This is a genomic window from Embleya sp. AB8 (assembly GCF_049739465.1).
Lineage (GTDB): Bacteria > Actinomycetota > Actinomycetes > Streptomycetales > Streptomycetaceae > Embleya.
In genome coordinates this window covers 1-57416 of sequence record NZ_JBMHHY010000036.1, presented here as the reverse complement: position 1 = coordinate 57416, position 57416 = coordinate 1, and the positions used below count along the sequence as shown (strand labels likewise).

Below are 57416 nucleotides of genomic sequence, written 5' to 3'. Positions count from 1 at the left end.
CTGGTTCAGAGGCTCAGGCGGTGACGCGGACCATGTCGGCCTGCGGCCCCTTCTGCCCCTGCGAGATCTCGAACTCGACTCGCTGCCCCTCCTCGAGCGTCCGGTACCCGTCCATCTGGATCGCGCTGTAGTGGACGAAAACGTCCGCACCACCGTCGACCGCGATGAAGCCGTACCCCTTCTCCGCGTTGAACCACTTGACGGCGCCCTGAGCCATTCCTAACTCCCCTGTTACTGGCCCTTTCACGGATACTGCACGCCGCAGCTCCGGGTTCGTATCCAGAAGGACCCGGCCTTCCGCTACGACCGCGGCTGAATGTATCCGGACGGATGCCCGGAGCAACAGGTCAATCGGACGAGAATTCCCGAGCGAATAAAGCTCGCATTATTCGCGAACCGACCGAAAGGCCGTATTTCAATTCATCAACAAAGCGACCTTCCACGCATAACGGATGTGATCCCGACCACGGGTTTACCGACGCGCTGCCGCCAAAGCGCGGAAATGGACCCGGTTAAACGCGTGTCACACACAAGCGCCGGGGGGAACGAAGAAATCCGCCGCGCGGTGCTCCGGCGGCGGATTTCTCGGTTCCGTTTCGTACCCGACGCGTTGAAGATCAAGACGGTCGGGCTATCGCGTCAGCAACCGCCGGCGACTGCCGGGATGATCGAAACGGTGCCCTTCTCCGGGATGGCGGTGGCGAGTCCGTCGGCGAAGCGCACGTCCTCGTCGTCGACGTAGAGATTCACAAAGCGACGCAGCTTGCCCTCGTCGTCGAGGATGCGTGCGCGAATTCCGGTGTGGTCCTTTTCCAGCGCGTCCAGGACCTCGGCGAGGGTGCCGCCCTCGACGGACACCTCGGCCGCCCCACCCGTGTAGGTGCGCAGGATCGTCGGGATGCGAACGGAGACGCTCATGCCAGGCCGGCCTTTCGGAAGGATTCCAGAGTGGGTCGAATGGTCGCGGTCGGGCCGGTGGTCGGCGTGACCGCGTCCAACGTCTTGAGGCCGTCGCCCGTGTTGAGCACGACCGTCTCGGCGTCCGGATCCAGTGCCCCGGACGCGAGCAACTTCTGCAGGCAGCCGACCGTCACCCCGCCCGCGGTCTCGCCGAAGATGCCCTCGGTACGCGCGAGCAGCTTCATTGCCTCGATCACCTCGGCGTCGGTCACGTCCTCCACCGCGCCGCCGGTGCGCTTGCACACGTCCAGCACGTAGGGACCGTCGGCGGGGTTGCCGATCGCCAGCGACTTGGCGATCGTGTCCGGGCGCACCGGACGGATCACGTCGTGCCCGGCCTTCCATGCGGCGGCCACCGGAGAGCAGCCGGTCGCCTGCGCGCCGAAGATCTTGTAGGGCGCGTCCTCGACCAGGCCGAGCGCGATCAGCTCGCGAAAGCCCTTGTCGATCTTGGTCAGCTGCGATCCGGACGCGATCGGAATGACGATCTGCTCCGGCAGTTTCCAGCCGAGCTGCTCGGCGATCTCGTAGGCCAGCGTCTTGGATCCCTCGCCGTAGTACGGCCGCAGGTTGACGTTGACGAAACCCCAGTCCTCGCCCGCCGGGTCGCCGATCAGCTCCGAGCAGAACCGGTTGACCTCGTCGTAGGTGCCTTCGATGGCGACCAGCTCGCCGCCGTACACGGCCGCCGTGACGACCTTGCCGGCCTCCAGATCGGCCGGGATGAACACACAACTGCGCAGGCCCGCCCGGGCGGCGGCGGCACCCACCGCGCCGGCCAGGTTGCCGGTGGAGGAGCAGGACAACGTGGTGAAGCCGAAGGTGCGCGCGGCCTCGACGGCGATCGCCACCACGCGGTCCTTGAAGGAGTGCGTCGGGTTGCCCGAGTCGTCCTTGACGTGCAGATTCCGGATGCCCAGCGCGCGGCCCAGGTTCTCGGCCCGGACCAGCTTGGTGCAGCCGGGGTTGAGATTGGGCCGCGACGCGACGTCGGCGGCGACCGGCAGGAGTGGTGCGTAACGCCAGATGTTCTGCGGCCCGGCCTCGATCCGCTCGCGGGTGACGGTGCCGAATTCGTAGGCGACCTCGAGCGGGCCGAAACACGACGCGCAGGCGTACTTCGGGCCCAGCGCGGTGCGTTCGCCACACTCGCGACACGAGAGCGCGACGGCCGGACCGAACGCGGGCGTGGGGGTGGCATCGGTGCCGCGGCCGGTGGTGATGGTGGCGGTGTCTGTCTGGGCTGGCGCCATGGCGAGGGCCTCTCTGTCCTCATCTTTACCCGTGGGGTCCCACGGGCCGGACTTGGCACCTGTCCGATCCGCCGGTGCTCGCTCGCGCCGAAAGCGCGTCACGAGGAATGACGATCGGATGGTTGCCGGGGCTTCAACGGGCCGTTCCCTCTGCCCCTCTGGATGAGCTGCTATGGCGGTGGACACACCCTTCGCCGGGTGGCCGGTCCGCGTTTGTCCGGCACGACGTGCGATCGTCGTATCCGGTGACGACGACTGTAACCGAACCGGTGCCGCGTCGATCATCCGGTCCACCTCGCGAGACGAGGAAGGGTGGGCCCGACCGAGGCCGGAACACCGGCGACGACAGGGGTTTTTCGAACGTGAAGCACGAGGTGGGCGCCTGGCTTCGACGACGGTCCTCCGTCGCCGCGGACTGGCCCGTCGACAAGTTGCTGGCCGCCAAGGGCGACACCCGGGTCAGTGTCGTCCTGCCCGCGCTGAACGAGGCGGCGACCGTCGGGGACATCGTCAAGGTGATCCGAACCGAGCTGATCGAACGCGCGCCGCTGGTGGACGAGCTGGTGGTGATCGACTCCGGATCCACCGACGACACCTCCCGGGTGGCCGCCCAGGCGGGCGCGCGAGTCGTGCATCGCGACGACATCCTGCCCACGCTGCCGGCCGTGCGGGGCAAGGGCGAGGTGTTGTGGCGCTCGCTGCTTGTCACCGACGGCGACCTCGTGGCGTTCGTGGACGCCGACCTGAAGGACTTCTCCGCGGACTTCGTCACCGGGATCCTCGGCCCGCTGCTGATCGACCCCTCGGTGCAGCTGGTCAAGGCGATGTACGACCGGCCGCTGGAGATCGGCGACACGATCGTGCCGGCCGGCGGCGGCCGGGTCACCGAGCTGGTCGCCCGCCCGCTGCTCAATCTGCACTGGCCCGAACTGGCCGGCTTCGTGCAACCGCTCGGCGGGGAGTACGCGGCCCGGCGCTCGTTGCTCGAACAACTGCCCTTCCCGTGCGGCTACGGCATCGAGACCGCGATGCTCGTGGACACCCTGCGGCTGGTCGGCCTGGATGCGATGGCCCAGGTGGACGTGGGCGTCCGCCGGCACAGCCACCAGGACGAGGCGGGGCTCGGCCGGATGGCGGCGGAGATACTCCAGGCCGTCGAGCGCCGACTGCGACGCGGACCCACGGGTGCTCAGCCGGTCGAGTTGAACACCGCGCTGACCCAGTTCGAACGCGACGAGGGCGGCTTCCGGCTCCGCACGCACAACGTGGCGGCCCGGGAGCGGCCCCCGATGGCGACGGTGCCGGAGTACCGGGCACGCACCCGACTGGTCGGGCGCTGACCGCCCGAGAGCGCAGTCGACGGAAGCACAACCCCACTACTCCCGGTAGTGGCCCGCACACGTGATGCTCGCCACACCTGATGAGTCGGTAGGTGCCGTCGGGCCGGGTTTGCGCACCGGGATGCGTGGCTAGGGTCGGGGCATGAGTGCTCCCCCTCCCGCCGGTGTCCTGGTCGCCTCCAACCGCGGTCCCGTGTCCTTCTCGCTGGAGGACGACGGCACCCTGTCGGTGAGTCGCGGCGGCGGCGGACTGGTCTCCGGACTGTCCACCGCCGGGCAGGGGACCGGCGCGGTGTGGGTGTGCTCGGCGCTCGGCGAGGCCGACCGCACCGCGACCCGCGCGGCGCCCTCGGGCCGGCTGGATCTCGCCGGTCACGACACCGGCGGCCTCGCCGTCCGGATGCTCGACATCGACCCGGGCACCTTCGCGCGGGCCTACAACGCCATAGCGAACTCGACCCTGTGGTTCGTCCACCACCTGCTCTACGACACCCCCTCCAAGCCGGTCTTCGACGCGCGCTTTCGCAAGGAGTGGGCCTCGTACGAGGCGTACAACGAGGCGTTCGCGGCAGCGCTCGCCGAGGAGGCGGCCGAGGGGGCGAAGGTGGTCGTGCAGGACTACCACCTGACCCTGGTGCCGGTGCTGCTCCGCCGGCTGCGCCCGGATCTGCGGATCGGTCACTTCTCGCACACCCCGTGGGCACCGCCGGACTACTTCCGGCTGCTGCCCGACGACATCGCCCGCTTCGTCCTGGAAGGCATCCTCGGCGCCGACCACGCGGGCTTCCTGACCCGGCGCTGGGCGCTGGCCTTCCTGGACTGTTGCGCGGACGTGCTGGGCGCGGCGGTGGACCGGGACACGATGACCGTCACGCACGCCGGCCGGGTCACCGAGATCGGTGTGCACGGTCTGGGTGCGGACGGCGACTTCCTGCGCGAGCGCGCCTCCCGCGCCGATGTGGACACCCGCCTGGCCGGGCTGCGCGAGGCGGTGGGCGCGTGCAAGGTGATCGTCCGGGTGGACCGTACGGAGTTGTCCAAGAACATCGTCCGCGGCCTGCTGGCCTACCGTGAACTGCTGCGCACCCGGCCGGAATGGCTCGGTCGGGTGGTGCACGTGGCATTCGCGTATCCGTCGCGGCACGACCTGCCGGAGTATCGCGAGTACACCGCCGCGGTACAGCGGGTGGCCAAGGAGATCGACGACGAGTTCGGCACCGGCGACTGGCAGCCGCTGATCCTGCACGTCAACGACGACTTCCCGCGCTCGCTCGCGGCGTATCGACTGGCCGACGTGGCGCTGGTGAACCCGATTCGGGACGGGATGAACCTGGTCGCCAAGGAGGTGCCGGTGGTCTCGCTCCTGGACGAGGCGCACGGGGGGTGCGCGCTGGTGCTCTCGCGCGAGGCGGGCGCGTTCGAGGAGTTGGGCGAGGACTCGATCGTGGTCAACCCGTTCGACGTGTCGCAGACCACCGAGGCGCTGCACGCGGCGCTGACGCTGGACCCCGACGAACGACTGCGCCGGACCAGGCGACTGGCCGCGGCGGCGGTCGCGCTGAACCCGCAACAGTGGTTCCTGGAGCAGCTGGACGCGCTGGGGAAGTAGCCGCCCGGGGCCGTCCCCCGAAGCCGAGGGAACCGGCGTTCAGGGGACGGGAGTTGCTCGGGCTGCTGCCGGCGGGGTGGTTCGGCGGTGGCGGTTCCGGTGGCGATCAGGGCGGGGCCGCCGACGGTGCGTCTGCCTGATCGGCGTGCGGGGGACGGGAGTTGCTCAGGCGGTGGGCGGCGGGGTGGTTCGGCGGCGGCGGGTGGTGACCACCGCCGCGGTGCCGGCGGCTACCAGGGCGAGGCCGATGGTGCCGGCGGTGGCCAGGCCGGCCGGGCCGGTGAGGGGCAGGCTGCCGCCGCCGGACTTGCCGGCGCCGGCGGTGCCGCCCGGGTCGCCGGTGCTGCCGCCCGCGCCGCCGCTGGTGGCCGAACCGGTGCTTGCCGAACCGGTGTTGCCGGTGGTCGAGCCGCCGGAGGTGGTCGCGCCGGAGGCACCCGCGGTCGTGGCGCCGCCCTTGAAGGTGACCTTGGTGAAGGCGTCCTGGCTGCGGTCGGGCGAGCCGTGCGCGGCCATGGTCAGGACGTAGCACTCGACCCTTCGGCAGTCGACCTCCTTGCCCGCGCCGTTCGTGTACGTCGCCTTGACGTCGGTGAGCGTCACCGAGAAGGTGCCGTCCGGGTTGATCCCGTCCGCGCCGTACGCCTTGAACCACTTCGACGCGCCGTAATTGCCCGCGTTGGTGGTCCAGTCGGCCTCCTTGGGGCCGAACACCACGTAGATCCCGTTGCCGCTGCCGGCCGCGTAGCCGCTGCCCTTGACGGTGACCGACGCGCCCGCCGGGTCCAGGTCGGTGCTCGGCGTGACGGTCAGCCGGGCGCCGCCGGTCGCGGCCTTTGGTGCGGCCTGCGCGGCCGGCAGGGGCGCGGCCTGCGCCGCCTGGGCCGCCGGTGGAGCGGCGCGCAGCGAGCGCGGTGCCGCGCCGTTGCCCGGCGCCGGTGCGGCGAAGGCCACCGGGACCTTGGCCGTCGGCCCGCCCTCGGCACCGACTCGGACCTCGAACGCCCGGGCGTCCGGGGCGAATCCGGTGCCCACCCGAAGCGACGTGGCGACGACGCCCCGACCGTCGGCGGCGAGCGCACGGCTGCCCGCGCGGTCGGCGGTGTCGCCGGCGTACAGCGCCACGGTGACCCGCGCGCCGGGGGCGAAGCCGCGGCCGACGATGGTGATCTCGTCGCCGGCCGGCGCCAGTTCGGTACCGCGCGACGCGGTCGCGGTGGGTCCGGCCGGGGTCTCGGCGCGGGTGTCGGGGGAGGTGTCGGCGGGCGCGGCGGAGGCACCGGTGGTGGTGCCGAGCAGGCTCGCGGCGGCCAGGCCGAGCACGGCGGCCGAACCGGCGGCGCGCCGGACGCGATGCGAGGTGTACATGTCAGCTCCTGGAGAGGTCGGGGCGGCGACGCGACGGCGAGTGGTCAGCCGGTCGGGTCGACGCCGACTGTTTCGGTGGGGGAGTCGGCGACTTCGGTGCCGGCGGCGGTGCTTCGGCGACGTCGGACCACCTTCACGAGGTAGGCGATCAGCGTGCCGAGCAGCAGCGTGAGTGCGCCGAGGAGCACCCACGGCGGCGCCCAGACGCCGGTCGACTTCGCGGTGACGATGGCCGGATTGCCGGTGACCTCGACATCGGCGGTGAGCCGGCCGGCCGGGAAGACGCCGGCGAAGTGCTGGACCACGTCGTGGGTCGCGCCCGGCAACAGTTCGGGCAGGGTGACCCGGGCGGGGCCGCCCAGGCGCCAGCCGCCGAGACCGGAGACGGTGGTCTCGGCGGCGGCCGTGGTGCGTACGTTGCCGGTGTTGCGTACCCGGTAGCAGACGACCGCCTCGGCGCCCCCGAACATCGCGATCGGGTTGTCGTACGAAAGCCGCAACTCCTCGATCGCCAGGCGGGGTACGGCAGGACCGGCCACGCGCAGGTAGATCCGCGCGCCCACGCGCCGATCGACGTCGAACCGCTGCTGCCCGGGACCGGTCGCCTCCGCCTTGATCGACGCGACGATCGCGCCGGTGTGGTCGCCGGGGCTCGCCTCCGCCGGGACGGTCAGCCGGAACGGGATGTCCGCGCGTTTCCCCGGCGCGATCGTGTACGACTCGGTGTCGAAGCCGATCCACGCGCCGACGTCCCTGGGTTGCTCGGCAGCGGTGCGCAGGGTCATCCCGCCGTCGGCGGCGAGGACGGCGTCGGTGGCGTAGACGCGCAGGGTCAGCGGGCGGTCGCCGAAGTTGGACACGCCGACCACGTCGACCAGGGTCTGCCCCGGCGCGGCGGTCAGCACGAAGTGGTCGCGCCCGCCCGCCGGTTGTACACCCCAGGTGAACTCGTCGGCGGCCCGAGCGGGCGCGGCGAGCGCGACGAGGGGCAGGGTGATGGCGAACAGGACAGCCGACAATCGAGCAACGGCGGCACGCATGCGGGGTACTCCGGGGGAAAGTGGGCGGGGCGGACGAGCCGTTGCCGACTCGTCCGCCCCCGTGGTGATGCCGTGTCAGATCAGCGTGAGGGTCAGCGTGCCGGTGTAGGTGCCGGGCACGGTGATGCCGGGGACGCCGAGCTTGAGGTCGCCGCCGCACTCGAACGAGCCGGCACTGGCGCCGGCCGCCGACGAGCACAACGTGCGCGGGCGGCCCAGGCCGGCGCCGGGGTCGGCCTTGCCGCCGGCGCTCACCTGCGGCGCGGTGCCGCCGGTGGGCAGTGTGCCGGTGACCGACTTGGCGGTGGGCGTCCAGCCGAGGTTGTCGCCGACGATCCGGCCGCCGGCTGCGGTCAGGTCACTGGCCTGACCGGTGAGCGTCCAGCCGGCGTTGGTGCCGCGCGCGTCGGAGACGGTGAGCGGGTTGAGCGCGCCGCCGGTGAAGGCGTCCTTGCCGTTGAGGGTCACCCCGGGGAGCGCGACGTCGGTGCCGCCGACGCCCAGGGTCAGCGGGCCGCCCTGCACGTCGGTGGTGATCACCTGGTAGCCCGTACCGGGACCCGGCGGGACGGTCGGGGCCTTGAACGCGACCGGGACGAAGGTGTCCTGGCTGCGGTCCGGCGAGCCGTGCGCGGCGAAGGCGACCACATGGCAGGTGCCGATGGCGCAGTCGAATTCGACGCCGTCCTTGTTCTTGTACTTGGCCTTCATGCCGTCCAGGGTCAGCGTGAAGCTGCCGTCGGCGTTGAGCTTGGCCTGGCCCGGCGAGGGGGCCGGGTTGGTGCGTACCCACTTGGTCGCCTGGTACGGCGCGGGGTTGGTGTTCCAGTCGGCGTTCTTGGGGCCGAACGCGACGTAGATCCCGTTGCCGCCGTCGCGGGCCGCGTCGAAGCCCGTGCCGGTGACGGTGAACGTCTGGCCGGCGGGGTCGGCGCCGGCGGCCGGGGTCACCGCGAGCTTCGGCGTGGACACCGGCGGTGTGGCGCTCTTGAACTTGACCGGGGTGAAGGTGTCCTGGCTGCGGTCGGTGAGGCTGGCGCCGTGCGCGGCGAAGGTGACGACGCGGCACTCCTGCTTGAGGCAGTCGACCTCCTTGCCGTTGCCGTCGGTGTACTTGGCCTTGACGTCGAGGGTCGTGCTGAACGCGCCGTCGGCGTTCATCTTGCTGCCGGCGATCCAGGCCTGGGCGCTGTAGGCGGCGGCGTTGGTGTAGTAGTCGTCGATCTTCGGGCCGAACAGCACGTAGACCCCGTTGCCGGAGTTGCGCACCTTGTCGAAACCCGTGCCGTTGACGGTGATCGTCGCGCCGTCGGGGTTGACGTCGACGCTGGGCGACACGCTCACGGACGGGGTCGTGGCGGCCTGCGCGGGGGCGGCGGCCAGGCTCGTGCCGGCCAGCGCCAGGGCGGCCGTCGTGCCTATCGCACCGAAGCGGATCAAGCGGCTCGCGGCCTTGGGCCGCGTTCCGTTCGTCATCCTTGGCTCCTCCATCTGGCAGTGTGCACAGGGCGGCGCCCGGACCTATTAGCGGTAGGTCCGGGCGCCGTCCGACGCAGAGGAGGTAAGGCTAACCTAATTAATGGGATCGTAAAGTGGCGGCGCCCCACTCCCGGCGCGGAGTGCGTCACACCGGGGCGGGGTCGGAGGCGGCCGGAACGGCCCGGCCTACGCGCTGAGCTGACGCCGATTCAGCCGCCACAGCAGGTACAACGACGCGGCGATCGCGGCCACCCGGATCATCCCGGGCAGCAGGTCGCCGAACCGATGCCACGCCTCGTCGCGGGTCAGCCTGCTGCCCAGGTGCCCGGTGGCGCGCAGCCACATCCCGACGGCGAAGACCAGGGCGGTGGTGCCGGGAAGGTAGAACGCGGCGAGCCGGCGCTCCTTGAGCGACCACGCGCCGGCGGTGAAGACGACCAGGTAGCCGAGCAGCACCAGCACGGTCGAGGCGAAGATCGCGCCGACCGCCATCAACGCGATGGCGAACACCTCGCGGATCTGGGTACGGAGCGAGCCGGGGCCGAACAGGCCCATGACCGGCGTGGGTTCGGTCAGCGACTCGTCGTCGTCCCAGGTCGCCGAGGTGTCCGAGACCACGCCGATCGGATAGGCGGGCGCGTGCAGCGAACCGTCACCGTAGACGTCGGGCCCGGGTCGCTCGGGCAGATCCCCCTCCGGCGGGGTGCGCCACCACAGCGGCTCCTCCTTGGCGTCCGCGGGTGCCGCCGGCTTGGTCGCGGTGGAGGCGCCGGTGCCGGTGGCGGCGCCGGCGGCGGTCTCGGCGAGCGTGGGCGGCGGTGCGGCCTCGGGGGAGACCCGGGGCGGCGGCGGGGCGGCCGGTTGCGGTCGGGACGGGTCCTTCACGGCCGGAATCGGCGTCGAGTCCGCCCGAAACCCCATCTGCCGGGCCACGGTGGCATGTCGCGACCCGCGCATCGACATCGCGCCCGCGCCGTCGTCGGCGCCGCTGTCCCGCAGATCGCCGAGCCGGTAAAGCTCATGCCCCACCACCGACTCGGGACTGCCCAGCCGCTCCAGGATGCCCTGCACGGTGCCGGGGGTGTGCGCGTTCAACCGCTCGCGCTCGCTGTTGATCTGACTGCGCAACCGCTCCACGAGCCGAGCCCGATCGGCGGGCCGAAGCCGGCGCTGGGCGGCGTCCCCGACCTCGCCCAGGTACTGGAGAACCAGATGATCACTCTCGAAGTTCACGCCCCCACCTCACCCCCACCGAGGAACCACGAAGCCCCACGTCGCCAAACCGACAACTCAGCCTAGGGGCGCGGAGGAACCGGAGCGAGGGGTTGCCGGAAATGGGGTGGGTCGGGACGGCGGTCGGGCGAGGAGGCGGGGCCCGGGCGGAGGAAGAGGGCGGGCGCGGGTCGAGACGGGAGCGGTGCGGGGTGGCGGGGGTCGTGGACGCGGTGAGTGGAGACGCCGGAGTGGGGATGCCGGAGTCGGGACGCCGGAGTGGGGACGCCGGAGTGGGGACGCCAACCGTGCCGGGAGGCGCGGGCCGCGAGCGCAGCGAAGCGAGTTGGGCCGTGGTCCCGATCCTGCCCGGCTCGCCCACATCGCCCGCCTTGCGGCGCGGGCCTTGCGGCGCGGCTGCGCACGCGACTTCGGCCCCGCCGCCTCGGCCGCAACCCCGACCTCGGCCTGCCCCGCTCGCGGCTCTCGCCGCTCGCCGCGCTCGCGCTCCGCCCTCGCACGGTTTCCGTCGCGACCCGGGCCCACCTCTGCTTCCGGCCACGACCCGCGCCGCCTCGGCACGGCTTTCGTCGCGACTCCGGCGATCTCTACCTCTGCCCACGATCCCGTGCCGCTCCCGACCCGACTTCGGCCTGCCCCGCTCGCGGCTCTCGCCACTCGCCGCGCTCGGGCTCCGCCCTCGCACGGTTTCCGTCGCGACCCGGGCCCACCTCTGCTTCCGCCTCCGGCCCGCGCCGCCCGGGCACGGCTTTGTCCCGACTCCGGCGATCTCTACCTCCGCCCTCGATCCCGTGCCGCTCCCGTCTCGGCATCGGCTCGCCCCGCTCGCGGCTCTCGCCGCTCGCCGCGCTCGGGCTCCGCCCTCGCACGGTTTCCGTCGCGACCCGGGCCCACCTCTGCTTCCGGCCATGACCCGCGCCGCCCGGGCACGGCTTTCGTCGCGACTCCGGCGACCTCTACCTCTGCCCACGATCCCGTGCCGCTCCCGACCCGACTTCGGCCCGCCCCGCTCGCGGCTCTCGCCGCTCGGCTCGGGCGGGATTCGTGCCGGCCGGTCGGTCGAAATGTGCCATCTCGGGAGTCGGCGGCGAAGCCGTGCAAAAGGCGGGACCCGTGATCGTTCTTCCCTGGACCGTCTAACGTTGATGGGATGACCACAGCTGCGTCGCCCATTCGAGCCGAGGCGGATCGGCCTGCCGAGTCCGGGCCCCGGACGCTTGCCGAGGATCTGCGTGGGCGGACCGACGCGGGACTCGCCGCGTTGCTGCGGGCTCGGCCGGACCTGACCACGCCGGTCCCGGTGGACCTGACCCAGTTGGCCACCCGGGCCACCACGCGCGCGTCGATCGCCCGGGCCCTGGAGCGCCTGGACCGGTTCACCCTCCAAGTCGTGGACGCCGCCGTGGTGTTGCCCGACGGGTTCGCCGCGAAGCGGTTGCACGCGCTGATCGGCACGGACCCCGAGGCGGTCGCGCGAGCCGTGGCCGAGCTGCGCGAGCAGGCCCTGCTGTGGGGCCCGGACGACACGCTGCGCGTGGTGCGTACCGTGCGCGACCTGGTCGGCGCGAGTCCGGCCGGGCTCGGCCCGACGCTGGCCGGCGCACTGGCCGCGACCGCACCGTCCCGGCTGCAGGACGTGCTCGCCGACCTCGGCCTCGGCTCCACGCACGACGCCGTCTCCGCGATCGCCGCGATCACCGCGCTGTGCACCGACCCGGACCGCCTGGACGCGCTGCTCGACCAGGCCCCGGACGCGGCCCGCGAGGTGCTGGACAAGCTGGTCTGGGGGCCGCCCACGGGCAGCGTGCGCGGCGCCGACCGGCCGGTGCGCGCGGACGCGGCCCGAACACCCGTGGAGTGGCTGCTCGCCCGCGCGCTCCTGGTACCGGCCGGCCCGGACGCGGTGGTGCTGCCCCGCGAGGTCGCGCTGCACCTGCGCGGCGGCCGGGTACACCGCGCCCTGGAACCCGCGCCGCCCGAGCTGCCGACCCGCGCGCACGATCCACAGGCTGTGGACAACCTGGCGGCCGGCTCCGCGTTCACCGCCGTACGTCGGGTCGAGGACCTGCTCGAGGCGTGGAGCGCGGGCGGCCCGTCCGTACTGCGCGCCGGCGGCCTGGGGATGCGCGAGTTCAAGCGCGTCGCCGGACAACTGGATGTGCCCGAGGCCGAGGTCGCATTGTGGCTGGAACTGGCCTACGCGATGGGCCTGGTGGCCGGTGACGGCGAACCGGACGAGCAGTGGTTGCCCACCCCCGCCTACGACACCTGGCGCCGCACCCCGGTCGGCACCCGCTGGGCCGCGCTGGCCGGCACCTGGCTGGAGACCACCCGGGTGCCCGCCCTGGTCGGCACACGCGACGACAAGGACCGGCCGATCGGCGCGCTCGGCACCCAGGTGGACCGGATCGCCGCCCCCGAGGTGCGCCGCCGGATCCTGAGCACGCTCGCCGCGCTGCCCCCCGGCTCGGCCACCGACGCCGACTCGCTGCTCGCCCGGCTGACCTGGCATCAACCGATCCGCGCCGCGCGCCTGCCCGAGGTGTTGTTCCGGGCCATGCTGGTCGAGGCCGAACTGCTCGGCATCACCGGCCGCGGCGCGCTCGCCGGATACGCCCGCACCCTCGCCGACGGCCGGATCTACGAGGCGGGCGACGCGCTCACCCCGCTGCTCCCGGAGCCGCTCGACCACGTCTTCCTCCAAGCCGACCTGACCGCCGTGGCCCCGGGCCCGCTGGTCCTGGACCTCGCCCACGAACTGCACCTGGCCGCCGACGTCGAGTCCACCGGCGGGGCCACCGTGTACCGCTTCACCGAGGAGTCGGTCCGCCGCGCCCTGGACGCCGGCCGCACCGCCGGCGACCTGCACCACCTGCTCGCCACCCACTCGCGCACCCCGGTACCGCAACCGCTGACCTACCTCGTCGACGACGTCGCCCGCCGCCACGGCCGGATCCGGGTCGGCACCGCGGCGGCCTTCCTGCGCTGCGACGACGACGCGCTGCTCGGCGAACTGCTCGCCGATCGCCGCGCCGCGGGCCTGCGACTGCGCCGCCTGGCGCCGACCGTGCTGGCCGCCGAGTCCGCGCCCGACGGCGTACTGGAGAAGCTGCGCGCGATGGGCTTCGCCCCGGTCGCCGAATCCGCCACCGGCGACCTCGTGCTGACCCGCCCCGACACCAGACGCACCCCGCCGCGCTCGGCGCCGCCCCGAGTCGCCGGCGAGCCGGCGGCCCCGAGCGAGGCGCTGCTCGGCGCCGCCGTCACCGCGATCCGCGCGGGCGACTCGGCCGCCACCGGCCGGGCCGACGACGGCACGGACCGCGACGGCGAACCGATCGAACTGCCGCGCACCTCGGCCGCCGAGACCCTCCTCGCCCTCCAGGCCGCGAACGCCGAACGCCGCGCGGTATGGATCGGCCACGTCACCCGCGAGGGCCGGGCCACCCAGCACATCGTGATCCCGCTACGCCTGGAGGGCGGCTACGTCACCGCCCACGAACAGGGCACCGGCGAAATCCACACCTACCCCCTGCACCGCATCACGGGGGTCGCCGACCTGGGCTGATCCCGCCGCCACCGGAGCACGGCTCACATCTCCCGCCGCCCGATCCGCCACACCGCCAACCACACACACAGCGCGGAGAGCAACACGGCCACCGCCAGGTTGCCGTTGTACTCGCTCGGGGTGTGCCCGCGCAGCAACTGGATCGGCGCACCCATCAATTCGGTCGGCAACCACGTCCGCAGCGGCCGCCACAGCGCCGCCAACGGCATCACGATGATCGTCACCAGACTCACCCCGAAGATCGCCACCGGGCGGCGCAGGAACGCGGCCATCCCGGCGACCAGGCTCACCTCCAGGACCGAGCCCGCCAGGCCGTAGAACATCCCGTAGAGCACCGTCCGCGCGGGCATCGCGCCGAACATCCAGTGCACCTGCGCCCAGGCGATCAGCGTGCCGAGCACATACGCGATCGCCAGCGCCGTCGTGGTCACCGTGTACCGCGGCAACACCAGATCGCGCGGGCGGCGCAGCCGGGTGCGGTGGAACGCGGCCAGGCCGGGTCTGTGGTCGACCGCCAGCGCGCTGGACATCAGCGCGATGCCGACCAGGATGCCGACCTCGCCGGCGCAGTACGAGTACACCGCCATCCCGTTGTCGGCCCGCATCCCGGTCGACGGCGTCACCGCGTCGATGTGCAGCGCATCCAGGATCCGGTCACGATGTTTGGCGAACACCGGGCCGATCAGCCCCACGCCCGGATAGGCCACCAGCAGCAACAACCAGCGCCGGGTCCGCACCAGGCGCAACAACTCGAGCCGCCACAACCCCAATGGGCGCGGCCCACGCGGGATCCGGCCGACCGTGGCCACCACCGAAGGTGCGGCGGGCGCCGTCGACGCGGGTGCGGGCACGGTCCCCGGCCGGGTCATCGCGGCCCTCCCGTGATCGACAGGAATGCCGCCTCCAGGTCGGACTCCTCGGGCGCCACCGACACCACGCGCGCCGAACTGCGACTGAGCACCTCGGCCAGATGCCGCTCGCCCGCCTCCAGCGAACGTGCCTCCACCCGGAACAGCCCCGGCCGCAGCGAGGAAACCCGCGCCACCCAACTCTCCGCGGCGAACGCGCGCAACAGATCGCCACCCGCGCCGCGCACCCGCACCAGCCAACTCGGCCGCATGTGCGTGTCCACCAGCTCGGCGGTCGAGCCCTGGTAGAGCAGTCGGCCGGCGCGCATCACGCCCACGTGATCACACACCCGCTGTACGTCGGCCAGGATGTGGCTGGAGAAGACCACCGTGGTGTGCTCGCGCAGGCTCGCCACCAGGTCGAGTACATCGGCCCGACCGCGCGGATCCAGCGCCGAGGTCGGCTCGTCCAGGATCAGCAGTTGCGGGTCGGCGACCAGAGCCGCGGCCAGACCCAGGCGCAGCGTCATGCCGCGCGAGAGCGAACCGGCCTTGCGGTCGCTGCACCCGGACAGCCCGGTGCGATGCAGTGCGACCTTGACCTTCTCCCGGGGCAGCCGGCGATCGATGAGATTTCCGGCCAGCTCCACCACCTCGGACGCGGTCAGCCACGGCTCGAATTCCGGCACGTCGGTGGACACCGCGACGCAGCGCCGATCGACGCCGAGGACCACCTCGCCCGAGTCCGCGCGCCGGGTGCCGCCGATGATCGACAACAGCGTGGTCTTGCCCGCGCCGTTGGGTCCCACCAGGCCGTACACGCTGTGCCGGGCCACCGTCAGGTCGATGCCGAAGATGCCGGTACCGCCCCCGTAGTCCCGGGTCAGGGCGCGCGTGAGCACGGCGGGACCAGTCGGATCGCCGGTGTGCTCGGGGGTCTCGACGGCGGTGCGATCGGGACGGGGGACCCGATCGTCGGAGGCCGACGACGTTGGTTGCGCCATCAAGTATCCAGGGTAGGTAGGCCGGCCGGTTTGTGTGTTCCTCCGTAAGGATGGGTCTCGCGCTCCTCCCTGGGCAGTAGGGTCCATAGCCGCTGCTCCCGGGGAGGACAACCGGTTATCGGAACACGGTCGCCGTGCGAATGGTTGAGACTTGTTGGTCCCGTCCCCTCCACCATGCGGAAAGGTTGGCCCGTGCCCGATGGCCCGCTGATCGTCCAGTCCGACAAGACCCTGCTCCTGGAAGTCGGGCACGAGGCCGCCGCCGACTGTCGGCGTGCGATCGCGCCGTTCGCCGAGCTGGAGCGCGCGCCCGAGCATGTGCACACCTACCGGCTGACCCCGCTGGGGCTGTGGAACGCGCGCGCCGCGGGCCACGACGCCGAGCAGGTCGTCGACGTGCTGCTGCGCCACTCGCGCTATCCCGTGCCCAACGCGTTGCTCGTGGACGTGGCCGAGACGATGGGGCGATACGGGCGACTGCAGCTGTCCAAGCACCCCACCCACGGCCTGGTGCTCACCACCACCGACCGGGCGGTGCTCGAAGAGGTGCTGCGCAGCAAGAAGATGATGCCGCTGGTCGGTGCCCGGGTGGATCCGGACACGGTGATCGTGCACCCCTCCGAGCGCGGCCAGATCAAGCAGGTCCTGCTCAAGCTCGGCTGGCCCGCCGAGGACTTCGCGGGCTATGTCGACGGCGAGGCGCACGCGATCGACCTGGCCGAGGACGGCTGGGCGCTGCGGCCCTACCAGCAGGAGGCGGTCGAGGGCTTCTGGCACGGCGGCTCCGGCGTGGTGGTGTTGCCGTGCGGCGCGGGCAAGACGCTGGTCGGCGCGGCGGCGATGGCCACCGCGAAGGCGACCACGCTGATCCTGGTGACCAACACCGTCTCGGCCCGCCAGTGGAAGTCCGAACTGGTCAAGCGCACGTCGCTGACCGAGGACGAGATCGGCGAGTACAGCGGCACCCGCAAGGAGATCCGCCCGGTCACCATCGCCACCTACCAGGTGGTGACCACCCGGCGGAAGGGCGTCTACCCGCACCTGGAGCTGTTCGACTCCAGGGACTGGGGTCTGATCGTGTACGACGAGGTCCACCTGCTGCCCGCCCCCATCTTCCGGTTCACCGCCGATCTCCAGGCCAGGCGCCGCTTGGGCCTGACCGCGACGCTGGTGCGCGAGGACGGCCGCGAGGGCGACGTGTTCTCGCTGATCGGCCCCAAGCGCTACGACGCGCCGTGGAAGGAGATCGAGAACCAGGGATACATCGCGCCGGCCGACTGCGTCGAGGTTCGGGTGACATTGACCGATACCGAACGGCTCGCCTACGCGACCGCCGAACCCGAGGAGCGGTATCGCTTCTGCGCCACCACCGCGAGCAAGACGCGTGTGGTCAAGGAACTGGTCGAGCAACATCGCGGCGAGCAGACCCTGGTCATCGGGCAATACATCGACCAGCTCGACGAGTTGGGCGAGGTGCTGAACGCGCCGGTGATCAAGGGCGAGACCACGAACAAGGAACGCGAGCGGTTGTTCGACGCGTTCCGCACCGGCGAGGTGCAGGCGCTGGTGGTCAGCAAGGTGGCGAACTTCTCGATCGACCTGCCGGACGCCACGGTCGCCATCCAGGTGTCCGGTTCGTTCGGCTCCCGGCAGGAGGAGGCCCAGCGGCTCGGCCGGGTGTTGCGGCCCAAGGCGGACGGCCGGGGCGCGCGGTTCTACTCGGTGGTCGCGCGCGACACCATCGACCAGGACTTCGCGGCGCACCGGCAACGTTTCCTGGCGGAACAGGGTTACGCGTACCGGATCGTGGACTCGGACGATCTGGACAAGCAGAAGTAGGCGGGCGATCGGTCGCGCGCGGTCACGGCACGGCGTGCGCTCACGGCACGGCGTGCCGGCCGAGCAGGGTGACCTGAACGGCGGTACTGGTGAAGATCCAGGTGCCGCGCGCGACCGTCGCGGTCAGGTGGGCGGGCCGGCGCAGCCGGGCGCGGACCAGGTCGGCGAAGGGGATCTGGGCGGCGGGGCTCCCGGCGGCGGAGGAGCCGCGCAACGGCGGCATCCGCAGGGATCGGGGGCTGGAGATCGGGGCGGGGAGATGCGTCATCGTGCTCATGTCCTCGACGCTACGCGGGCCGACATAACGGACGCGTCAGCATGAGGGGGCTCGTTGCGCTACCTCTGGCGGATGATCGGCCCTTAGGGGTCGCCCGGCCGATCGACCCGTCGGATCGGGGTAGTCGAGATCGGGTGTCCATCGACCTTCGTCCTTCGTCCTTCCTTCGACGGGTTCGCGCGCCGTCCGGCGAGCCGACCGACCGCCGGATCCGCTTCGAATGCGCCCTTGACACGAATCGCCGCAAACGATCAAGGAGTTCGCAGTTCACGGCATTGCCCGCAATCGGTCATCGGCACGCAACGCGCCACGTCGTAGGCTGAATGGGTGAATGCCCTCATGGTTGGCTTCGACCTGGACATGACGCTCGTCGACTCGCGGCCCGGGATCGGGGCGGCGTGGTCCGTGCTCGCCGAGGAGACCGGTGTCGCGATCGACATCGCGCAGGTCGTCTCCCGGCTCGGGCCACCGCTGGAGACCGAGGTCGCGAACTGGTTCCCGGCCGCCGAGGTCGACGCGGTGTCGGCGCGCTATCGAGAGATCTATCCGCACCACGCGGTCCTCGGTACCGACGTGCTGCCCGGCGCCCGCGAGGCGCTGGCCGCGGTACATCGACACGGCGGCCGGACGATGGTGGTGACCGGCAAGCACCAGCCCAACGCCCAGCTGCATCTGGACCATCTGGACCTGGCGGTGGATCACCTGGTCGGCGATCTGTGGGGCGAGCAGAAGGGCGTGGCGCTGCGCGCGGCGGGGGCGAGCGTCTATGTCGGCGACCATCTCGGCGACCTGATCGGGGCCCGGGCGGCCGGCGCGATCGCGGTCGGGGTGGCCACCGGGCCGATCTCCGCCGCCGAGTTGCGGGCGGCCGGGGCGGATGTGGTGCTTCCCGACCTGATCGGGTTCCCGGCCTGGTTGGACGCGCACGTCGCGGACCTGCGGCTCGCCGAGCTGCGCGAGCGGCTGCGCGGACTCGGGAGCGTCGCGGTGGCGTTCTCCGGCGGCGCCGACTCGGCGTTCCTGCTGGCGGCGGCGGTGCGTACCCTCGGGCCGGCCAACGTGCTGGCGCTGACCACCGATTCGGCCAGCCTGCCCGCCGCCGAGCGCGATGCCGCGCGGGCCTTCGCGGCGGACCTGATGGTGCGTCACGAGCTGGTGCCCAGCGACGAGATGGCCCGCGAGGGGTACCGCGCCAACAACGGCGACCGGTGCCGGTTCTGCAAGACGGAGCTGATGGCGGTACTGGCGCCGGTGGCCCGCGCGGCCGGGCTGGCGTACCTGGCCACCGGGACCAACGCGGACGACGCGCGCGCCGGTTTCCGGCCCGGTATCGCGGCGGCGGCCGAGGCGGGGGCGGTCACGCCGCTCCTGGACGCCGGGCTGACCAAGGCCCAGGTACGCGCGATCAGCCGCACGTGGGGGCTGCGGACGTGGGACAAGCCGGCCGCGGCATGCCTGTCCAGCCGGGTGGCCTTCGGCATCGCGATCACGCCGACGCGGCTGGCCCGCGTCGAACGCGCCGAGACCGCGTTGCGCGCGGCGCTGCTCCGAGACGGCATCCCGGTCCGCAACCTGCGAGTGCGCGACCTGGGCCGGTACGCCCGCATCGAGGTGGACGCCGCCCTGACCACCGCCGTGGCCGCCCACGACCCGGCCCTGGCCGCCGTCCGGGAGGCGGGCTTCGAACGAGCCGAGGTGGACCCGCTCGGCTACCGAGAGGGCGCGATGAACGAGCTGCTGCCCGACCCGGAGCCGTATCGGTAGCGGCGAATCGGCCGCCCGCGAAGTGCGGGGCCGGCGACGGCTGCGGGGCCCGGGTCAAGGCAACTTGCCGCTACCGCAACGCGGATGAGGGCGGCCCCCATCTGCCGAGGGCCGTCCTCATCCGGTTCGGCGTAGCCTCAGCGGTGGTTCGCCAGGAACGCGCCCCACGCACCGGTGGGTACGACGACGAAACCGCCACTCCGGTGCTGCGTGTCCCGGATCCCGATGGTCGAGTCACCGGACCCGGCCTCGACGCAGTCGTTCTGTGCACCGCTGTGCGACGACTTGCGGACCGTGTCCTCGCGGATGTTCGAGCTCATGCCGGCTCCTTAGCCCTTGAGAGCGGCAACGAGGCTGCTCCAGGAAGGTGCGCTGACGGTCAGGTGGCCACACTGACGTGCCTTCGTGTCGCGTACCAGAGCGCCGAATTCGACCTCCGCGCTCTCGACACAGTCGCCGTCGCCGTTCGAGTAGCTGCTCTTGCGCCAGTTGGCTTCGGAGATGCCCTTGTTCGCCTTCATATCAGTCCAGTTCTCGCAAGATTGTGGTGATCAGCTCACGGCTATCCTCCGCGCTCAGAGCCGCGTTGGCCATATTGGTGAAGAGTCTGTTCAGACGCTTCGTGATCCGCTGGTCGGTCTTCAACTCGGGACCGATCACGTTGTGCACGAAGGCCACATCAGGCTCTTCCGGCTCGTCGTATTGGAGGATGTTGAAGGCACTGGCTTGCGTGCCCCCCGCTCCGGCGCCATACGGAATCACGCGCAGCAGGACGTTGGTCAGGGTCATCAGTTCGAGTAGATGGGCCAGTTGGGCCCGATGAGCCTCTCTGCCACCCACCTCGAACCTGAGCGCGGCTTCGGTGAGGACGGCGTAGATCGATAGTTGCGGGGCCTCGTAGAGGCGGCGCTGCCGCATCGTTCGAACCGCGACGAGGTCTTCGACCTGGTCGGGGCCGAGTGATGCGAACGCCGTCGCCGTGACACTTCTCGAATAGTCCTCGGTCTGCAAGTGGGCCGGAATCAGGACCGTGTGGTAGTCCAGTCGCCTCGTTGCGTCCGTCTCACGCTGAAGCAAGGCCTCGTAGCTGGCCGAGATGACGGCTCTGAACTCGTCCCACCAGGGCGCCTCTGAGTCCCAGATCTGTCGGGCAAGTTCTTTCAGGTTGTCGGTCTCCTCCTCGTCCGGCTGGTAGAAGTCGATGAGACGGTCCAACACCTCCGGCGAACAGGTCCGTTCACCCTTCTCGAATCGGGTGATCTGGGACGCGTGCTGATTGACGGCCGCGCCGACAACGTGCGCGTACTGCCTTCCACGCAGCGCGCGGAGCCGGTTCCCGAACTCGCGTTTGGCTTTGAAGCCGCCTGCACTTCTGCTGTTCGCCATCGGAGATCCTCTCTCGCCGTCTGCAGAGTCTGCGCGCCACGGCGTCGCGGACGTGGCCCGAGCGTAACGCCCCGAGAGGAACGTCCAGCAATCTTCCGGCAATTGCCAGCCAGTAGCTTGACTAGTGCACTTCGAAGAGGGCAGTCTCTTTTCAGTCACCCGTTGCGTTCGGGGAATCACTGGGCGCAGCAAGATCGCGATGCCCTGTGCACTTTGGCAGTGGGGAGTCTCGCACCATGGACGGATCCGTGAACTCGTGCGCCACGTCGCCCGTGCTCACCGTGAGCGCGCTTCGAGCGGAGATCGAACTCATAGCGACGCGTGCCGGGTTGGACGCGGACCAGCGCGGTGATCTTGCACTGGTGGTCAGCGAGTTGGCGACGAACGGCCTGGTCCATGGTCGCGACCCTGTGATGGTCTCCGTCGAGATCACGACGGACGCCGTGGTCGTTCTCGTCTGGGACTCGATGGTCGTGCCCCTCCCGGATCCCCGAACGTTCGGTCGGGGTGACGAGACCGGCCGGGGTCTGGCCATCGTTGGGCAACTGGCGAACGTGAGTTGGGGTCTCGCCGGGGATCGAAAGTACGTCCGGGCAGTGATGCCGATCCCGCGCCGAACTTGGGTCGAAATGTTCATCGCGGTCGAACTCCGGCCTCTGGCGAGGCCCCACAAAGAGGCTCTCGCTTCGTGAGCGAGCGGCCGATCCGGTCTCGATCGGCCGGTTCCGCGTCGGCCTTCCGCTGACGTCGGCTCACCACCTCGCTTCGCGTGACCACTGGGACTTACGCGGCGCGGGCGAACGTCCGCCGGAGAGGCAGGCCCTCCGGCGGCCCTCGAACTCCCGGCCTCTGCCCGCCCAGCGGCCGGGACGGCAGCGGATCGGCCTTGCTCCCGTAGGCCGGCCGCCGCACCCGAACCACAGCCGCGCGTCGCCCCCGACGAGGTGGAGCGGCGCGGCGGCGCCTCACAGCCTGGAGATGTGAGGACCGTCGCTCGTACCAGGGTTCACGGTCCTGGGCGAGCCGCTGCGGGCGGTACGGCCTCCGGGGGATCCGGCCGTACCGCCCGCCCCGACGCCGATATCCCGGCCCTCACCACGCCGTACCGCCATCGCGCGTACGAGGCCACCCCGGCCGAACGCCGAGCCGCCCTGGCCCCGTTGCCCACACCGACCCTTGGAGTCGTCGTGTCCACCAGTTCCACCACCGGCATTCACCGCCTGACCCACGCCGGAGCGGTCTCCCTCTTCAACGCCCGGCAGATGGCGCTGACATTCCTGCCGGGCATTCGGGTCGCCGAGTTGTGCCTGTTGCCTTCCCCGAACATGGCCGACGACGAGTCGGTGGTCGAGTGGACGGTGCCCGGTACGCGACTTCCACTGGCCTACGACACCGAGTCGCACAACCGGACCTGGTTCGAGGTGGTGCCACGGGAGTTGGGCACGTTGGAGACGACCCTGCACCTGTGGCCCATCGGCGCGCACACCACCGGCCCCCTCGCCGTGGACCGAAGGGGAGTGTCGGCGGTCTTCCGGGAGTTCGAGCCGCCGCCGATCGACGAGTTCGGCAAACCCGTCGACGCGCCTGCCGAGGATGTCGAGACGCCGCCGCTGACCCTCGGCGTCATCACGGGATTCCCGAACGGCATCGTCGCAACCGAACACGGCGTGTGGCACACGCACTTGCCCGAGGAACCCGCCCTTGTCGAGTTCGGGACGAACCTCGGTGTGTATCTGGCGCATCTGGCGCCGCCGGGTACGTCCCTGTCGCCCGAGGCGTATCGGTGGGCGGTGGCGAACTGGTGGATCGGCGTGGTCGGCGTGCTGAGCACGCGGGCCGCCGTCCACTGCCCGTGTGGTCGCAACATCCAAGACCACCGGCCCGCGTGGCGCGGCCTCCGCGTGGCGGCTGCCGCGTCGGGCCGGTCCCTCCCGAAGGAGTCGACTCTCCAGAGCTTCCACACGGACACCACCGACAAGACGGGGACAGCACCGTGAAGGAGCCCGTGAGCGCCCCAAGCCATCCCTTGTCCCTGGTCCGCCCTATGGGCACCAGCAACGGTGACGGTGCGGCGGGAGGCTGGGCGGCCGTGATCCTGCTGGGGCCGCCCGCGAGCGGCAAGAGCACCCTGAGTCGCGAACTTGCGACCCGGTACGGCGCGCGCGTCTTCCGGTTGCGTGAATACGCCGCCCGGCACGCCGAGTGCGACCCGGCGGTGACGACCGAGGTCCGCGACGCCCTGGGCTGGTTGCCGGACGGCGTGGCCGTCCGCCTGGTCCGCCGTGCCGTCGTCGACGGCCCCTTCCGGCCCTCGGCGAAGTCCCCGGTGGTGTTCGAGGGCTACCCGGGGAACGCCGTGCAGGCGGACCTGTTGGCCCGGCTGTTCCGGGCGCGCGGGGTGCCGTCGGTGGCGGTCGTACTGCAACTGCCCCCGGACGTCGCCCGGCACCGCGCCCACCGCCGCCGGGTGTGCCCGACCTGCGTCCCGGAACCTGGCGGCGAATCACATCGCCCCACACTCGTCACCCCGGCCGGCGCATGCACCCGCTGCGGGCAACCCGCGCAACTCCGCGCCGGGGACGCCCCGGACCGGTTCGCGGCCCGAACCCGTCGATTCCATCACGAACTTCCGCGCATCCGCCTCGCCCTGACCCGAGGCGCGGTGTCGTGGCGACCGATCGACGCCGACCGACCGGCCGACGCCGTCCTCGCCGCCGTGGACACGGAATTGGCCACCCACCACGCAAGGAAACACCCATGAGCCCGATCGACCTGCCCTTCCCGACCGCGCGGGGGGACGCCTACGGGCACGCCCGCATGCCGGCCCCGGCCGGCGCCGAGGAGACCCGACGCATCGATCGGATCCCCTACGGGCGGTTCCGCAACGTGTACCCGTACATCACGGAGGCGTGCCAACTCCGGTGCGGCTCCTGCTACATGGGTGCCCGGCTGGAACGCGCCCTGAAGATGCCGTTCGAGCAGATCGAAGCCAACCTGCCCGAGCCGGTCGTTCCCGATCCGCGCGTGGTCGGCGTCGACGAGTACGCGACCCGCAAGGGCCGGTTCCACGGCACCGTGCCGGTCGACGTCGAGACGCGCCGGCCGATCGACATGCTGCCCGACCGGGAGGCGGCGAGCCCGACCGCCTGGCCGACCGAACGACCCGGTGTCGAGGTCGTATGTCGAGACCGCGCCCCTCCTTCGCAGAGGGGGCCACCGTCCGGCTCAAAGCCGTTGCGGCCAAATGCCCGGAAATCGACGCCCTCACCCGCCACGTCCGATCCTTCGCGAGAATGCTCACCGAACGCCGAGGCGAACAACTCCCGCACCGGCTCGACGCAGTCCGCCAAGACGACCTTCCCGCCCTCGCCGCAGGCATCGACCGCGACCGCGACGCCGTCGTCGCCGGGCTCACCCTGCCCTGGAACTCCGGCGTCGTCGAAGGACACGTCAACCGCATCATTATGTGGAATCTGAGTTGTCAAGGTCATCGGCGGTGCCGGCAACCGCCGGCCCGCAGTTGTGGGGCAGAAGGGCGATGACCAAGGCGACTGCATCGTCAGGGGTGTCGGCTTCTCCGATGTCCGCCGGCCCGTGAGGTGATCGGGTGTGCCACCAGGTCACTCGGTAACTCCCGTTCGCGGGGGTGATCACCGGGATGTCGTGGGTGTAGGGGAATCCGGTACAGCGGCTGAAGTTCAGCGTCCGGTGGCTGTGGAAGGGAAACAGGGCTCGCAGCTGCGGCTGGGCGTATGCAGCCTCGATGAGCTCACGGTCGACGTGCCGCGCCGAGGTGTGCCGGTAGCTCGTCCATTGGGCCTCGACGGCGTCACCACGCTCGTGTGTCTCGGCGAGCGGACTGTGGTCGACGAACGGGCATGCGGACTTCAAGCGTGCCAAGGTGGCGCCGGACTGCCAAGCGCCGATTGCCGACACAACGGCGTCCAAGCTGGTCGTCGTGCCTTCGGCCATCATGACGCCGTGTTCCCGGAAGTTCACGATGAAGGCGCGCTCTGCGATGCCGAGGAGAGCGGTGGTCGTCCGACTGTCACCGTCTGCTCGGGCTCCGCAGCGCCACCAGCCCGGAGCGCGTTCGGGGAGCACGTCCAGCCCATATCCAGCCTGCCGAACAGCTGTCTGCAGGATGCTCTGGAGCGTTTCGTTCCGACCGAGTTCGGGATATAGGCAGGCCGGGTTGTCCGTGGCGGGGTCAGGCGTCACGATTCCCCCTCTCGCCGATGCACTCCGGGTGCGGTCGGCCCTTCGACATTTCCCGACGGCGGCTCGCTGCGTCGGACTTCGACGAGAGGAAGCAGCGTGGAGTCTGCAGGTATTCCGAGCCGGCGGGGCGTCGGGTCCGCCGGGGTGGGGACGTCGGCGAGGCGGTCGAGGAGCCTGTCCAAGGCGGTCTGACCGTCATCGACGGCATGGCGTTCGTCGTCGGTCAGCGGGATGGTGGCGAGCATGCCGGTGCGGTCGTTCTACGACTTCCTGGTGGAAGAGGGGCTGCGGGAGTCAAATCCGGTGGCCGGGGCCGCTATACGCCGGGGCGTCGGTGGGGCGGGCACCAGCGTGGTCTGGTGCCGCGGCTGACGAAGCCAACCGCTGCTGGATCGTGGCGTTCGCCGGCCCCGACCCCGAATCGATCGAAACCACGTTCACACCCCGACGGCTGGGCCGCTCAGCCAACTCCCTTACATAGACAGCAATATGAGCCCGACCGGCGACCAGCGGGTCGACACCCTCCCGTTCACACACCACCAGGTACTCGGCCGGCCCGCAGGCGTAGGCATCGATCGTCCGAGGCGCCCGGCCAAGATCGCACCACACCTGCAACCATCCCGCTGCCCGCTCGTGGCGCCCCAGCACCGGCCACTTCTCCGTCATTTCTCAAGGCAGAAACCCACCGGAGACGCAGCGCATGAGTTGTCTCGCTCGCTACGGAGTGTAATTGCTCCACAGAACCTGGGCCAGAACCTGAGATTCAGCAGCGCTGGGCTTCCGTCCTGGCCGTGCTGTCGAGCGCGAGCTCAAGCAGACGGCGTGACCGGGGACCGCAGGCCGAGCCACTGCTCGGCGCCCCAGGCATGGAACCGCTCTACCTCGGTGAACCCCAGCTTTGCCGCGAGCCGCATCGAGCCGACGTTGGCGGGTTGGGTGCTGAGCACCACCGACTCGCCGGGAAGGACGCCGTCGAACCAGTCGAGTGCTGCCGCGCACGCCTCGGTGGCGTACCCGAACCCCCACGCCCGCGGCAGGAACAGGTAACCGAGATCGGCCTTCCCCGCGGCAGCCGGGCGACGGTGCCCCGTTGGTCTCCTGAGCAGGATCTGGCCGATCATCGCCCCGTCGAGATCAACGACGAAACTCCCGGGCCACCGCTCGGGCACCCTGGGCATCTCGCGCTCAAGCTCGTCACGCGGCCGGGGGCCGCCGAGGTAAGTGTGCACCTCTGGCGACGCGAGCAACTCGATGAACGCCGCACGGTCCCGGGCCTCGGACTCACGGAGTACGAGCCTCTCCGTCCGGATCGACTCGGGCGGCCAGGCGACGGGTCCGAGCTCAGTCATGTCGACCAGCCAATCAGCAGACTCGGCAGCGATGAAGACTTGCGGACCGATCAACCCACCGGCCCGGGATCCACCCTCATCTACGGAGCCGGGCGCAACAAGCCACGCCTGCCAGGAATGGGATGCACCCTGTTCTCGTGGACATCGAATTCGGCAGCGGCGGGCCGCCTCCCGTCTCGGGCCGCGCACGTATGTCGGCGAGCGCGGCGGACACGGCGGGGCGCTCCATGCTCGTGCCGTGGAACGCACCTGGCCCGGGTCAGAGCGTCCTCGGTACCGGCCGGCGGCGGCTGCGGATCGACCTGAGCAGGCCGGCGGCGGCGACCGCGAAGCCGAGTGGCATCAGGGCGCTGAGCAGGTAGACCGCCGTCGGCAGCGCGTGTGCGCCGATCAGCATGGGGGTGACGGTGGCGAGCGTGGCCACCGTGCCGAGGGCGAAGAGCAGCACGCCGATGCGGACGAGCCGATCGCCGGGGCCTGCGGATGCGTTGGACACAGGCCCAGGGTAGACGGCCCGCGCGGGGGCGAATGCGTCCGGGGCGGGATCCCCATGTCCGGCCGAGAACGCGACCATTAGCCTGGACGAGTGAACGGGGTCACTACGCGTTCCTGCTCGGATTCGATGTGTGCGCCCCACCCAGCCTGGTAAATGCTCGTAAAAGTCCCGACGAAGCCGTCCCGACACGATCGAGGTCTCCCGTGCCCACCGGCAAGGTCAAGTGGTTCGACACCGACAAGGGCTTCGGGTTTTTGTCCCGGGACGACGGAGGCGACGTGTTCGTGCACGCGTCGGCGCTCCCACAGGGCCTGGACACGCTCAAGCCGGGAACCCGGGTCGAGTTCGGCATCGTCGAGGGGCGGCGGGGCGAACAGGCCCTCTCGCTCCGGGTCCTGGATCCGCGGCCCTCCGTCGTCGCCGCGACGCGCAAGAAGCCCGACGAGATGAGTTCCATCATCCAGGACCTGCTCAAGGTGCTGGAGGGCGTCGACAAGACGCTCGAACGGGGTCGCTACCCCGACAAGCGCGCGACGGCGAAGGTCGCGGACCTGTTGCGGGCGGTCGCGGACGAACTCGACGCATAGCGCCGTACGGCAGCGGGCGCTTGGCCTGGCGGCCGGCGCGGTTGTCCTCAAACGCCGGATGGGCTGGTTTTTTGGCGAACCCGGTTGGCCCGTCCGGCGGTTGGGCTGCATGTACGGCCTGACGGCCGGTGTCCTCAAACGCCGGACGGGCTGATGTCGGCGAACCCGGTTGGCCCGTCCGGCGGTTGGGCTGCATGTACGGCCTGACGGCCGTTGTCCTCAAACGCCGGACCGGCTGGTGTTGGCGGACCCGGGTGGTTCGTCCGGCGGTACGGTCCGGTACGCACGGCCTGACGGCCGTTGTCCTCGAGCGCCGGACCGGCTGAATTGGCGAACCCCCTTGGTTCGTCCGGCGGTTGGGATGCGGGTTTGGTGGCGCCCGGTGGTTCGCCCCGCGGGCTACGGGAGTTGCAGGGCGCCCTCGGGGATTGCCGGGACCAGACCCTCTGTGGCGGCTCGGGTCAGGAGGTGGGTTACCGCTGCGTGGCCGGCTTCGCCCAGGTCTCTGGTGAACTCGTTGACGTACAGGGCGATGTGTTGGTCGGCCACCGACGGGTCCATTTCCTGGGCGTGTCGGAGGACGTATGCGCGGGACGCCTCCGGGTTGGCCCAGGCGTGTTCGACGCTGGCTCGGGCCGCCGCGGCCAGGGCGGGCAGGTCGAGGGAGCGCTTGGCGATGATCGCGCCGAGCGGGATCGGGAAGCCCGTGTCGGACTCCCACCAGTCGCCCATGTCGGCCAGGCAGGTCAGGCCGTAGCGGGCATAGGTGAAGCGCGCCTCGTGGATGACCAGGCCCGCGTCCACGATGCCGTCGCGCACGGCGGGCATGATCTCGTGGAACGGGAGCACCTTGATCTCGCCGACGCCGCCGGGCACGTTGCCGGCCGCCCACAGGCGGAACAGGAGGTATGCGGTGGAGCGTTCGCTCGGGACCGCGACCACCTTGCCGGCGAGCGCGGCGGGCGTCGTGGCGCCCAGGCTCAGTACGAGGGGGCCGCAGCCGCGGCCGAGCGCGCCGCCGCAGGGGAGCAGGGCGTACTCGTCCAGGACCCAGGGGAGCGCCGCGTAGGACACCTTCAGCAGGTCCAGCTCGCCGCGTTCGGCCAGGCCGTTGGTGATGTCGATGTCGGCGTAGCGCACCTCGACGGGCGGCGCGTCCGGGAGCAGGCCGTGCGTCCAGGCGTGGAAGACGAACGTGTCGTTCGGGCACGGCGAATAGGCCAGCGACAGGGTCACGGCGTCAGGCTCCCTTCGAGCGCGGCGAAGGCCGCGGTGAGTGCGCGCAGGGCGTCGGGGATGCGCCACGCCGCACGGTCGCGCGGGCCGACGGCGTTGGAGACGGTACGCAGTTCGAGCATCGGCACCCCGAACGCGGCGGCGGCGGTGGCCACTCCGAAGCCTTCCATGCCCTCGGCCGCGGCGCCCGGGTGACGTTCGGCCAACTCGGCGGCCCGCGCGGCGGTGCCGGTGATCGTGGAGACGGTGAGCGCGGGGCCGACCGCGAGCGTGATGCCGGCTGCCCGCAGCGCGTCACCCACGTGGGTGACCAGCCCCGAATCCGCCACGAACCCGCCCGTACCGAACCCCAGTTCCTCGATCGGCACGAACCCGTCGGCGGTCTGCGCCCCCAGATCGGCCGCCACCACCCGATCGGCCAGCACCGTCGACCCGACCGGCGCCACCCCGGCGAAGCCGCCCGCGATACCGGCGTTGACCACCAGGTCGTAGGCGCCACGCGCGAGCGCCGCAGCGGTGCCGGCGGCGGCAGCGGCCGGACCCACCCCGACGGTGAATACGTCCGGGCCGGCCGTCCCCCACGAACGCGAACCGCCGAGCACGGCATCGCGCTCGGCGGTAACGGCGGTGATCACCAGGATGGGCAAGGTTACTTCTTCTTCTCGATCTTGAACGTCCAGATGCCCCGATAGCCGGTCTTGCCGTCGGGCTGCACGACCTGCACCGTGATCGGCGCGCTTTCGGCGGTCGGCTCGCCGTAGGTCAGGCTCATGCCCTTGACGTAGGTGGTCTTGATCGGCGTCTGCGACTGCTGCTTGCCGTTGATCAGCAATGCCCAACCGGCGTCGGCGATCTTCTTGTCGACGCCGACAGCGAAGCTGCCGCCTTCGCCGACCGAGATGGTCTTGCCGTCCGTGCTCTTCAGGCAGTCTTCCGCCTTCGCCTCGTCGAGCGTGCCGTTCTCCTTGTAGCACTCGGCCTCGGAGTGCACCGACGTGCTTCCGCTGACCAGGGTCACCAACGGCGTGGGCTTGTCGATGTTGCAGCCGGTCAGGGCGAGCGCGCCCAGAACGGCGGCGCCGGCGAGGGCGGCAGGGCGGCGAGTCTTCATGATCGGAAGATTACCGGGCGGTCCGCAGCCGAATGCCGGGGGATCGTTTGCGGCGCGTCCGGCGCGTCGTGAGCTTGCGGCCCGCGAGCAGCACCGCCAGCGTGAGTACGCCGGCCGCCACGCTCATCCCCAACGTGCCGTTCAGGGGCAATGCGATGCCGACGCCGCTGCCCATCACCGACGCCACCTGGAGCGCGGTCTCGGTGCGGGCGAAGGCCGAGGTGCGTACCGCCTCGGGGATGTCGCGCTGAATCATCGCGTCCAGGGACAACTTGCCCAATGCCTGGGCCAGACCGGCCACCGCCGCCACCGCGAGCACGGTGACCAGGCTGTACATCAGCGCCGCCCACGCCGCGCAGGTCGCGGACACCAGCAGCACGCCGACGATGATCACCTCCGGCGCGCGGGACTTGAGCCAGGCGCCGAGCCCGGTGCCGATCGCGTTGCCGACCGCGGCGGCGACGACGACTGCGCTGATCGCCTGGGTTGCGGACAGGTCGGCCACCGGGTGCTCACGCATCAGGAAGCCCAGGAACATGATCAGGAACCCGGAGAAGCCGCGCATCGCCGCGTTCGCCCACAGCGCCTGGACCACCGATGGGCCCACGCTGCGCAGCCGCCGGGAGGTCTTGAGCTTGACCGGTTTGCGGCCGGACTCGCGCCCGGCACCCGGCGCGGCCTCGACCGCATCCTCGGCCCTGGGCTCGGGCACCGCGTCGCCGGCCGCGCCCCGGCCGACCCGCAGCTTGGTCAGCGATACCTTGCGTCGGTGTTCGACGCCGGGTGCCTCGGTGCTGAACGAGGCCCGGTCCTCACCCTCGGCCGAGTCGACCTTGGCCGGCAGGGTGAGCGAGAGGATCGCGCCGAGGGTGAATACGACGCATGCCGCGTACAGGATCGCGGGGGTGCCGAGGGTGTACTTGAGGCCACCCGCGAGCGGCGCCGCGGCCATGGTGCCGATCAGCCCGAACATGGTGATCCGCGCATTCGCCTTGACCAGCGAGACCGAGCGCGGTTGCAGTCGGGGCACCACCGCGCTGCGGCTGACCCCGTACACCTTCGAGGACACCAGTACGCCGAATGCGGCCGGATACAGTTCGAGCCCGCCGTCGGTCACCGAGCCGGCCATCAGCCAGCACAGTCCCACCCGGACCAGCATCGCCACCGCCATCGCGAAACGCCGGCCACGCCGCATCCGGTCCAGGATCGGGCCGAGCACCGGGGCGAGCAGCGCGAACGGCGCGAGGGTGATCAACAGGTACAGCGCGACTCGGTCGCGCGCCTGGCCGGTGGGCACCGAGAAGAACACGGTCGTGGCCAGCGCCATGGTCACCAGCGCGTCGCCCGCGTTGTTGATCAGATGCAACTCGATCAGCTTGGCGAGGCCGCTCTCGCCGGCCCCCTTGGCCCGAGCCGCGCCGCGTAGTTTGCCGAAGCCGCCGGTGAACAGTCCGCCGAACCAGCCCAGCGCGCGACGTGCCGGACCTCGGTTCCTGCCGAACGACCCACGGGTCGAGCTCGGCGCACGAACAGTGCGCCGTGATGCGGTGGTGGTCTTGGAGGCTGCCACGCCGGGATCCTGCCCTCGCTCCCTCGGTTGATGCGGTCACGACACGCCAGGATGGCCTCGCTCCGCGCGCCCGTTCGGGAATCGGACGCCTTTTGAGGGTATCGGCGGTGGAGACCTTCGACGCGTGAGAGAGAATCACTCTCGTGAGTGCCGCGACCCGTAGTCGAACCCCGGACCGCCTCTGCGCCGAGGCGGTTGATCTTGCCTTCGCTGCCGCCGAGGAAGCCGCAGGTCAGGACTCCGTCGGCGAGCATCTGGGTGTTCAGGTGGATGGTGATCGCCTGGTCACCCACCTGTTCGCGTGCCGCGAGTCCGCCTACCACGGCTGGCGCTGGGCGGTGACCGTTGCCCGGGCGCCCCGCGCCAAGCTGGTGACCGTGGACGAAACCGTCCTCGTTCCCGGCCCCGAGGCGCTGCTCGCGCCTGCCTGGGTGCCGTGGAACGAGCGTCTTCGTCCCGGCGACCTCGGCGTGGGCGACCTGTTGCCCACCGACGCCGACGACCCCCGTCTCGAATTCGGTTACACCGGAGCGGACGAGACAGAGGAGGAACTGACCGAACCGATCGGGTTCGGTCCCAAGGCGGTCGCCTACGACCTCGGGCAGGGACGCGCTCGCGTTCTGTCCCCGGTCGGCCGCGATCTGGCCGCAGACCGCTGGGACGAGAACTTCGGCCGGGCCACGCCGATGGCCCAGGCCGCCCCGGCGCACTGCACGAGTTGTGGATTCCTGGTCAAGGTCGGCGGTCCGCTCGGGCAGGCGTTCGGCGTCTGTGCCAACGAGTACTCGCCCGCCGACGGTCGGATGGTCTCGCTGGCCTACGGCTGCGGTGGTCACTCGGAGGCGGCCGTGATGCCCGCCGCGACGCCCGCCGCCGAGCTGTCCCTGGACGAGTACCGGATCGAGACCGTGCGGATCCGCCCGGTGGAGACCTCGGCCGACGAGGACGCCCTGGCGCCCGGCGAGGACCAACTGGGCCACTCCTGACATCCGCGCTCTGCGACGCGGTGCGACACCCTGCGACGCGGTGCGACACGCCCGGGACACCGGGCCGTCCTGCCGCCGACCTCGTGGCCGACCCCGCCGTCACCTTCGACACCTCCTTCGACACCTCCGTCAACACGCCGAAGCCGCCACCGATCCGGTGGCGGCTTCGGGTCGTTTCGGCCACATACCGCTCGGGCTGCTCGGGCCACTCGGGCGGCCCGAGTGATTCGGGTCGTTTGGCCACTCGGGCCGCTCGGATCGGCCGGGTCGCTCCGGCCACTCCGGCCACTCGGGCCGCTCCGGCCGCTCGGCCCGTCGAGGTCGCTTCGTGTTCCGTGGGGGGTTCGTCGTCGTTTCCGCCATCCGGGTGGCTGGGTCCGGGTTCTCCGGTTTCGGCTCGGGATTGTCGGTTAGCTGTTTGCGTGGGTTCTGCGCGACTTGATCCATTGCCGTCCACGCCCTGGGATGGCCGGGAAGCCGGGCGCTCGGAAACGCAATAGGGTTCCGGCCACATCCGCGATCGAGGGACGGCGCACGGCATGGGCATCGAGGACCGCTTTGGCACCGCTTCGCTTCGGCGAGCCGTACTGGACGCGTGGATCGCGTCGCCCGCGCGTTTCCGGGAGGACGCGAACGCCGAGGAGGAACTCGCCCTCGGCGGCTATCGCGACCGCCTGGTGGTCGAACTCGCGCAGAACGCCGCCGACGCCGCCGCCCGGGCGGGTGTGCTCGGCCGACTCCGGCTCACCCTGCGGGACGGCGTCCTGGTCGCGGCCAACACCGGCGACCCGCTGCACGCGCAGGGCGTCGAGGCGCTGTCCACGCTGCGCGCCTCGGCCAAGCGCGACGACGGACCCGAGGCGGTCGGCCGCTTCGGCGTCGGCTTCGCCGCGGTGCTCGCGGTCAGCGACGAGCCGTGCGTGCTCTCCCGCACCGGCGGCGTGCGCTGGTCCCTCCAAGAGGCCCGCGACCTGGTCGCCGAGGCGGCCCACGACAACGCCGGCCTGACCGACGAACTGGCCCGCCGCGACGGCGGGGTGCCGGTGTTGCGGCTGCCGATGCCCGCCGAGGGCACCCCGCCCGAGGACTACGACACCTGCGTGGTGTTGCCGCTGCGCGACGGCGCCGCGGCGGACCTGGCCGCCCGGCTGCTCGCCGAGGTCGACGACGCGCTGCTGCTCACGCTGCGCCGGATCGGCGAGATCGTGATCGAGACCCCGGAGGGGGTGCGCACCCTCACCTGTCGGGCCGACGGCGGCGCCCTGGTGGTCACCGACAACGGCGTGGCCACTCGCTGGCGGGTCGGCGAGGACGGCGGTGCGCTCGACCCCGAACTGCTCGCCGACCGGCCCACCGAGGAGCGCCGGCGCGCGGCCTGGTCGGTGTTGTGGGCGGTCCCGCTGGACGCCGACGACCAGCCGCGCCGGCCGAGTGTGCGGCCCGTGGTGCACGCCCCCACACCCACCGACGAACCACTCGGGCTGCCCGCGCTCCTGGTCGCCTCCTTCCCGCTCGACCCGACCCGTCGGCATACCGCGCCCGGCCCGCTGCGCGACTTCCTGATCGAACGCGCCGCCGCCGGCTACGCGAACCTGCTCGGTACCTGGCCGACCAGCACCACCACGATCCTGAGCCTGGTGCCCGGCCCGACCGCCGAGGGTGAGCTGGACGGGCTGCTGCGCCACCGGGTGCTGGCCCGCCTCGCCGACACGGCGTTTCTGCCCGCCGCCGCGCCCGCCCCCGACACCGAGCCGGACGACCCCGACGCGCTGCTGCTCGATCGTGGCACCACCGCGCGCGACCGCGATCTGCTGCGCCCGCGCGACGCGGTGTTGATCGAGACGGCGAGCCCGGGCCTGGTCGCCGCACTGGCCCCGGTGGTGGCCGGATTGCTGCCCGCCGGCCTGGATCGCAGCGCGGCGTTGCGCGTCCTGGGGGTGCGCCGACTGCCGCTGGCCGAGGTGGTCGACCAGCTCGCCGGGATGGACCGGGACCCGGCCTGGTGGCGCGACCTCTACGACGCGTTCGACCCGGCCGCCCGGGACGCGCTCGGCGCGCTGCCGGTGCCGCTGGCCGACGGGCGGATCGTGCGCGGGCCGCGCGGGATCCTGCTGCCCTGCCCGGACAGCCCGGACCTGGCCGCGCTGGACGTACTGCGCCTGCGGGTCGCCCACCCGGACGCGGCCCACCCGCTCCTTGAGCGGCTCGGCGCGATCCGGGCCACCCCGCGCGCGGTGCTGGCCGATCCCGCGGTGCGCGCCGCGGTCACCGAGAGCGAGGACGGGGACGACATCGCGGACGCGATCCTGGATCTGGTCCGGGCCGCCCGGATCGGCCCCGGCGACGAGCCCTGGCTGGCCGCGCTGCTGCTGCCCGACGTGGACGGCGACGCGGTCCCGGCCGGCGAACTGATGTTGCCCGGCAGCCGGATCGCCGCGGTGGTCGAGCCGGACGCGCTCGGCATCGTCTACCCGGACCTGGTCGAGCGCTGGGGCGAGGACGTGCTCGAGGCGGTCGGCGTGCTCGGCACGTTCGGCCTGGTGCAGGAGGACGACGTGGTCCTCGACCACGACGGTTGTGACCACGACCTGGACGCCGAGGACGACTGGCTCGACGACGTGCTCGACCACCTGCCGGACCAGGGGGTGCCGCCGGTCCTCGCCGGGTTCGTCGCGGTCCGCGATCTGGACCTGGTCGCGGACGACGCGTGGGACGAGGCGCTCGAGGTGATCGCCGCGCCGCCGCTGCGCACCGCGGTGATCGAGCCGGCCCACGTACTGCTCCCGGACGGCGGCACCGCCCGGGTGCCCTCGTACACCGCGTGGTGGTTGCGCGGGCATCCGGTGCTCGACGGTCGGCGGCCGGCCGGGCTGCTGGCCGCGGACGGGGACCGGCTGCTGCACGGGCTCTACGACGAGGTGCGGGCGAGCCTGGACCCGGTGTTCCTGACCGCCCTGGGGGTGCGTACGACGCTCACCGCGTTGCTTGCCGACCCGGACGGCCCGGACGAACTCCTGGAGCGCCTGGCGGACCCGGAGCGGCCCGTCACGCGCGATCAGCTGCGCGCGCTCTACACGGCGCTCGCCGACATCGCGCCCGAGCGGTTGTCCGCGCCCGCCGAGCTGCGCGGCGTCTCCGGCGGGCGGATGACCGTCGCCGACGTCGCGGACGCGCTGGTGGGCGACGCGCCGGACCTGGCCGCACTGGTCGCGAACGACTCGGCGCACGTGGTGCTGCCGGTCCGCCCGGACCGCGCGGAGGCGCTGGCGGACCTGCTGGACGTACCGCTGCTGTCCGAGACGATCCCCGGCAAGGTGCTCTCCGAGGGCACACTGCACGAGGTGCCGGACGACGTGCTGGCCGCGATGCCGGACGCGCCGAAGGAATACTTCGAGCACGAGGAACTGATCGTCTCCGGCCCGGGCGACACCGAACTCGACGCCGACTGGCGCTACTTGGACGGTCAGGTGCACGCGACCACGTTCGAGGGCGTGGCCCGCGGCCTGGCCTGGGCGGCGGGCGAGTGGCACCGCCGGTTCGAGGTCGAGCAGCTGCTGACCCACCCGGAGAACGCCGACCACTTCGCCACGGAACGCGACTTCGACGGCGTGTGACCGGACGTCGAGGTGACCGGGCGGCGCACGCCGGGGCTCAGGCCGCGGCGTCCGCCGCCTGCGTTCGGCGCACCCAACCCGAGATGCGCCAACCCAGTTCGAGCAGCGCGGCGCCGACGATCGCGATGCCGATCGCCTTGCCGTTGTTGCCCTGGTCCTGCGGGTGGAGTGCGAAGAAGCGGGCCACGAACGGGACGTAGAGCGCGATCAGGAAGGCGCCGATCATCGCCGCGATCAGCACGATCTTCCACCACGTGTAGGGGCGGGCGACCATCGCCAGGATCCAGATCGCGACCAGGAACAGGGTGATCACCGCGGTGGTGCGGTCCTGGTCGAGGTCGGACGCCTGGTTGAGGTGGGCCAGCCAGTAGGCCAGGAAGGTGGCCGCCGCGGCCACCACGCCGCCGGGGATGGCGAAGCGAAGCACACGCGGCACGAAACCGGCGCGGGCACGTTCGGTGTTCGGCGCCAGGGCCAGGAAGAAGGCCGGTACGCCGATGGTGAGCGTGCCGATCAGGGTCAGGTGCCGGGGCAGGAACGGGAACACGACCCCGGCGACCCCGGTGAGCAGCGACAGGAGCAGCGCGTACACCGTCTTGACCAGGAACAGGTTGGCCACTCGCTCGATGTTGCCGATCACCCGGCGACCCTCGGCCACCACCGAGGGCAGCGTGGCGAACCTGTTGTCCAGGAGCACGATCTGCGCGACCGCCCGACTGGCCCCGCTGCCCGAGCCCATTGCCACGCCGATGTCCGCGTCCTTGAGCGCGAGTACGTCGTTGACCCCGTCGCCGGTCATCGCGACCGTGTGGCCGCGGGCCTGGAGGGCGGCCACCATCGCCCGCTTCTGCTGCGGGGTGACCCGGCCGAAGACGGTGTGGTCCGCCAGGGCCCGGCCGAGTTCGGCCCGGTCGTCGGGCAACCGGCGGGCATCCACGGCGTGTTCGGCGCCGGCCAGGCCGAGTTTGCCGGCCACCGCGCCGACCGAGAGGGCGTTGTCCCCGGAGATCACCTTGGTCGCCACGTCCTGGCTCGCGAAGTAGCGCAGCGTCGCGGCGGCGTCCGGGCGCAGCCGCTGCTGCAGCACCACCAGGGCGGCCGGCCGGGCCCGGGCGCCGGCCTCGTCGGTCAGCCCGTCGGCGGTGGCCAGGAGCAGCACCCGCAGCCCCCGCGCGCCCAGTTCGTCCACCTCGGCGAGCACCGGGTGGCCCTCGGGAAGCAGTACGTCGGGCGCGCCCAGCAGCCACGTGCCGTGGCCGGCGAAACTCGCGCCGCTCCACTTGCGGGCCGAGGAGAACGCGGCGATCTCGGTCACCGGCCAGTCCGGCGGCGCCGGATATGCGTCCACGATCGCCTGGAGGCTGGCGTTCGGACGCGGGTCCGAGCCGCCGAGGGCGCCCAGCGCGGCGTCGATCGGCAGCGCGGCGTCCAGCGCCCGGACCTCGCCGACGTCCATCCCGCCCTCGGTGAGGGTGCCGGTCTTGTCCAGGCAGACCACGTCCACCCGGGCCAGCCCCTCGATCGCGGGCAACTCCTGGACCAGGCACTGCTTGCGACCCAGGCGCACCACACCGACCGCGAAGGCGACCGAGGTGAGCAACATCAGGCCCTCGGGGACCATGGTGACCAGTCCCGCGACCATGCCGCGCAGCGCGTTGGGCAGGCCGTCGTGGGTGCGCAGTTGGCTGATGATCAGCAGGATGCCGACCGGGATCATCAACCACGTGACGTAGCGCAGGATCCGGTCCAGGCCCTTGCGCAGTTCCGAGTCGACCAGGGTGAACCGACCGGCCTCCTCGGCGAGTCGGGCGGCATACGCGTCGCGGCCGACCTTGGTGGTGCGGAACGCGCCGTTGCCGGCGGCCACGAAGCTCCCGGACATCACCCGGTCGCCGACCTGCTTGCGTACCGGGTCGGTCTCGCCGGTCAGCAGCGACTCGTCGAGTTCGAGCGCGTCCGCCTCGACGACCGCGCCGTCCACCAGGACCTGCTCGCCGGCGCCGAGTTCGCAGACGTCGTCGAGCACCAGTTCGCGGGCGGACAACTCGATGGTGCGCCCGTCCCGGCGCACGCGCGGCTTGGCCTCGCCGACCACGGCGAGCGTGTCCAGGGTCCGCTTGGCGCGCAGCTCCTGGATGATGCCGATGGCCGTGTTGGCCACGATGACCAGGCCGAACAGGCCGTCCTGGGGCGGGCCGACGATCAGGATCAGCACGAACAGCGTGCCGATGATCGCATTGAACCTGGTGAAGACGTTGCCCCGGACGATCGCCGTGGTGCTGCGACTGGACCGGGTCGGCACATCGTTGACCCGACCGCCCGCGACACGTTCGGCGACCTCGGCGGTGGTCAGCCCGGTGCTGGTGGCGGAGGCATCGATCATGCCCTGAAGTTACGTCAGGGAATGTCGGATTTTGTGGCTATTCGGGGGTGGGTTGCGGGGCGCGTCCGGTCCCGCACTCGGCCCGTACTCGGTCGTCCCGACTCAGTCGTCCTGCGCGCTCTGCAGTCGGCGGCAGTACCAGAGCCCGAACAGGCCGAGCCCCGAACCGGCCAGTGCGCACCACGGCCACCAGTCGCGGCCGTCGTCGGCGAGCGAGTCGCGCATGAACCACGCGAGCACGAACAGCGCGAACCAGATCAGGCTGCCGACCGAGACGAGCTTGATGATGTCGCCCTCGTGCGGGGGCGGCGGTGGCCGCATCCCGGTGTCCGAGGCCGGGGGTTCCGGGTCGGCGGGCGACGACTCGGGCGGGTCGGCGACGGCGGCGAACTGCGCGGTATGGGTGGTGGGGGCGCCCAGGGCCGGGTCGGTGGCCGGGTCGTAGGCGCTCGCGCCGGCGTAGTCGGCCGCCCGGTGATCGCCCGAGTCGTAGGCGTCGGGCTCGAAGGTGGGCGACCCGGCCGGGTAGCCGCCGGATTCGTACGCCGGCTCCGCCGGGGGTGCGTAGTCCGCCGGGGCGTAGTCGGTGGGTGCGTAGTCCGTCGGCGGGTACGGCTCCGCGCCGTAGGCCGGGTAGTCGCCGCTGCCGGGGGCGCCCGCGTCGAACGTGTCCTCGACGGGACCCGGCGTCGTGCCCGCCTCCGGGCGCGCGCCGCCCGGGTCGTCCGGATCCGGCGAGGTGCGCCGTCGTTTCCCGCTCCCGTGCCTGCTCACGAAAACAAGGCTACTTGGCCGCCGATCCGGATCCCGCGCGTGCCCCGACGAACAATCGGAGGGACCGGTTCCGATTTCGGCTGTGGCGTCTGGCACTCTTTTGCGGGTCTCCCGGTACTCGTCCCCACCGTGCCGTGTGCGTGTCTCGACTACCCGTTCCCACGCTCCGAGGATTCCGCATGCCCCGCCAGGCCCCCGACGCGACCGCCCCCGAGGTTCCCGCCACGCCGAGGAGCGCTCTCGACCGCTTCTTCGCGATCTCCGCACGCGGTTCGTCGCCGCTGCGCGAGATACGCGGTGGGCTCGCCACCTTCTTCGCGATGGCCTACATCATCGTGTTGAACCCCATCATCCTCGGGTCGGCCCAGGACAAGTTCGGCCACCACCTGTCCCAGCCGCAGCTGGTCACCGCGACCGTGCTGGTCGCGGCGGTGATGACGATCCTGATGGGCCTGATCGGCAACATGCCGCTCGCGCTGGCGGCCGGGCTCGGGATCAACGCGATGGTCGCGTTCCAGATCGCGCCGCAGACCACGTGGGACGAGGCGATGGGCCTGGTCGTGCTGGAGGGGATCGGGCTGCTGATCCTGGCCGCGACCGGGTTGCGCGAGGCGATCATGAACGCCATCCCGCTCGCGCTCAAGCAGGCGATCGGGGTCGGCATCGGCCTGTTCGTCACCCTGGTCGGCCTGGTCAGCGCGGGGGTCGTGACCCGTGTTCCGGACCAGGCGAACAGCACCGTCCCGGTCGCGCTCGGCGCCGGCGGCACCCTCGAGGGCTGGCCGGCCGTGGTCTTCTGCTTCGGCCTGCTGCTGACGTTCGTCCTGGTGGTGCGCAAGGTGCCCGGCGCGATCCTGATCGGCATGATCGCCTCGACGGTGCTCGCGGTGATCGTGCACAACGCGGCCGGCCTGGACAAGTCGGTCTGGGGGCTGACCGCGCCCGAGGCGAACGGCGTCGTGGACACGCCCGACTTCGGACTGATCGGCCACGTGGACCTGTTCGGCGCGTTCGGCCGGGTCGGCTTCATCACCGCCTCGTTGTTGATCTTCACCCTGCTGCTGTCCAACTTCTTCGACGGCATGGGCACGATCATCGGCGTCAGCCGCGAGGCCGGACTGCTCGACGAGCAGGGCAAGGTGCCCAACCTGGGCCGCATCCTCACCGTCGAGTCGGTCGGCGCGATCGCCGGTGGTGGTGCCTCGGCGTCCTCCAACACGGTCTTCGTCGAGTCCACGGCGGGGGTCGGCGAGGGGGCCAGGACCGGCCTGGCCAACCTGGTCACCGGCGGCTTGTTCGCGCTCGCGCTGCTGTTCACCCCGCTGGCCAAGCTGGTGCCCGCGCAGGCCGCCACCCCCGCCCTGGTGGTGGTCGGCGCGCTCATGATGACGCAGATCAGGCACATCGAGTGGGACGACATGACGATCGCCGCACCGGCGTTCGTGACGATCGCGCTGATGCCGTTCACGTACTCGATCACCACCGGGATCGGCGCGGGCTTCGTGCTCTACGTGGTGCTGCGTACGGCGGTGGGCAAGGCGCGGGAGATTCCGCTGCTGTTGTGGATCGTCTCGGCGCTGTTCGTGGTGCACTTCGCGATCGACCCGATCGAGCAGGTGCTGGGCGTCAAGTAGCGCCGCCGCCGGCCCTCGGGGCGGGTTCCGGGTCGCTCGCATGGCGGCTGGGAATATCCCGTTCGGGCAAAGCATTGGAAGTTAGCGAGAGTAAAGAGTTAAGCTAAAAAACGTGTCCCTGTCCGAACCCGACCGTGCCACGGTGGCCGCCCTCCGTGCCTCGGTGTTGAAGCTCTCTCGCCGGCTGCGCAACCAGCGCGCCGACGAGACGCTGAGTCCCACGCAGCTCTCGGTGCTGACCGTGCTCGTGGTGCGCGGCGCCATGACTCCGGGCGAACTCGCCCGGCAGGAAAAGGTGCAGCCGCCGTCGATGACCCGGGTGATCGCCGGCCTGGAGGAGCGCGGCCTGGTGCGCCGCGAACCGCACGCCGACGACCGCAGGCAGGTCGTGGTCTCCGCGACCGAGCCCGCCGCCGCCGTGGTGGAGGAGAACCGCCGACTGGGCAACGCCTGGCTCGCGGAGCACCTCGCCCGGTTGACGCCGGAGGAAACCGAGGCGTTGCGAGCGGCGCTGCCGGTGCTGGAGAAGCTCGCGCAGGCCTAGTCGTTCGGCGCGCCCCGCGTCGCGGTCGGTTCGGTTCAGGGACGGGTGTACATCCGGCCCAGGCCGATCCGTACCACGAAAGGGGCGCCCGTGGCGGCGACAGCCGGCACCTTCTCATCACTTCGAAACCGCAACTTCCGACTCTTCGCCGCCGGTCAGACGGTGTCCAACACCGGTACCTGGATGCAGCGCATCGCCCAGGACTGGCTGGTGCTCAAGCTCACCGGCAGTGCGACCGCGCTGGGCGTGACCACCGGCCTGCAATTCCTGCCCATGCTGCTGTTCGGCCTGTGGGGCGGCGTGATCGCCGATCGTTACCGCAAGCGGCTGCTGTTGATCGGTACGCAGACCGTGATGGGTCTGCTCGCCGCCGTGCTCGCGGTGCTGGTGTTGAGCGACGCCGTCCAGGTGTGGCACGTATGGCTGTTGGCCTTCGGGCTCGGCATGGCCACCGCGGTGGACAACCCCGCGCGGCAGGCCTTCGTGATCGAGATGGTCGGCCGCAAGGACCTGGCCAACGCGGTCAGCCTGAACTCGGCCAACTTCCAACTCGCCCGGATCGTCGGCCCCGCCGTCGGCGGGCTGCTGATCACCGCGATCGGCACCGGCTGGGTGTTCGTGGTCAACGCGGTGTCCTACATCGCGGTCCTGCTCGGCCTGCTGGCGATGCGCGAGAGCGAACTGCGCACGATGCCGGTGGTGCCGCGCGAGAAGGGGCAGTTGCGCGAGGGGCTGCGCTACGTGCGCGGCAAGCCGGATCTGTTGGTGGCGATCGCCCTGGTCGGCTTCATCGGCACCTTCGGCTACAACTTCGCGGTCACCCTCGCGGCCTTCTCCAACGACGTCTTCCACGCCGGACCCGGCTCGTTCGGGCTGCTCAACACGGTGTTCGCGGCCGGCTCGCTGGCCGGTGCGCTGTTCGCGGCCAAGCGCGGTCGGACCCGGTTGCGGGTGCTGGTCGGCGCGGCCGTCGTGTTCGGTCTCCTGGAGACGATCGCCGCGCTGATGCCGGGCTACTGGAGCTTCGCGCTGCTCCTGGTGCCGATCGGGATCGCCGGGCTGACCTTCAATACGGCGGCCAACTCGACCGTGCAGCTGGGCAGCGATCCGGCGATGCGCGGGCGGGTGATGGGCATCTACATGCTCGTGTTCATGGGCGGCACGCCGCTGGGCGGTCCGCTCACCGGCTGGCTCGCGGAGAGTTTCGGACCGCGGACCGGGTTGTTCATGGGTGGCCTGATCTCGTTGGTCGCGGCGCTCGTGGTCGGCGTGCTGCTCGCCCGGCATGCGGGAATTCGGCTGCGGCCGGGCAGCGTGGTGCGCGCGATGCGGCCCGCGCCGGTCGCCGTCACGGCGACACGGTCCGAGTTCGGTAATCCTGTGGTCAAGATCTGACACAGCGTCAGTACGTGTGTGCGACACACCATTTCTTGACGCGGGATTCACACGCACGGGTGACGCACGCCATCGACACGTCACCCGAACCGCTGGAATTCTTGACGAATGGACTACGTGCGGTTCCAGCACCTGTTCCAGGCGGAGGGCCTTCGCCTGGGCCAGGCGGCCGTCACGGACATGGACGCGCCGGTACCGTCCTGTCCCGGTTGGACGGTCGCCGACGTCGTACGACATTCCGTGCTCATGTACACCAGCGCCACCGGGCAACTGAGCCCGGAGCACCGTCCGCAGTCGGACGGCGAGAGCACCAAGGGGGATCTGCTCGACACCTACACCCGGGCACACGCGGCGCTGGTCGCCGAACTGGCCAGGCGGGAGCCGCAGGATGCGATCGAGGGCGAGACGCTCGATCCCGGGCCGGTCGAGGTCGCCGAGGGCGAGCGGCCCGAGCCGGGCACGGCCGGCTTCCTGGTCCGCCGGATGGCACGCGAGGCCGCCGTGCACCGCGCCGACGTCGAGATGGCGGTCGGCACCCCGGGACCACTGGACGCCCAGCAGGCGCTCGACGGCATCGACGAGGTGCTCGGTGTACTGCTGCCGGCGCACTACGACGGCGGCGCGCGCGACGGCGCGAGCGGGCGCACGATCGGCGTGCACAGCAATCGGCACCACTGGCGGCTCACCATGCAGCACTCCGGCGTCACCATGTCGCGCGAACCGGGCTTCGCGGACGCCGCGGTCACCGGGGAGCCCGCCGAACTGTTGCTCTACCTGTGGGGCCGACGGCCCGGCACGGTCGTGTCGCAGACCGGGGACCGCACGGTGCTCGCGGCCTTTCGCCGCCGGCTCGCCGCCTCGATGGTGTGATCCGACGGCGGACGGGTGCGGCCGGAATTCGGCCGCACCCACCGGCCGCGTAGGCTCTGGGGCGTGAATCCCCGCACCAGAACCCGCGTCGTCACGGCCACCCTGGCCCTCCTGCTCATCGCCGTGATCATCGGCGCGTTGATGCGCTAGTGCGGCACCAGCCGCAACGGTTGCCCGGGCCGGCCCGCCGATCGGGCATTCGAACCGGATGTCGAACGGGCCGGCAGGCTGGACCCATGACCCGGAGCAGCGCGTGACGCGCGCGATACGCAGCCGACTCCGCGCCCGTGGCGCCCTGTTCGCGGCCGGCGCGCTGGTGGCCGCGCCGGTCACCGTATTCGCGGCGGCCGGGTCGGCGGCGGCCGATTCGGACGTGCTGTTCACCATCGAGGACGACCGGATCACCGAGTCCAGCGGGTTGGTGGCCAGTGCGCTGCACCCGGACGTCTACTGGACGCACAACGACAGCGGGGACAAACCCCGGGTCTTCGCGATCGGCAAGGACGGCGCGACCAAGGCGACCATCACGCTGGCCGGCGTGGACGCGCGCGACTGGGAGGCGATCACCGTCGGCAAGGACGACGCCGGCAATCCGGCGCTGTTCGTCGGCGACATCGGGGACAACCACCGGGGCCGATGGCCCGAGGTGTGGATCTACCGCTTCACGGAACCCACGACGCTCGCCGACGCGACGATCAAGCCGACGAAGTTCCGGGTGCGCTACGACGACGGCCCGCGCGACGCCGAGGCGCTGCTCCTCGACCCGCGTACGAACAAGCTCTACATCGCGAGCAAGGAGGCCGAGGGCGGCCTGTACGAGCAGCCCGAGCAACTCTCCACCACCGGGCTCAACACGTTCCGGCGGATCGCGGCCGGCGGTGCGATCGTCACGGACGGGGCGTTCGCGCCGGACGGTTCGCGGTTCGTGCTGCGCGGCTACTTCTCGGCCACGGTGTTCGCCGCGCCGGGGCGGGAACTGGGCGGGGTGAACGTGCCGATCCAGCGCCAGGGCGAGTCGGTCGCCTGGAGCCGGGACGGCCGCGAGTTGTTGTTCGGCAGCGAGGGCAAGCGGAGTCAGGTCCGCCGGGTGGTGCTCGCCGGCGACAACCGCCCGGATTCGGTGCGCAGCGCGCCCGGCGGGACGGTGCGGCTCGGTACGCAGACCGGCGAGCCGACCGCCGCCGCCACCGCCGACAAGGGCGACGCCCGGTTCGGGGTGGGGAAGGCCAAGGCGTACGGGCCGGGCCTGTTGGCGGTGGCGGGGCTGGTGGTGTTGTTCCTGCTCGGCCGCCGGGTGTTCCGGTGGCGCAGGCGCGGGAAGGCCTGACCCGATCGACGAAGGGCCGCCGCTCCGGGGCGGGTTCCCGGAGTGACGGCCCTTCAGGTGTGCGGCAGGTGGATCAGAGCTGCTCGATGACGAAGTCGACGCACGCGGTCAGCGCCTCGACGTCGGCCGGCTCGACGGCCGGGAACATCGCCACGCGCAGCTGGTTGCGGCCCAGCTTGCGGTAGGGCTCGGTGTCCACGATGCCGTTGGCGCGCAGCACCTTGGCGACCGCCGCCGCGTCGATCGAGTCGGCGAAGTCGATCGTGCCGACGACCTGCGAACGGGCTGCCGGGTCGGCCACGAACGGGCTCGCGTACGCGGACTTCTCGGCCCACGCGTAGAGCCGGCCCGACGAGTCGGCGGTGCGCGCGACGGCCCAGTCCAGGCCGCCCTGCCCGTTGATCCAGTCCAGCTGGTCGGCGAGCAGGAACAGGGTGCTCAGCGCCGGCGTGTTGTAGGTCTGGTCCTTGACCGAGTTGTCGATCGCGGTGGCCAGGTCGAAGAACGGCGGGATGTACCGGTCCGACGCGGCGATCCGCTGCGCGCGCTCCAGCGCGGCCGGGGAGAACGCGGCCAGCCACAACCCGCCGTCTGCGGCGAAGTTCTTCTGCGGCGCGAAGTAGTAGACGTCGGTCTCGGCCGCGTCCACGGGCAGCCCGCCGGCCGCCGAGGTCGCGTCGACCAGGACCAGCGCACCCGGGTCGGCGCCGGCCGGGCGGGCGATCGGCATCGCGACACCGGTCGAGGTCTCGTTGTGGGTCAGGGCGTAGACGTCCACGCCCGCCTCGGCCTGCGGCAGCGGGTGGGTGCCCGGCTCGGACTTGAGTACGGTCGGCTCGGCCAGCCACGGTGCGGCCTTGACCGACGTGGCGAACTTCGAGGAGAACTCGCCGAACGACAGGTGCTGGGACTTGCGCTCGACCAGGCCGAACGCGGCGATGTCCCAGAAGGCGGTGGCACCGCCGTTGCCCAGGACCACCTGGTAGCCCTCGGGCAGGGAGAACAGGCTGCCGACACCTTCGCGAACCCGGCGGACCAGGTTCTGCACCGGCGCCTGCCGGTGGGAGGTGCCCAGGAGAGAGGTACCGGTCGCCGCGAGAGCGGCGAGTGCCTCGGGGCGTACCTTGGACGGGCCCGAACCGAACCGGCCGTCGGCGGGCATGAGCGCTGCGGGAATCTGGATCTCGGCCACGCGGAGAGCGTAGTCGTGTCCGATTCGTGGGTGATGTGTATTCCGCACAATGAGACGATCGTGGCCGGCATGTGGCGCGGGGCGTCTCGGCGGGTGGACGGTCGGGCCCTCGGCGGTCGCCGGTTCTGCGGTTTTCGCCCGGTCGGGAGGCGGCTCGGGTGAGGATGGCGTGGTGACGGCACGGTTCGGGGATCTCGAAGACGCGTTGCGGGCCCGGGTGCGCGGGGAGGTGCGGTTCGACGCGCAGGCGCGGGCGCTGTTCTCGATGGACGCCTCCAATCACCGCGCGGTGCCGCCGGGGGTGGTCGCGCCACTGGACGCGGACGACGTACTCGCGGCGCTGGCGGTGTGTCACGAGCGGGGCGTACCGGTGACCGTGCGCGGCGGTGGGACCAGCATCGCGGGGCAGACGACGGGCAACGGACTCGTGCTCGACCTCGGCCGGCATCTGACCCGGATCCACGACGTGGACCCGGTGACCCGGATCGCGCATGTCGAGCCGGGTGTGGTGCTGGACGACCTGCGGCGCGCGGCCGGCCGACACGGGCTCACCTTCGGCCCGGATCCGGCCACGCACAGCCGCTGCACGCTCGGCGGGATGATCGGGAACGACGCGTGCGGGTCGCACTCGGTGGCCTGGGGGCGGACCGGCGCTCAGGTCGAGTGGCTGGACATCGCGACCGTGGACGGGGTGCGGATGCGGGTCGGCCGGGACCGGCCGGTGCCGACCGCGGGCCGCGCGGCGGAGATCCACGCGGCGCTGGCCGAGTTGGCCGACGTGAACCTGGCGCTGCTGCGGCGCGGCTTTTCGGCGCTGCCGCGCCGGGTCTCCGGATACGCGCTGGACCGGTTGTTGCCCGAGCACGGCCGCGACGTGGCCCGGGCCCTGGTCGGCTCGGAGGGGACCTGCGTGGTGGTGCTCGGGGCCGGCCTGCGGCTGGTCGAGCCGCCGAGGGCGCGGGTGTTGGCCGTGCTCGGCTTCCCGGACGACTTCGCGGCGGCCGACGCGGCGCCGGGGTTGTTGCCGCACGGGCCGCTGACCGTGGAGAGCCTGAGCGCGGGTCTGGTCGCGTTGGCCGGCTCGGCGCACGATGTCGAACTGCCGCCGGGCGCGGCCTGGTTGTTCGTCGAGGTCGGCGCGGACACGGTCGAGGAGGCGATCGTGCGGGCACACGCGCTGGCCGGTGCCGGGCCGGCGCGGGTGGTGGTGGATCCGGCCGGGCAGCGGGCGCTGTGGCGGATCCGCGAGGAGGCGGCGGGGACCGCGACCAGGATGGCCGACGGCGCCGAGGCGTGGCCGGGCTGGGAGGACACTGCGGTACCGCCGGAGCGACTGGGCGCGTATCTGCGCGAGTTGGCCGAGCTGATGACGCGGCACGGGCTGCGCGGATTGCCGTACGGGCACTTCGGCGAGGGTTGCGTACACATCCGAATCGACTTCGATCTGCTGTCGGCGCGCGGGGTGGCGGCCTATCGGGTGTTCTCCTCGGACCTGGCGGACCTGGTGGTCGCGCACGGCGGGTCGTTGTCCGGGGAGCACGGCGACGGGCAGGCGCGGGCCGAGTTCCTGCCGCGGATGTACGGGCCGGAGATCGTCGAACTGTTCGGCCGGTTCAAGGCGATCTGGGATCCGGCCGGGCTGCTGAACCCGGGCATCCTGGTTCGTCCACACCCTGTGGACGGCAATCTGCGTTTCACCGGGATGCGTACGCCGGTGTCGGTGGAGTTCGGCTACCCGGCCGACGGCGGCGACTTCGCGGCGGCGGTGCGGCGCTGTGTGGGGGTGGGCAAGTGCCGCGAGTCGGCGGACAACACGTCCGGCGGGGTGATGTGTCCGTCGTACCGGGTCACCGGCGCGGAGGCGCACTCGACGCGCGGGCGGGCCCGGATGCTGCACGAGATGTTGATCGGCGAGGTGATCACCGACGGCTGGCGGTCCACCGAGGTGCGCGACGCGCTCGACCTGTGCCTGTCCTGCAAGGGCTGCCGCAGCGACTGCCCGGTGGATGTGGACATGGCCACCTACAAGGCCGAGTTCCTGCACCACCACTATCGGGGCCGGGTGCGGCCGGCGGCGCACTACGCGCTGGGCAACCTGCCGGTGTGGGCGCGTGCGGTGGGCGCGGTGCCGGGGTTGGCGGGGGTGGTCAACGCGGCGGCGGGGGTGCCGGCGCTGCGGCGGGCGGCGCTCGGGCTCGCGGGCCTGGACCGGGCCCGGCCGATTCCGCCGCTCGCGGCCGAGCCGTTCACCCGGTGGTGGCGCGATCGGCCGCGGGTGACCGGGAGTTCGCGTCCTCGGGTGGTGTTGTGGCCGGACACCTTCACCAACCGTTTCCGCCCCTCGGTCGGCCGAGCGGCGGTCGCGGTCCTGGAGGCCGCCGGGTTGGAGGTGGTGGTCCCACCGGGCCCGGTGTGCTGCGGCCTGACCTGGGTCTCGACGGGCCAACTGGGCATCGCGCGACGGGTGATGACCCGTACGCTGCGTACGCTGCGCCCGGCCCTGGCCGCCGGCCTGCCGATCGTCGGCCTGGAACCGTCGTGCACGGCGGCGCTGCGTACCGACGTCCCGGAACTGCTCGGTCTCGGCGACGCGGCGACCAAGGGCCTGGCGGAGTCGGTCAAGACCTTCGCCCAGGCCCTCGAGGACCTCGCGCCGAACTGGTCCCCGCCCCGGCTCGACCGCGAGGTGACGGGCCAACTCCACTGCCACCAACACGCGGTGCTCGGCGACGGCCCGGACCGCAGGCTGCGCGCCCGGGCCGGCCTGACCGGCACCCTGGCCGGCGGTTGTTGCGGCCTGGCCGGCAACTTCGGCTTCGAGGCGACACACGCCGAAGTCTCCCGGGCGGTGGCCGAGGACCGCCTGCTCCCGACCCTGGCCGCCGCTTCCCCCGACGCGACGACCCTGGCCGACGGCTTCAGCTGCCACACCCAGATCACCCACCTGACCGACCACAAGCCGGTACATCTGGCCGAACTCCTGGCCGGGGCGTTGCCGCCGGCCGCAGTGCACACGAAGCCGGCTCGAACCCGCCGTCCCTGACCCCCGGCGGGGACCGGTCGGCCCGGTCCCCGCGTCGGGGTCGGTCAGACCAGGTCGCCCGGGTCGGTGTTGGCGCCGCACAGTATTACCGCGACCTTTTCGCCTTCGGCCGGGGTGTACGCGCCCGTGGAGAGCGCGGCCAGGGCGGTGGCGGCGGCGTGTTCGACGACGATGCGGAAGTTGTCCCACAGGGCCTGGCGGGATTCGATGATGGCCCGGTCGGAGACCAGGACCGAGAAGGCGCCGGTGCGTTGGGCCGTGGCCAGGGCCGTTTCGGAGACCCGGCGTGCGCCCAGCGAGTCGGCGGCGACCGAGTCGATCGGGACGTCCACCACCTTGCCGGCTTCAAGCGCGGCGTTGAGGGCCCGGCAGTGGTCCGGCTCGACCGCGACCGTGCGGATCCCGTGCTCCTCGGCGGCGGTGGCCACGCCCGCGAACAGGCCGCCGCCGCCGACCGCGACGATGATCGTGTCCAGCTTCCCGGGCACACTCGCGAGGATCTCCGGAACCAGGGTGCCTGCGCCCGCTGCGATCAGCGGATTGTCGTACGCGTGCGACATCAGCGCACCGGTCTCCTCGGCGAACCGCCGGGACGCCTCCAGGGCGTCCGCGTACTCGCGTCCCACCAGCAACACGTCGGCGCCGTACGAGCGCAGCCGCTCCACCTTGATCCGCGGCGCGGTCTCGGGCAGGAACACGGTCGCGGTGACCCCCGCGCCGCGCGCCGCCCACGCGCAGGCCAGGCCCGCGTTGCCGCCGGAGGCGATCACGACACCCGCGTCCGGCATCGTGCCCGCCTCGACATGCGCGGTGGTGAAGTTCGCCGCGCCGCGCGCCTTGAACGACCCGGTGTGCTGGATGTACTCCAACGCCAACCACACGTGCGGCGAAGGATGGATCGGCATCACGGTGACCGGCTGGGTCAGCCCGACGATGCGCTCGGCGGCGTTCCTGATGTCGCCATAGGTCAGTTCCGGCGTGGCGGTATCCATGACGGACGACCCTATGCGCTGTCCGCCCGCCGACGGGGGCCGAACCCTCCGCGAGGACGCCGGTGAACGTGCCGATCACGTCGGGGTCGGGGGGCACGGCTGTGGCCCGGCGGGGCCTGCGGGCAGGTCGGGGGACGCGAAACCCCGCTCCCGGGTTCGGGAGCGGGGTTTGGTGGAGCGGACCGGTCAGTGCTTCAGGGTGCGGACCGTGTCGTCGTAGCCGGGGACCTCGGTGATCGGGCGGGTGCCCGGGCCGATGTAGCGGGCGGCCGGGCGGACCAGGCGCGAGGTGCGCTTGTGCTCCAGGATGTGTGCGCTCCACCCGGCGGTCCGGGCGCAGGTGAACATCGAGGTGAACATGTGTGCCGGCACCTCGGCGAAGTCCAGCATCACCGCCGCCCAGAACTCCACGTTGGTGGCCAGCACCCGGTCCGGGCGCCGGGCCTGGAGTTCTTCGAGGGCCGCCTTCTCCAGCGCCGCGGCCACCTCGTAGCGAGGTGCCCCCAGCTCCTTGGCGGTCCGTCGGAGCACCCGCGCCCGGGGGTCCTCGGCCCGGTAGACCCGGTGGCCGAAGCCCATCAGGCGCTCGCCGCGGTCCAGGACGCCCTTGACATACGCCGTGGCGTCGCCGGTGCGCTCGATCTCCTCGATCATGTGCAGCACGCGCGAGGGCGCACCACCGTGCAGCGGGCCGGACATCGCGCCGACCGCGCCGGACAGACACGCCGCGACATCGGCGCCGGTGCCCGCGATCACGCGCGCGGTGAACGTCGAGGCGTTCATCCCGTGCTCGGCCGCCGACGTCCAGTAGGCGTCCACCGCCTTGACGTGCTGCGGGTCCGGCTCGCCGCGCCAGCGGATCATGAAGCGCTCGACGATCGTCTGCGCCTTGTCGATCTCGCTCTGCGGGACCATCGGCTTCTCCAGGCCGCGGGCCGACTGGGCGACGTACGACAGCGCCATCACCGCGGCCCGGGCGAGGTCGTCCCGCGCCTGGGCGTCGTCGATGTCGTGCAGCGGTTTCAGACCCCACACCGGGGCGAGCATGGCCAGCGCGCTCTGCACGTCCACGCGGATGTCGCCGGAATGGATCGGGATCGGAAACGGTTCGGCCGGCGGCAGGCCGGGGTTGAACGCCCCGTCCACCAGCAGGCCCCAGACATTGCCGAACGAGACGTGGCCGACGAGGTCCTCGATGTCCACACCTCGGTACCGGAGCGCGCCACCCTCCTTGTCGGGTTCGGCGATCTCCGTCTCGAACGCTATGACTCCTTCGAGCCCGGGTACGAACTCGGACATCAGGCGGCTCCTCATGCGATCTCGACTGACTTGTGGCCGGGTCCTTCATACCCCGGGCCGGCACACGATGTCTTCCCCGAGCCAGGCCGGGGCGCATGGTGCCGATCAGGCTCCGCACCTGGGGTCCGCCGGTGATTCGGGGAGGTGTTCCGCTCGGTCCGGGCGAGGCCGGGGATGGTGCCTCGCCTGAAACATGGTCCGATCGTAAGTCCGTCGATCAGGATATCTCTCGATATCGAGACGACCTACGCCGGAACACGCCGAGGCGAGTGAGGTCCGGCACAACCCGAAACGGGTTCGAATACCCGGACGTCACCCGGTTGGGGGTGGTTGCCCCGGCAACGGGCGCCGAGTGGTAGTCGTTGTCCGTGGAGTTCACCGAACTGGCCGCGATGCGTCGCCAGTACCGAGGCGCGGGCATCGACGTCGGCGCCCTGCCGCCGACCCCCTTCCCGCTGTTCGCCGCGTGGCTGGCCGAGGTGGCCGCGGCCGAACTGCCCGAGCCCAACGCGATGGTGGTGGCCACCGCGACGCCGGAGGGCCGGCCCAGCACCCGCACCGTGCTGCTCAAGGACTTCGACGAGGACGGCTTCGTCTTCTATACGAACTACGGCTCGCGCAAGGGCGGCGAGCTGGCCGCGAATCCGGCGGTGAGCCTGCTCTTCCCCTGGCATGCGCTGGCCCGCCAGGTGATCGTCACCGGCTCCGCCGAACGAGTGGCGCGGGAGACCACCGCCGCCTACTTCCGCTCCCGGCCGCGTGGTTCGCAAATCGGCGCCTGGGCCAGCGAACAGTCCGCGGTGGTCTCCGGGCGCGAGCAGTTGGAGAAGCGGTACGCGGAGGCCGAGGCCGGGTTCGCGGGCATCGACGACATCCCGGTGCCGGAGTTCTGGGGTGGTATCCGGGTCCGGCCCGACGCGGTGGAGTTCTGGCAGGGGCGCGAGAACCGGATGCACGACCGGCTGCGCTATCGACGCGAGGGCGACCCGGGATCGCGATGGTGGGTCGAACGGCTGAGCCCGTGAGCCGACCGGCTCAACGGTGATCGGACCGGACCGGACCGGACCGGAACGACAGCGACCCGCAGGTCGCTTCTCCGTGCACCTCGGCGAGGTGGCACGAAGGCCGGGGGACGATCCCGGCGACCTGCGGGTCGGGTGTCTGCCTGGTGTTGCCGGCCGCCTGCCTGCGTCCGTCGCGGTGCACTCACGACGGGGCCTGCCGAGCCGGAAAACCGGAGTGGCGGCTAGCGGGCAGCCACCTCACGCGTCCGAATGCTATGCAACTTCAGACCACCTCCTCTCCCGTGTGCCAGTGAGGTTAGATCGGCGCCAGGACCGGTGCAACGGGTTTTCGGGGTGCCGGATCCCACAGCGGAATCAGGAATAGATGCAGGGCACATTGGGATTGGATAGCGCGGGTGCCCACTGCCTCGAAGCGCCTTGCCAAAGCCGTGCTCGCGGATGTGACCCCCCTGCGCGAGTTCCCCTACTTCCGCCGCCTGTGGTTCGGCCACTCGGTCTCCTCGCTCGGTCAGCAGATGACCGCGGTCGCGGTGGCGATCCAGGTGTATGACCTGACCGGGTCCAACTTCGCGGTCGGCCTGGTGGGCCTGTGTTCGGTGGTCCCGCTGATCGTGTTCGGCCTGCTCGGCGGCGCGATCGCGGACAGCCGGGACCGCCGACTGGTCGGCCTGGTCACCGCGACCGGGTTGTCCTCGGTGTCGATCGTGCTGGCCTTACAGGCGTTTTTGGACCTCGGTCAGGTATGGCTGCTGTACGCCGCCGTGGCGGTGCAGTCCGCGTTCTTCGCGGTGAACAACCCGGCGCGCAGCTCGATGATCCCCAAGCTGCTCCCGGCGGACCGGCTGCCGGCGGCCAACGCGCTCAACTCGATAGCCATGGCGCTCGCGATGACGGTCGGGCCGATGCTCGGCGGCCTGGTGATCGGCCTGTGGAGCTTCCAGGCCGCCTACCTGATCGACGCGATCGCCTTCTCCGCCGCGCTGTACGCGATGTGGCGACTGCCCGCGATGCCGCCCACCCGGGGCGCGGACGGGCGCAAGCGGGCCTCGGTGCTCGACGGGCTGCGGTTTCTGCGCGGGCGCCCGAACATCCGGATGGTCTTCCTGAGCGACATCGTCGCGATGGTGTTCGGCATGCCCCGCGCACTGTTCCCGGCGATGGCCGCGACGCTGTACGGCGGCGGTGCCGGCACGGTCGGGCTGCTCGTCGCGGCACCGGCGGTGGGGGCGCTCGCGGGCGGCCTGTTCTCCGGCTGGCTGGGGCGCGTGCAACGGCAGGGCCGGGCGGTGGTGCTCGCGGTGCTCGCGTGGGGGACGTGCATCGCGGTGTTCGGGCTCGGCGGGCCGTTGTGGCTCGGACTGATCCTGCTCGCCTGCGCGGGCTGCGCGGACACGGTCAGCATGGTGTTCCGGAGCACGATCATGCAGGTCGCGACCCCGGACGCGATGCGCGGGCGGCTGGCCGGAGTGTTCATCGTGGTGGTCGCCGGCGGGCCGCGGTTGGGCGACTTCGAGTCCGGGACGGTGGCCGCGCTGAGCACCGAGCGGATCTCGGTGATCAGCGGCGGATTGGCGTGCGTGGTCCTGCTGATCGCGCTGACGCTGCGCCGGCGCGGGTTCTGGCGCTACGACGCGCGCGATCCGCAGCCGTGAGCCGGTCGGCCGGGGTGTGCGCCCCGCCCGACCGGTGCGACCGGTGGCAGGATCAGTCGCGCGGCGCGATCCACACCTGTTCGGCGTGCGCGGCCGGGCGGCCCTCGGCGTCGTAGAGCGTGGTCGCGGTTCGTACCTTGCGCCCCTCCCGACCCAGTCGCCGGCCGAGCACCACGCACGGCTCGTCCGGGTAGGGCAGCGCGTACACATGCGCCGTCATCCGGCCGAGCAACAGCGCGGTGTCCGCGTCCATCCCGGTCCAGCCGCCGGGGCAGTCCAGCGCGGCCCAGACGAACTCGGGCCCGACCTGCTCGGTCCCGGGCGCGACCAGGGACGGATGCGGCGTCCACACACACGCGTTGGTGTCCGGGCGATCGGCGAGCATCCCGGGGAACAACCGCAGTCCGTCGCCCTCGGCGCGGGCGGTGCCGCATACGAAGCAGTCGGTGTACGGATTCCACGGGTCGAACCCGGCGAAGGTCTCGCTCGCCGCGCGCGCCTCGGCCGGGGTCACCGGGTCGATCGGGGCGGGCAGCGGCAGCGCCGGGTCGACCGGGACCGCCTCCGCGATCGGCCCGTCGGCGTCGAGCAACACCGTCGGCGCACCCGCCTCGGCTCCCCGCTCGATCGCCAGCGGCCGGTCCAGCGGTATCGCCCGGCGCAGCGTCACGGTCACCCCGGAGGCCGTCCCGCCGACCGCGCGGCCGGCCAGCAGGCCGGCCAGGTAGCCGCCGTTGCCCATGCCCGGCGGCCCGTTGAACCGGGCGGCGACCACGAGCGGGGGCGGCGCCGACCCCGGCTCGGGACGGTCGTGGGCGGGGGATCGTCGATCCGACGACTGGGACCGTGCGTTGGGCTGCACTGCCGGGTTCACCTCAGGTAGAAGATCCGGTCCGCGTGTTCGGCCAGCAACCGCTCGTTCCACGCGGCTCCGCCGTCGACGTTCGCGGACATGAACACCGGGGGTTCGACCCCCCGGGAGACCAACTGGCCGATCACGCCGACCATCAGCGTCTGCATCACCGCCGAGCACACCACGCCCGAGGTCGGGCCGATCCGCTGGGGTACGCCGTCCGCTTCGAGCGCGGCGTCGCCGGGCGGGACGGCGGTGTCCAGGACGATGTCGCAGTTGTCCAGGACCCGCGTGCCCGAGGGGTGGCGCGGCGACTCGGCCTCGCTGGCCACGACCGAGGTGAGGCCGACCACCAGCGCGCCGCGCTCGCGGGCCCGGCGGGCCATCTCCACCGGCAGGCCGTTGCGCCCGGACAGCGAGATCACCACGAGCGCGTCACCCTTGCGCAGGCCGGCGCCGTCGAGCACCGGGCCGGCCAGCTCGGCGAGCTTCTCCACCGCGCTGCTGACGGTGATCGGGCGGACCGCGAGGTCGTTGCCGGGGGCGATCAGCGGATTGGCCAGAATCAGGCCGCCCGCGCGGTAGATCACGTCCTGCGCGGCGAGCGCGGAGTGGCCGCCGCCGAACACGAACAACCGGCCGCCGGACGCGAGCGCGTCGGCGATCCGATCCGCGGCGCGGTCGATCGTGGGCAGTTCCACGTCCCGCAGCCGCTCCAGCAGCGCGATCGCCGCGTCGAGGTAGCGCGCGCCCAGCTCGACCATCCCCGGTCCTCCCGTTCGTTCGGTGCGTTCGGTTCGTGCGCGGTCGGTGTTGCGTACTTCGTGTTCGGTGCTTCGTGTTCCGTGCTTCGTATTCCGTGCTTCGTATACAGGGTCCGCCGTGCGTGGGCGGATCCGGCACCTTACCGCCGGATCGGCTCGCGGCGGTCGGGACGAGGGGTCTTTCGCCGCCGCGGCACCCGGGCGGCACGGATACCCGATCGGGGGATCCGCAGGAGGGTGGGGGCTTTCGGGATGGCAACGGCATATCGGAACGTTATGACCGTACGCACCCGACAACGTGGGCCCGCTCGGGCGGGCGACACGTACGGATGACGCGGCGGAGCGCGCGGGACGGCGCATTCGGGGGCTCGCCGCGAGGACCCGATCGGCCGGACGTCCGCATCGGCGGTCCAGGTGCGTCAGAATTGCCCGGCAGGACCACCAAGAACGGAGCCGCTGGTCGTGAGTGGACTCATCGACACCACGGAGATGTACCTCCGGACGATTTTCGAGCTGGAGGAGGAGGGTGTGGTCCCGCTGCGGGCGCGGATCGCGGAGCGGCTGGAGCAGAGCGGGCCGACCGTGAGCCAGACCGTGGCACGGATGGAGCGGGACGGGTTGTTGACGGTCGAAGGTGACCGTCATCTGGAACTGACCCCCGAAGGGCGGGGAATCGCGACGCGGGTCATGCGCAAGCACCGGCTCGCCGAGTGCCTGCTCGTGGACGTCATCGGGTTGCCCTGGGAACAGGTGCACGCGGAGGCGTGCCGCTGGGAGCACGTGATCAGCGAGCAGGTGGAACGTCGCCTGCTCGAACTGCTGCGCTACCCGAAGGAATCGCCGTACGGCAACCCGATCCCGGGCCTGGAGGAACTCGACCAGGAGCTGCACGCCGACTCGTTCAAGGAGGGCGGGTTGGTCACGCTGCTGGAGTCGGCGGGGCCGGAGGGGAAGAACGTCGTGGTGCGGCGGCTCGGCGAGCCGCTGCAGACCGACGCGCAGTTGATGTACACGCTGCGCCGGGCCGGGATTCGTCCCGGGGCGGTGGTGAGCGTGCACGAGTCCGCGGGCGGGGTGATGGCGGGCAGTGGCGGTGAGGCCGCGGAACTGTCGCCGGAGGTCGCGTCGCACGTGTTCGTGGCCGCGAGGTAGTTGCGGGGTTTGTGGGGCCCTCGGAGCCGGGTGTCGGGTTCGGGGGCCTTTCGCATGGGGTGGGCGGGGCTTTGCGGCGCCCACCCGCCCACCCGTACCGCCGGGTGGGAAGGCTGCGGTTTCACGGGCAGCGGGGTGGCGTGGTCGGGCCTCGCGATCTGGGTCGGGGGCGGCGGGGGTTTCGGGGGCGTGGGCGGCGAGTGGTTCGGGCCCGGACTCGGCTGTGCCCGTTGATTCGCCTGCGGTTTCACGGGCGGCGGGGTGGCGTGGTCGGGCGCCGCGACCTGGGTCGGGGGCGGCGGGGGTTTCGGGGGCGTGGGCGGCGAGTGGTTCGGGCCCGGACTCGGCTGTGCCCGTTGATTCGCCTGCGGTTTCACGG

General features: G+C 71.6%; 49 protein-coding genes, 1 pseudogene and 1 riboswitch. Of the genes and pseudogenes, 22 read left to right on the top strand and 28 right to left on the bottom strand.

The features are described from left to right. Positions 1-13: 13 nt before the first annotated feature. From ABIA38_RS39100 to thrC, 3 genes are all read right to left on the bottom strand, one after another. Complete coding sequence (locus ABIA38_RS39100) at positions 14-217, bottom strand: cold-shock protein (protein ID WP_020557826.1); 204 nt, start codon at positions 215-217, stop codon at positions 14-16. A gap of 422 nt (positions 218-639) precedes the next feature. Then, positions 640-918, bottom strand: a complete 279-nt coding sequence (locus ABIA38_RS39095; RefSeq protein ID WP_424643720.1) for a ubiquitin-like small modifier protein 1 — start codon at positions 916-918, stop codon at positions 640-642. Next, the gene (thrC, locus tag ABIA38_RS39090) at positions 915-2213 is read right to left on the bottom strand and encodes a threonine synthase (protein ID WP_424643719.1); all 1299 of its coding nucleotides are present in this window, start codon (positions 2211-2213) and stop codon (positions 915-917) included. The genes ABIA38_RS39095 and thrC overlap by 4 nt, the downstream gene beginning before the upstream one ends. Positions 2214-2229: 16 nt before the next feature. Then, positions 2230-2382, bottom strand: a riboswitch (SAM riboswitch). Positions 2383-2575: 193 nt separating this feature from the next. Between thrC and ABIA38_RS39085 the strand changes: the two genes are divergently transcribed. Together ABIA38_RS39085 and ABIA38_RS39080 are read left to right on the top strand one after the other, a co-directional pair. Further along, a complete protein-coding gene (locus tag ABIA38_RS39085; protein ID WP_424643718.1) occupies positions 2576-3553 on the top strand; it encodes a glucosyl-3-phosphoglycerate synthase in 978 nt (325 codons plus the stop codon). A gap of 142 nt (positions 3554-3695) precedes the next feature. Then, positions 3696-5162: an alpha,alpha-trehalose-phosphate synthase (UDP-forming) gene (locus ABIA38_RS39080; RefSeq protein WP_424643717.1), complete on the top strand. Its 1467-nt coding sequence runs from the start codon at positions 3696-3698 to the stop codon at positions 5160-5162. Positions 5163-5327: 165 nt separating this feature from the next. Here ABIA38_RS39080 and ABIA38_RS39075 read toward each other — a convergent pair whose 3' ends face one another. The 4 genes from ABIA38_RS39075 to ABIA38_RS39060 all read right to left on the bottom strand — a co-directional run bounded on the left by ABIA38_RS39075 (position 5328) and on the right by ABIA38_RS39060 (position 10282). After that, positions 5328-6530: a hypothetical protein gene (locus ABIA38_RS39075; protein WP_424643716.1), complete on the bottom strand. Its 1203-nt coding sequence runs from the start codon at positions 6528-6530 to the stop codon at positions 5328-5330. 44 nt (positions 6531-6574) lie between these two features. Further along, positions 6575-7570, bottom strand: coding sequence for a WxL protein peptidoglycan domain-containing protein (locus tag ABIA38_RS39070; RefSeq protein WP_424643715.1), 996 nt, complete (start codon positions 7568-7570; stop codon positions 6575-6577). A gap of 75 nt (positions 7571-7645) precedes the next feature. Next, positions 7646-9046 carry a hypothetical protein gene (locus tag ABIA38_RS39065; RefSeq protein ID WP_424643714.1) on the bottom strand — a complete coding sequence of 467 codons (1401 nt, stop codon included), beginning with the start codon at positions 9044-9046 and terminating at the stop codon, positions 7646-7648. 189 nt (positions 9047-9235) lie between these two features. Further along, positions 9236-10282: a hypothetical protein gene (locus tag ABIA38_RS39060; RefSeq protein WP_424643713.1), complete on the bottom strand. Its 1047-nt coding sequence runs from the start codon at positions 10280-10282 to the stop codon at positions 9236-9238. Between the two features lie 1150 nt (positions 10283-11432). Between ABIA38_RS39060 and ABIA38_RS39055 the strand changes: the two genes are divergently transcribed. Then, positions 11433-13850, top strand: a complete 2418-nt coding sequence (locus ABIA38_RS39055; protein WP_424643712.1) for a helicase-associated domain-containing protein — start codon at positions 11433-11435, stop codon at positions 13848-13850. Positions 13851-13873: 23 nt separating this feature from the next. Here the strand turns inward: ABIA38_RS39055 and ABIA38_RS39050 are convergent, their stop codons facing one another. Together ABIA38_RS39050 and ABIA38_RS39045 are read right to left on the bottom strand one after the other, a co-directional pair. Further along, entirely contained in the window at positions 13874-14719 is an 846-nt protein-coding gene (locus ABIA38_RS39050) for a hypothetical protein (protein WP_424643711.1), read from the bottom strand. Further along, positions 14716-15702, bottom strand: coding sequence for an ABC transporter ATP-binding protein (locus tag ABIA38_RS39045; RefSeq protein WP_424643710.1), 987 nt, complete (start codon positions 15700-15702; stop codon positions 14716-14718). The genes ABIA38_RS39050 and ABIA38_RS39045 overlap by 4 nt, the downstream gene beginning before the upstream one ends. A 192-nt stretch (positions 15703-15894) precedes the next feature. Between ABIA38_RS39045 and ABIA38_RS39040 the strand changes: the two genes are divergently transcribed. Then, positions 15895-17541, top strand: a complete 1647-nt coding sequence (locus ABIA38_RS39040) for a DNA repair helicase XPB (protein WP_424643709.1) — start codon at positions 15895-15897, stop codon at positions 17539-17541. A 40-nt stretch (positions 17542-17581) separates the two neighbouring features. Here ABIA38_RS39040 and ABIA38_RS39035 read toward each other — a convergent pair whose 3' ends face one another. Then, positions 17582-17818, bottom strand: a complete 237-nt coding sequence (locus ABIA38_RS39035) for a hypothetical protein (RefSeq protein WP_424643708.1) — start codon at positions 17816-17818, stop codon at positions 17582-17584. A 339-nt stretch (positions 17819-18157) separates the two neighbouring features. Between ABIA38_RS39035 and ABIA38_RS39030 the strand changes: the two are divergent. Both ABIA38_RS39030 and larE read left to right on the top strand, forming a co-directional pair. After that, positions 18158-18745: pseudogene (locus tag ABIA38_RS39030) on the top strand (HAD family hydrolase); the annotation flags it as partial. Next, the gene (larE, locus tag ABIA38_RS39025) at positions 18734-19582 is read left to right on the top strand and encodes an ATP-dependent sacrificial sulfur transferase LarE (RefSeq protein WP_424643766.1); all 849 of its coding nucleotides are present in this window, start codon (positions 18734-18736) and stop codon (positions 19580-19582) included. The pseudogene ABIA38_RS39030 and the gene larE, both read left to right, overlap by 12 nt. Positions 19583-19719: 137 nt before the next feature. On the opposite strand, the gene ABIA38_RS39020 is transcribed toward larE, so the two are convergent. Genes ABIA38_RS39020 through ABIA38_RS39010 form a run of 3 tightly spaced genes read right to left on the bottom strand, consistent with a single transcriptional unit; the run spans position 19720 to position 20968 of the window. Further along, positions 19720-19902, bottom strand: a complete 183-nt coding sequence (locus ABIA38_RS39020; RefSeq protein ID WP_424643707.1) for a DUF397 domain-containing protein — start codon at positions 19900-19902, stop codon at positions 19720-19722. Between the two features lie 9 nt (positions 19903-19911). Continuing rightward, on the bottom strand, positions 19912-20103 hold the full coding sequence (locus ABIA38_RS39015) for a DUF397 domain-containing protein (RefSeq protein ID WP_424643706.1): 192 nt from the start codon (positions 20101-20103) through the stop codon (positions 19912-19914). A gap of 1 nt (position 20104) precedes the next feature. Further along, entirely contained in the window at positions 20105-20968 is an 864-nt protein-coding gene (locus ABIA38_RS39010) for a helix-turn-helix domain-containing protein (RefSeq protein WP_424643705.1), read from the bottom strand. A 236-nt stretch (positions 20969-21204) separates the two neighbouring features. Between ABIA38_RS39010 and ABIA38_RS39005 the strand changes: the two genes are divergently transcribed. The 4 genes from ABIA38_RS39005 (at position 21205) to ABIA38_RS38990 (ending at position 24445) form a co-directional block, all read left to right on the top strand. After that, positions 21205-21660: an ATP-binding protein gene (locus ABIA38_RS39005; protein ID WP_424643704.1), complete on the top strand. Its 456-nt coding sequence runs from the start codon at positions 21205-21207 to the stop codon at positions 21658-21660. A gap of 495 nt (positions 21661-22155) precedes the next feature. After that, positions 22156-22965, top strand: coding sequence for a hypothetical protein (locus tag ABIA38_RS39000; protein ID WP_424643703.1), 810 nt, complete (start codon positions 22156-22158; stop codon positions 22963-22965). A 47-nt stretch (positions 22966-23012) separates the two neighbouring features. Further along, a complete protein-coding gene (locus ABIA38_RS38995) occupies positions 23013-23729 on the top strand; it encodes a nucleoside monophosphate kinase (RefSeq protein ID WP_424643702.1) in 717 nt (238 codons plus the stop codon). Further along, a complete protein-coding gene (locus ABIA38_RS38990; protein ID WP_424643701.1) occupies positions 23726-24445 on the top strand; it encodes a hypothetical protein in 720 nt (239 codons plus the stop codon). Before ABIA38_RS38995 ends, ABIA38_RS38990 begins: the two co-directional genes overlap by 4 nt. Here ABIA38_RS38990 and ABIA38_RS38985 read toward each other — a convergent pair. The 4 genes from ABIA38_RS38985 to ABIA38_RS38970 all read right to left on the bottom strand — a co-directional run bounded on the left by ABIA38_RS38985 (position 24431) and on the right by ABIA38_RS38970 (position 27034). Next, a complete protein-coding gene (locus ABIA38_RS38985) occupies positions 24431-25189 on the bottom strand; it encodes a DUF6193 family natural product biosynthesis protein (protein ID WP_424643700.1) in 759 nt (252 codons plus the stop codon). The two genes, ABIA38_RS38990 and ABIA38_RS38985, sit on opposite strands and share 15 nt — an antisense overlap. Continuing rightward, on the bottom strand, positions 25186-25434 hold the full coding sequence (locus tag ABIA38_RS38980) for a hypothetical protein (RefSeq protein WP_424643699.1): 249 nt from the start codon (positions 25432-25434) through the stop codon (positions 25186-25188). Before ABIA38_RS38980 ends, ABIA38_RS38985 begins: the two co-directional genes overlap by 4 nt. A 564-nt stretch (positions 25435-25998) precedes the next feature. Then, positions 25999-26538, bottom strand: a complete 540-nt coding sequence (locus ABIA38_RS38975; RefSeq protein ID WP_424643765.1) for a GNAT family N-acetyltransferase — start codon at positions 26536-26538, stop codon at positions 25999-26001. 259 nt (positions 26539-26797) lie between these two features. After that, a complete protein-coding gene (locus ABIA38_RS38970; protein ID WP_424643698.1) occupies positions 26798-27034 on the bottom strand; it encodes a hypothetical protein in 237 nt (78 codons plus the stop codon). A gap of 203 nt (positions 27035-27237) precedes the next feature. On the opposite strand from ABIA38_RS38970, the gene ABIA38_RS38965 reads away from it, so the two are divergent. Continuing rightward, positions 27238-27621 carry a cold-shock protein gene (locus ABIA38_RS38965; protein WP_424643697.1) on the top strand — a complete coding sequence of 128 codons (384 nt, stop codon included), beginning with the start codon at positions 27238-27240 and terminating at the stop codon, positions 27619-27621. Positions 27622-28020: 399 nt separating this feature from the next. On the opposite strand, the gene ABIA38_RS38960 is transcribed toward ABIA38_RS38965, so the two are convergent. Genes ABIA38_RS38960 through ABIA38_RS38945 form a run of 4 tightly spaced genes read right to left on the bottom strand, consistent with a single transcriptional unit; the run spans position 28021 to position 31538 of the window. Next, the gene (locus ABIA38_RS38960) at positions 28021-28857 is read right to left on the bottom strand and encodes a 1,4-dihydroxy-6-naphthoate synthase (protein WP_424643696.1); all 837 of its coding nucleotides are present in this window, start codon (positions 28855-28857) and stop codon (positions 28021-28023) included. Beyond that, positions 28854-29504 carry a futalosine hydrolase gene (locus ABIA38_RS38955; RefSeq protein ID WP_424643695.1) on the bottom strand — a complete coding sequence of 217 codons (651 nt, stop codon included), beginning with the start codon at positions 29502-29504 and terminating at the stop codon, positions 28854-28856. Before ABIA38_RS38955 ends, ABIA38_RS38960 begins: the two co-directional genes overlap by 4 nt. A gap of 2 nt (positions 29505-29506) precedes the next feature. Then, positions 29507-29968, bottom strand: coding sequence for a DUF2771 domain-containing protein (locus ABIA38_RS38950; protein ID WP_424643694.1), 462 nt, complete (start codon positions 29966-29968; stop codon positions 29507-29509). Positions 29969-29978: 10 nt separating this feature from the next. Then, on the bottom strand, positions 29979-31538 hold the full coding sequence (locus ABIA38_RS38945) for an MFS transporter (protein WP_424643693.1): 1560 nt from the start codon (positions 31536-31538) through the stop codon (positions 29979-29981). A gap of 134 nt (positions 31539-31672) precedes the next feature. On the opposite strand from ABIA38_RS38945, the gene ABIA38_RS38940 reads away from it, so the two are divergent. Together ABIA38_RS38940 and ABIA38_RS38935 are read left to right on the top strand one after the other, a co-directional pair. Next, complete coding sequence (locus ABIA38_RS38940) at positions 31673-32524, top strand: DUF3027 domain-containing protein (RefSeq protein WP_424643764.1); 852 nt, start codon at positions 31673-31675, stop codon at positions 32522-32524. 539 nt (positions 32525-33063) lie between these two features. Further along, complete coding sequence (locus ABIA38_RS38935; RefSeq protein ID WP_424643692.1) at positions 33064-36138, top strand: sacsin N-terminal ATP-binding-like domain-containing protein; 3075 nt, start codon at positions 33064-33066, stop codon at positions 36136-36138. A gap of 37 nt (positions 36139-36175) precedes the next feature. Here ABIA38_RS38935 and ABIA38_RS38930 read toward each other — a convergent pair whose 3' ends face one another. Together ABIA38_RS38930 and ABIA38_RS38925 are read right to left on the bottom strand one after the other, a co-directional pair. After that, positions 36176-38521: a cation-translocating P-type ATPase gene (locus ABIA38_RS38930; protein ID WP_424643691.1), complete on the bottom strand. Its 2346-nt coding sequence runs from the start codon at positions 38519-38521 to the stop codon at positions 36176-36178. 102 nt (positions 38522-38623) lie between these two features. Continuing rightward, positions 38624-39295 carry a hypothetical protein gene (locus ABIA38_RS38925; RefSeq protein WP_424643690.1) on the bottom strand — a complete coding sequence of 224 codons (672 nt, stop codon included), beginning with the start codon at positions 39293-39295 and terminating at the stop codon, positions 38624-38626. Positions 39296-39474: 179 nt separating this feature from the next. On the opposite strand from ABIA38_RS38925, the gene ABIA38_RS38920 reads away from it, so the two are divergent. The 5 genes from ABIA38_RS38920 (at position 39475) to ABIA38_RS38900 (ending at position 45065) form a co-directional block, all read left to right on the top strand. After that, entirely contained in the window at positions 39475-40929 is a 1455-nt protein-coding gene (locus tag ABIA38_RS38920; protein WP_424643689.1) for an NCS2 family permease, read from the top strand. 112 nt (positions 40930-41041) lie between these two features. Further along, a complete protein-coding gene (locus ABIA38_RS38915; protein WP_424643688.1) occupies positions 41042-41473 on the top strand; it encodes a MarR family winged helix-turn-helix transcriptional regulator in 432 nt (143 codons plus the stop codon). A 45-nt stretch (positions 41474-41518) separates the two neighbouring features. Then, positions 41519-42868 carry an MFS transporter gene (locus tag ABIA38_RS38910; RefSeq protein WP_424643687.1) on the top strand — a complete coding sequence of 450 codons (1350 nt, stop codon included), beginning with the start codon at positions 41519-41521 and terminating at the stop codon, positions 42866-42868. A 108-nt stretch (positions 42869-42976) separates the two neighbouring features. Continuing rightward, positions 42977-43738, top strand: coding sequence for a maleylpyruvate isomerase family mycothiol-dependent enzyme (locus ABIA38_RS38905; protein WP_424643686.1), 762 nt, complete (start codon positions 42977-42979; stop codon positions 43736-43738). A 253-nt stretch (positions 43739-43991) separates the two neighbouring features. After that, a complete protein-coding gene (locus ABIA38_RS38900) occupies positions 43992-45065 on the top strand; it encodes a hypothetical protein (protein WP_424643685.1) in 1074 nt (357 codons plus the stop codon). A gap of 73 nt (positions 45066-45138) precedes the next feature. On the opposite strand, the gene serC is transcribed toward ABIA38_RS38900, so the two are convergent. Further along, a complete protein-coding gene (gene serC, locus ABIA38_RS38895; RefSeq protein ID WP_424643684.1) occupies positions 45139-46257 on the bottom strand; it encodes a phosphoserine transaminase in 1119 nt (372 codons plus the stop codon). A 169-nt stretch (positions 46258-46426) separates the two neighbouring features. On the opposite strand from serC, the gene ABIA38_RS38890 reads away from it, so the two are divergent. Continuing rightward, positions 46427-49300 carry an FAD-binding and (Fe-S)-binding domain-containing protein gene (locus ABIA38_RS38890; RefSeq protein WP_424643683.1) on the top strand — a complete coding sequence of 958 codons (2874 nt, stop codon included), beginning with the start codon at positions 46427-46429 and terminating at the stop codon, positions 49298-49300. A gap of 44 nt (positions 49301-49344) precedes the next feature. Here the strand turns inward: ABIA38_RS38890 and ABIA38_RS38885 are convergent, their stop codons facing one another. Together ABIA38_RS38885 and ABIA38_RS38880 are read right to left on the bottom strand one after the other, a co-directional pair. Beyond that, positions 49345-50292 carry a threonine/serine dehydratase gene (locus ABIA38_RS38885; RefSeq protein ID WP_424643682.1) on the bottom strand — a complete coding sequence of 316 codons (948 nt, stop codon included), beginning with the start codon at positions 50290-50292 and terminating at the stop codon, positions 49345-49347. Positions 50293-50478: 186 nt separating this feature from the next. Next, positions 50479-51591 (bottom strand): citrate synthase 2, encoded by a 1113-nt coding sequence (locus tag ABIA38_RS38880; protein WP_424643681.1) that lies wholly within the window; start codon positions 51589-51591, stop codon positions 50479-50481. Between the two features lie 392 nt (positions 51592-51983). Here ABIA38_RS38880 and pdxH point away from each other — a divergent pair, with 392 nt between their 5' ends. Both pdxH and ABIA38_RS38870 read left to right on the top strand, forming a co-directional pair. Further along, a complete protein-coding gene (gene pdxH, locus ABIA38_RS38875; RefSeq protein ID WP_424643763.1) occupies positions 51984-52616 on the top strand; it encodes a pyridoxamine 5'-phosphate oxidase in 633 nt (210 codons plus the stop codon). Between the two features lie 395 nt (positions 52617-53011). Beyond that, a complete protein-coding gene (locus ABIA38_RS38870) occupies positions 53012-54268 on the top strand; it encodes an MFS transporter (RefSeq protein ID WP_424643680.1) in 1257 nt (418 codons plus the stop codon). A gap of 52 nt (positions 54269-54320) precedes the next feature. Here the strand turns inward: ABIA38_RS38870 and ABIA38_RS38865 are convergent, their stop codons facing one another. Both ABIA38_RS38865 and ABIA38_RS38860 read right to left on the bottom strand, forming a co-directional pair. After that, positions 54321-55130, bottom strand: coding sequence for a hypothetical protein (locus tag ABIA38_RS38865; RefSeq protein ID WP_424643679.1), 810 nt, complete (start codon positions 55128-55130; stop codon positions 54321-54323). Positions 55131-55138: 8 nt separating this feature from the next. Beyond that, positions 55139-55885, bottom strand: coding sequence for a sugar isomerase domain-containing protein (locus ABIA38_RS38860; RefSeq protein WP_424643678.1), 747 nt, complete (start codon positions 55883-55885; stop codon positions 55139-55141). Positions 55886-56347: 462 nt separating this feature from the next. Here ABIA38_RS38860 and ABIA38_RS38855 point away from each other — a divergent pair, with 462 nt between their 5' ends. Further along, a complete protein-coding gene (locus tag ABIA38_RS38855) occupies positions 56348-57037 on the top strand; it encodes a metal-dependent transcriptional regulator (RefSeq protein ID WP_355538171.1) in 690 nt (229 codons plus the stop codon). Positions 57038-57416 lie beyond the last annotated feature (379 nt).

Excerpts from the sequence above, each read along its gene's own strand:
- ABIA38_RS39100 (WP_020557826.1), bottom strand. The coding sequence starts at position 217 with ATGGCTCAGGGCGCCGTCAAGTGGTTCAACGCGGAGAAGGGGTACGGC.
- ABIA38_RS38860 (WP_424643678.1), bottom strand. The coding sequence starts at position 55,885 with ATGGTCGAGCTGGGCGCGCGCTACCTCGACGCGGCGATCGCGCTGCTG.
- ABIA38_RS38990 (WP_424643701.1), top strand. The coding sequence starts at position 23,726 with ATGAGCCCGATCGACCTGCCCTTCCCGACCGCGCGGGGGGACGCCTAC.
- ABIA38_RS38880 (WP_424643681.1), bottom strand. The coding sequence starts at position 51,591 with ATGTCCGAGTTCGTACCCGGGCTCGAAGGAGTCATAGCGTTCGAGACG.
- ABIA38_RS38975 (WP_424643765.1), bottom strand. The coding sequence starts at position 26,538 with ATGACTGAGCTCGGACCCGTCGCCTGGCCGCCCGAGTCGATCCGGACG.
- ABIA38_RS38935 (WP_424643692.1), top strand. The coding sequence starts at position 33,064 with ATGGGCATCGAGGACCGCTTTGGCACCGCTTCGCTTCGGCGAGCCGTA.
- ABIA38_RS39005 (WP_424643704.1), top strand. The coding sequence starts at position 21,205 with ATGGACGGATCCGTGAACTCGTGCGCCACGTCGCCCGTGCTCACCGTG.
- ABIA38_RS39055 (WP_424643712.1), top strand. The coding sequence starts at position 11,433 with ATGACCACAGCTGCGTCGCCCATTCGAGCCGAGGCGGATCGGCCTGCC.
- ABIA38_RS39015 (WP_424643706.1), bottom strand. The coding sequence starts at position 20,103 with ATGAAGGCGAACAAGGGCATCTCCGAAGCCAACTGGCGCAAGAGCAGC.
- thrC (WP_424643719.1), bottom strand. The coding sequence starts at position 2,213 with ATGGCGCCAGCCCAGACAGACACCGCCACCATCACCACCGGCCGCGGC.
- ABIA38_RS38995 (WP_424643702.1), top strand. The coding sequence starts at position 23,013 with ATGGGCACCAGCAACGGTGACGGTGCGGCGGGAGGCTGGGCGGCCGTG.
- ABIA38_RS39045 (WP_424643710.1), bottom strand. The coding sequence starts at position 15,702 with ATGGCGCAACCAACGTCGTCGGCCTCCGACGATCGGGTCCCCCGTCCC.
- ABIA38_RS38950 (WP_424643694.1), bottom strand. The coding sequence starts at position 29,968 with ATGAAGACTCGCCGCCCTGCCGCCCTCGCCGGCGCCGCCGTTCTGGGC.
- ABIA38_RS39020 (WP_424643707.1), bottom strand. The coding sequence starts at position 19,902 with ATGAGCTCGAACATCCGCGAGGACACGGTCCGCAAGTCGTCGCACAGC.
- ABIA38_RS38920 (WP_424643689.1), top strand. The coding sequence starts at position 39,475 with ATGCCCCGCCAGGCCCCCGACGCGACCGCCCCCGAGGTTCCCGCCACG.
- ABIA38_RS39075 (WP_424643716.1), bottom strand. The coding sequence starts at position 6,530 with ATGTACACCTCGCATCGCGTCCGGCGCGCCGCCGGTTCGGCCGCCGTG.
- ABIA38_RS39010 (WP_424643705.1), bottom strand. The coding sequence starts at position 20,968 with ATGGCGAACAGCAGAAGTGCAGGCGGCTTCAAAGCCAAACGCGAGTTC.
- ABIA38_RS39065 (WP_424643714.1), bottom strand. The coding sequence starts at position 9,046 with ATGACGAACGGAACGCGGCCCAAGGCCGCGAGCCGCTTGATCCGCTTC.
- ABIA38_RS39070 (WP_424643715.1), bottom strand. The coding sequence starts at position 7,570 with ATGCGTGCCGCCGTTGCTCGATTGTCGGCTGTCCTGTTCGCCATCACC.
- ABIA38_RS38930 (WP_424643691.1), bottom strand. The coding sequence starts at position 38,521 with ATGATCGATGCCTCCGCCACCAGCACCGGGCTGACCACCGCCGAGGTC.
- pdxH (WP_424643763.1), top strand. The coding sequence starts at position 51,984 with ATGCGTCGCCAGTACCGAGGCGCGGGCATCGACGTCGGCGCCCTGCCG.
- ABIA38_RS38885 (WP_424643682.1), bottom strand. The coding sequence starts at position 50,292 with ATGGATACCGCCACGCCGGAACTGACCTATGGCGACATCAGGAACGCC.
- ABIA38_RS39080 (WP_424643717.1), top strand. The coding sequence starts at position 3,696 with ATGAGTGCTCCCCCTCCCGCCGGTGTCCTGGTCGCCTCCAACCGCGGT.
- ABIA38_RS39050 (WP_424643711.1), bottom strand. The coding sequence starts at position 14,719 with ATGACCCGGCCGGGGACCGTGCCCGCACCCGCGTCGACGGCGCCCGCC.
- ABIA38_RS38905 (WP_424643686.1), top strand. The coding sequence starts at position 42,977 with ATGGACTACGTGCGGTTCCAGCACCTGTTCCAGGCGGAGGGCCTTCGC.
- ABIA38_RS39095 (WP_424643720.1), bottom strand. The coding sequence starts at position 918 with ATGAGCGTCTCCGTTCGCATCCCGACGATCCTGCGCACCTACACGGGT.
- ABIA38_RS38980 (WP_424643699.1), bottom strand. The coding sequence starts at position 25,434 with ATGCTCGCCACCATCCCGCTGACCGACGACGAACGCCATGCCGTCGAT.
- ABIA38_RS39035 (WP_424643708.1), bottom strand. The coding sequence starts at position 17,818 with ATGAGCACGATGACGCATCTCCCCGCCCCGATCTCCAGCCCCCGATCC.